The sequence below is a fragment of the Candidatus Nanoarchaeia archaeon genome, from assembly GCA_035290625.1.
GTDB lineage: Archaea > Nanobdellota > Nanobdellia > Woesearchaeales > DATDTY01 > DATDTY01.
Map to the genome: position 1 here is coordinate 1 of DATDTY010000033.1, position 54,590 is coordinate 54,590.

Here is a 54,590-nt window from a genome sequence, read left to right on the forward strand (position 1 = left end):
TAACAGTATATAACCTAAAGTCTTTAGATTTTAAGGCTATAAGACTTAATCCTGCTGAATTTGGATGCCCATAAGCGGAAAATCCGTTATGACTGATAAATAAGGAAAAAAAGAAAAAATCAGGATTTGAGCTTTTCCTGAAGCTCTTTATCCTGTTCAATGAGTTTTCTTAGAAAACGGGCATACATGGCTTCCCAGTAGCCGCATTTCTCATACCATGGAATGCGCCATTTCATAAGGTCTCTGACATCATTCTGGAGCTTGTCCAGCATTTCTTTTCTTTCTAACCATATTTTATCTAGTTTCATTTAATCACCTCAAATGTTTTTAATATTCCTAAAGGAAGGAAATCAATGAAGTTTTGTATGCAATGGAAAGCTCAATTAATCTCCTGACTGTCACTAAGGCATTTGAGGTTATGAAACTGAGAAATTGGAGGAAGATAAAGAATTGGGCATTGACCACAGAATAAGATGTTGGAGGTGAAATGGCAGAATGTGGCATTAATTTCGGATGGAAATTTTGTATGTAAGGCTAAAACTATTCTTTTCAATATCGCAAATAACCACAGGACACTGGACATCTTCGCGTGAAGTATTTAAACTAATAATTGATTATCATAACAATGTGATTCAAATGGACGTACCGGAATTGATAAGGAAAGAAGGGCTAAGGAGAGGGTTAAGCCACAAAACAATAAGGACTTACAGGCAATGCGTCAGGAAGTTCTTCGGCTGGTTCAAAAAGGAGCCGAATGAAGCAAGCAAAACTGACATTAAAGATTATCTGGACCTGATGATTGAGAAAGGCGCATGCGGCAGCACCATTAATGTGAACTTGAACGCATTAAAGTTTTTTTATGGCAATGTTTTACGCAAGCGGCTGATGATCAATATAAGATACTCAAAAACGCCTAAAGCGCTGCCAATCGTTTTGACTAAAGAAGAAGTTGCAATGCTGATAAATTCAATAAGCAATCCCAAGCACAAGCTTATGGCAAAGCTTATGTATTCTGCCGGGCTTAGAGTAAGCGAGCTTGTTCATCTCAAGCCGGAAAATCTTGACATCAGGAACGGCTATGGATGGGTAAGGCATGGCAAGGGCAACAAGGACAGGATGTTTGTAATAGCGGAAAGCATTAAGGAGGAGCTGGCTTCGTACATAGCAAAAGAATGCGTGTCTTCCGATTCTTATATCTTCAGAGGATTCAGCGGGCACATCACCACAGCAACTGTAAGGTCTGTAATAAAAAATGCAGTGAAGAATGCCAAACTATCCAAGCATGCCCACCCGCACACTTTAAGGCACAGCTTTTCAACGCATCTTATAGAGAACGGAAGCAGCGTTGCAGAAGTCCAGTCATTGCTTGGGCACAGCAGCGTAGAAACAACAATGATCTATCTCCATATCGCCTCTCCCAAAATGATTGGCGCAAAAAGCCCGATTGACAGCCTGCCTATCCTCTAATCCGGGAGATCAATCCCAGATTATGATCCTCCTGAGCAGCTTGCCCTAATACACCTTCATCAGCTTCCTCAAGACAAGGCTGAACACCAACGAGAATATGATGTACGTGCCAAGCCAGCCGAGCTTCCAGCCGAAGAGATTCATGACAACCGCTTTCTTATTGCCGATGCTGAGCGACTGGATCCCTGCATCTTTCAATGAAGGGGTTCCCTGATATTCCTTTTCTGTGATGATGGGAGTTTTTACCCTCCTTTCATTGGTTATCAGGATCTCTGCCTGGAATTCCTTTCCATCCACTGTGAACTCGATGATGAATTCGTCTCCTTTAGGATTCTGCAGCTTCTGAGGCGCAATCACATTCCAGGCAATCTGCTTTGTTCCTGTTCTTTCCTGGGTTTCCTGTGTTCCAAAAGCAAATCCCTGAGGAAGGCTTAAGGCAGCTGCATGCTCAGCATCATCAAGGAACTGCACGCTGACCTGGAACTCCTGGCCAGGCTTAATGGGATCTGCTGCATAGGCGCTGCTCAGCCAGCCGAATATGAGGAATACAGGAATCAACGTGAATATCATCGGCTTGAATGACTGCATCATATATTTCATATTTACTTCCATTGCCTTCTTCTGGAGCTCTATGGCCTTCTTTGGGTCTTCCCGAGATGCCTTCATATCCTTCTGGTGCTGCTTGATCTCTTCCTTCAGCTGCTTCATCAAGACTTGGTCAGTTGTCCATTTGTATATGAGAATGATAAGCAATGAGATTGCAAAGCTGATGACCCCTATGCCGACCACTGGAGGAAGATTCAGAACAGGAGACATCATTGCATCTATCCATTCAAACATTGCATGGCCTCATTGCTGCATAAATCTCCTCATCATCGGATGCATGTCCATGACATGCTGCTGCGCAATCTCTTCGTAGAGCCTGTAGACAATCATGACCGAAAGCAGGATCCCTGTGCCTGAGCCAAATGCGCCGGTGAGGTCAGCCAATGATGCGAGAAGGGCTATGCTAATCCCGCCCATAATCGTGAGCGGCCAGATATACCTGTTCAGCATGCGCTCCAGGATGCGCTCATCTTTCCGAAAGCCAGGGATCTGAAGCCCTGAGGCCATGATCTGCTTTGCCTGCGACCTGGAGTCCATCCCTGAAGTCTGCACCCAAAAGACTGAAAAGACAGCACAGCCGACAACAAAGAAGAGGATATAGACGATGCTGCTGACAACATCAAACCCCCTGAAGCTTCCTGTAATCACCTTGCTGAGCACGTTTGGAGCAGAGAGCCACAAGACCAGGCCTGATGCAGGGCTATTGCCGACAAATGTTCCAAGAAAGGGGTGCCCCCAGTTCTGGAGCAGCCGAGCCCAGAGCTGAATGTTTGCAATAAGCGCAGCTACAAGAATCACCGGGATGTTGCTGGTGTAAAAGAAGTTCAGCGGCCATCGAATGCCATACCCTCTGATCCTTCCAAATGAAAGCGGAACCTCAACCTTGATTGACTGGCCATACACTGCAATGACAAAAACTATTATTGTGGAAAGGATGCCTGCCAGCATAAGCGCAGCAGTGGTAGGGTCTCCTGAAGCCAGGCTCTGGAAAAGCGCAGGGATTGCGCCTACCATAATCCCCGGGTTGGTGGGAGAAGCCAAGGGAGAGAATGCCCTAATAAATATATTCTGGGAGACTCCTGCCACAATGAACAGGCTGATTCCAGAACCAAACCCCCATTTTGAGACAATCTCATCCATAAACATGATAAGGATTCCGCCTAAGCAGAGCTGGAATATCAGCAGCAGCTGGAGCTGCAGGAACAGGCCGGTTCCCTGGAACTCCACCGCAGGAGACAGGCCGCCCATGAAAACGTAGATTGAGGCTTCAAAAATGATAAACACAAACGCCAGGAGCTTCTGGATTCCCTGGAATTTCTTTTTTCCTTCTGAGGTGGTAAGGTCAAACTTAACAATGCCGGATCCGTTCAGGAGCTGCAGCACAATCGATGCCGTAACGATTGGGCCGATACCCAATGAGATGATGGATCCGAAGCTGGCTCCGAGGATTATCGAAAGGAATTCAAACTGCTGCAGCGCGTTCTCCCCCAGGCCGAAGAGCGGAACAAGCCCAAGCACATAGAACAGCACCAGGCAGATCCCTGTCCATTTGAGCTTCTCTTTAAATGAGACCCGTTTATGTGTCGGGCCTACTACTTCCGGCAAATTTGAGATAAACCCTTCCCAGAATCCCATTGTCTTCAGCCTTGGGATGCAGGCGCCTGTTTATTTAAATCTTTCTTTAGGATGACCTGGCCACCGGATCTCTCTACCTTCTTAACAGCGCCGCCGGATGCAGAATCAGCTATGATCCTATACTTCCTGGTTGGCGTACCTTTGCTGAGAAGCTTACTGAATCCAAGCTTGGTGATATCAATCTCTGTGCGTTCTTCTTTCTCGCTGGCAAGGTGAGAGCCAAGGAGCCCCTGATATTTTTCTTCTATCCAGAGGAGGTTGACTGTTTTCTCCCTCACCATCCCCTGATGATAAAACCCTTTTGGAAGGGGAATCTTCCAGTAGCTTGGCTTCTTTGCATCCCCGCGCTTTCCGGAGCCGGCCCTTCCGCGGCCTCCGCGGTTTCCTGCTCCCCGATGCTTCTTCTTTGCCCCCCAGCCATGGGTCTTGCTTCCCCGCAGGCGGACAGCTTTCTTACGCTTGAATCTCATCATGCACCATCCGCCTGATCAGCGAGTTTATCTCTTTTCCGCGGTTTCCAAGGCTGCCGCCGTTCTGATAGCTTACTTTCAGGCCTTTGCGCTCAAACCCTCCTAAGGGGTTGTTCAACCTGAAGAACGGCTTTATCTTCCGCTCGTCTTTTCCGCGCCATCTGCTGGTGTAGGACATCTTTCCTTTCCTATCAGCTTCCCTGCCAGCCCATCTTTCTCCTCTCTTCTCGATCAGGAACTTGAATGTTTCAGGGTCAATCTCGCCAAAGGTAACATAATCCTTCACTTTGTGGATCATCCCCATGATGCTCGGGCTCTTTTGGCAGACGGCGCAGTAATTCCTTGCATAGAGATGCAGCATGTTCAGAGTTTCATCCACGCCCCTCTCGATGCTGGCCTTTCCTCTCAGCCGAATTACTGCGATGTTGTCACTCATTGGCGTCTCCCTCATTCGGAACTTCCGGAACTTCTATTACCTCTTCTGCAATCCCAAGCGCCTTAGCCTCCTTCTGGCTCACTTTCATATCAGACATCCGCAGCAAGGCATTTCTGCATGCAAAGACCACATTCATCTTCGATTTCTGGTGGCCTACTATCTTTGACCACACATCACGTATGCCTGCCAGCTGCAGCATTGTCTGCACATCTGAAGTTGTCTTCAGGCCTGTTCCTTTTGGCGCAGGAATCAACCTGAGGATGACGCTCCCGCACTTGCCCTCAATCGTGTATGGAATGCTATGCGGATTCGCGCATCCGCACTGCCAGGAACCGCATCCTCGCTTCACATTCATAATGTTAAGCTTAGCGTTCCGAGTTGCCTTCTCTCTTGCCGGCACAGTCTCCTTGCTCTTGCCGTGCCCCAGCCCAAAGTGCCCGTTCCTATCACCAACTACTGCAACAATTGTAAAATGAGGCTTGTTGCCCTCCTTGGTCTTTTTCTGCGTCTGCTTAAAGATCCGCTTCTGGCCTCCACCGAACTTTCCTTTTGCCTGACCAACAAACAGCAGCTCAGTTTCCAACCCGGGCATCAGGATATCAGTTATCTCGGATTCCAGAATCCTATGCCCGCTCTCAATAATCTCTCCGATATTCGTGATCTCCCCTTTCTTTACCTTAAGTCCGAGAAGAGTCTTTGGCTTCCACATCGCAGTATCAATCCCAGTCTCCTTCCCTTTTAGGGGCTCTGCTTTCACTTCTACCTTCACCTCTGCTTTCACGTCTCCCTCCTTTATATGAGGAAGAGCCTCGGCATCCTTGCGTTTACTTGGCATTTTGCCCCTCGTTTATAGCTTCAATGGCTTTCCCCATATCCTCTATCTTCAGACCCTCTTTCTCGTATCTGGAAAACTGTTTTTTGTACTTTTCAACACCTTTCTGCTTCAGGAAATCCGCATACGCCTTGATCAAGCTGCCATTTACAACCTCTGCTTTCGGGAGCACAGATTCCCCGCATGCAACATCGATTCCCGCGTCTCGAGCGCCTTTTACTGCAGAGAAGATCCTCAAGCTCGGGCGCTGCTTGCCGATATCCACGACTGCTTCCTTGATGCCGCCGGCAATCCCTTTTCTGCCGACCCTGATCCCGGCGATATATGCCGAAACAGCGTTGCCGGTGCTGTACTTCCAGCCGGTTTTTACAAGGTCTCTCGTAGATGCTGCAGCCACAATCCTATCCCCTTGTTCTCCATACTCGGCAATCTGGACGATGGTATTGTTTAGCGTCCGCCTCACGACAAGCCGCGGCTTTCTTGAAAGCAGAATCTTCAGGCGCTTCTTGTAGTCAGTCTTTCCTTTCCGTTTCCTCCTAAACCCGATCACTTTATGGCTTGTCATATCATCTCCAGCATCATTTCTTCAAGAGCTTGTTCTCCTCAAGGTAGAGGTTCATGTGCCTCTTGCTTCTGAAAAAGCCGCCCTTTGCCCTCTTATACATCGTCCGGTATACTTCGCCCTCAATCTTCTTTCCGCTTTTTAACCCCTTCAGTATCCCTCGCTGAAGCCGAATCCGCTGCATCCAGCTCAGCTTTTTCTCTGTCCTGGCTGTCTTTTTGCCCTTTCGGTGGCCAACACCTCTCCGCCTTCCCTTCCGCTTTTGGAGCATGTTCTCTCTTATCCTTCCCCTGGATATCCCCTTCACCCTCCTCTTTTGGATAACCCCCTGAGCTATCAAACTCCTGATATCAGTCTTTGTCACAGCTTCCTTTATCTGCTGGGCTTTTGCAGGATCCATCCATACCCTTTTTCCCGAGCATCCTAAAACAGAGGCTGCCAGCCTCCTTTGCATACCTGTCCTCATGATTGGTTCCCCTTTGTCAGCACTTTATCCTTCTCCAGCTTTTCAGCAGCTTTCCTGTCCTTGCTCTCGTCCTCTTTTTGGTCTTTCTTTGCCCTGACTGGAGCCTGTTCCGTCTTTGTTCCGCTCTTGACTGTTTTTTTCTCCTTCTTTTCCTTCTGGGCTGCTTCGGCTTTCCGGAGGAACTCTTTCGGGTCTTTTATATTGACTATCTGCAACCCCGTCTCGAGAGCCTTCTGCACAATCTCCCTGCGCGCCTTCATACCGACCCCACTGCGGATTATCACCGCCTGCCGGGATGCATCAAGGCTGCCAAGGCTCTCAAGATTTGCAACCAGAACAGCCTCTTTTCCATCTTTCGTGAGCCCCCTCACGTCTTTAGGCGACCGATACCCTTTCTTGACAATTCTCCTGTATCCCTTGAGATGCAGCCTCATCTTTGAGGTTATTCCCTTGGGTCTTCGCCATTTCCAGCCGAGCCCCGGCTTCTTATGGGCGTCCTGCCTGATAAACTCAGGCTTCTTTCCCTTCATCTGGGCCCGAAGAGCAAGATGATTCATTCTTGCCTCCTGGTCCCCTTGTTTACTATCCAGATTCCATCCTGAAAGATGCGCCGGTCCCTGTTGGTGATCCTGCAGAGCTGCTCGATGGATGCTGCTGTCTGTCCTGCCACTTCTTTGTCAGCTGATTCAACCACGATTTCAAATCCGTCCACCCGAACACTTGCAGCTTCAGGTATCTTTATGATGCGGGGAATCTTCTCACCGTAAAAATTCTTGACTGTCAGATCTGTCCTGCTTGAGGTTACATTCATCGGGAAGTGCCCTGAACAGATCCTCAGCGTGTACCTGTACTTTTCTCTCACTCCAGCCATCATGTTCTTTATATGAGCCTGCAGCGTACCAGCCACCTTCCTTTCACGCCTGCTATTCCTTGCGGCTGCAATCACCACTACCTTGCCCTTCACCTCAATCTTCATTCCAGGATTAATCCTTCTTCGTTCCACCTGACCCTGCGCGCCCTTCACTACAATCTTCTCCGGAGTTGCCTCTACCTGAACCCCTTCCGGTATCGGAATCTCCATCACAAGCTGGTCAGTAGACATATGCTATCAGCCTTCCTCCTATCCGCTTCTTCTTTGCATCCTCATGCGCCATAATGCCCTGGGATGTTGAAACAACCAGCATACCAAACTCCCTTGCAGGGAGGTATCTCTTCTCAAACTTCTCAAACTGCCCTTTCTTTACCGAGTGCCTCGGCTTGATTGCATTGCACCCATTAATCCTCCCTATCAGATCTACCTTGAGGAAGTTGCCCTTCCCGTCCTGATGCTCAGTTATCCCGCCAATATACATCCTCTCATTCATAATCCTGAGCACTTCCTTGAGCGTCTTTGAGAACGGCTTCACCACGCAGTCGCGCTTGGTAGCCTTTTCAGCATTCATAATCTTAGACAATGCGTTTGAGACTGGGTCGTTGAGTACCATGGTTCACCTTAATCATATTTCTTAAATCCTATCTTCTCAGCAGTATCCCTGAAACACTGGCGGCAGAGATGAATATCATACTTCTGTACATGAGCCTGTATCCTGCCGCACCTCCGGCAGGGGCGGAGCGCAATGCCGCATGTCCTCTTTTTAGGGGAGTTATGCTTCAGATACTTCCTCATCTTTACAGGCTTTGCACGGAGCTGCCTGAACATCTTTTGGTATGATGATGCTGTCATTCTTCTTCCTCTTTCAATTTCAGGCTGAACTCTTTTTTCATGAACTCGATCGCATCTTCCTGTGTTATCTGATGCCTCTTGCCGACCCTGCTTCCGTTTTTCCGCCGCTTAACACGAAATCCTGGGCGCTCGAGTGTCACTGCAACTTCCAGCCCCATGACTCCCACCTTTGGATCATATTTCGCATCGGCAATATCTATATATTCAGGAATTCCGAATGAAACATTTCCGCTGCTGTCAAACTGGCGCCGCAGCAATGTGTTCTCCTTGCTCGCCATGAGCCTCTTCAGCAGCTCGGCTGCAGCGCCTTTTCGCAGCGTGATCTTGCACCCAATGGGAAGCCCTGGCCGAAGGCCCCATTCCGGAATCCTTCTTTTTGTCTTTGTCTTTACAGGGTCTATCCCTGTAATATTCTTGAGCAGCCGAATTCCTTTTTCCAGTTGTGCCTGGTCTTTCCCAGCGCCGACATTCAGCGTGACCTTCTCGAGCCGTATCTGCCTCATAGGATTCATTCTTCAGACTCCGTGACAATCGCAACCGGATGCTCCCTCCCGCACACCAGGCTGTATTTCTTCAATGTCTCACCAGTCTCTCCTTTCCCGGTCCTGATGATTATCCTCTTGCCCCTGATTGACTGGACTGCAGCAAGGCTGCCTTTATACTTCCCGCCCTGAAGAAGCACGGTCATCCCTTTCTCAAGAGGAATAAACTCCATAATCTCCTGCGTTGGAAGCTTCAACACAACAGAGCCTCCTGTCTTGTATTGCTCCGGGGCCTGCTTTGCGATAAAATTCCTTCCGTTACTGAGATTTACCTGTATGCTGCCGCCCCGCACATTTGTTTTATTTAGCACCTTTGCAATCATGATCGTTGCCTCTTTTTCTGGGATCTCCCTGGCAGCAATCTTACCTTTTCTGTTCATAACGATCCGATAGTATCTCCCGAGCTTCGGGATTGAGACGACGTCCAACAGGCCGACCAGATCCTTCTTATCCTGCAGGCGCTTTCCATTGCACAATATTTCGTTATGCAGCAGGATCTTCCTCGCCTCTGCGCCAGTTCCAGCTTCATGGATAACCTCCTTGAGAAACGTGGCTATGGCCAAACCGTGCTCCATCTTGTGGGATCCCGGATAGGGCCGAAGCGTGAACACCTCTTCCTTCCTCCTTATCGGCCATGACACCGGCATGGCAATCCTCTTTAAGTGACGCTTCGCCATCTTATTTCCTCTTCAGGCCTTTTAGCCTGGCTTTGTCTTGACTGCTCAATTCCATGATCATGACATTTGACGAATGAATCCTGACAAAGGCTTTGGCGCCATCTCTCCTGTTCCTTTCGATCCCATCGATATAGACTCCCTGCCTTTTCCGGTCAACAAGGTTAACCTTTCCGATCTTTCCAGCAAATTCGCCCCTCATAACCTTTACCTTGTCGCTTTTCCTTACCCCCATTGATCTCTTCCCGAATTTTTTCCTCAGCTCCTCGGACATGGCCGCGCGGATCAGCCTCTGCTGTATGTGCAATGGTGCATTTTTCAAATACTTTCTCTGCTTTCTCGGCTGTTTGCTCGCCTTCCAGCATCCTGAAAATTTTGATCTCATCTTCTCAGTTCCATCCTTTTTGATATGCGATATGCGGCGTTCATCGTATACATCCTTACACTATGTTGCCAGCTAACTTTGCGATTCCGGGCCACCGCTCAGTCACTTCCTTTGCGATGGCTCCTTTGAGCATCGTCCCTTTTGGATTTCCCTTATCGTCCTTGAGGACAACGACTGCATTATCTGCGAACTTAATCCGCATCCCATCTCTTCTCCGGTACTCTTTTCTCTGGCGCACAATCACCGCAAACATCACCTGCTTTCTCATGTCCGGCTTGCCTTTCTTTATCGAGACAGTCACCATGTCGCCAACGCCGCCGGTCGGAACGCGTCCTTTTGAGGTCTTCTTCCTCTTAAATGATGTAATCTTCACAAGCTTTGCACCTGAATTATCGCATGTGCTCACGAGTGAACCCACCAAGAGCCCATTTGTTATCGTTGATTTCACTGCCAGCATGCTTATTCATCCCTCGTATCCTTATTTGCTGTATCTTCTGCAGTATTCACGGCGGCTTCCGGCCCATCTTCTCTCCGTGTCAGGGATTCTTTTCTTCTTTCCAGCTTTTCCTGGAACAGCTCGTCTTTTCCTGCCTTCCTGATGATCACCGTCTTCTTTGATTTGCTCAACGGCCTGCATTCAGAGACTACCACATGATCCCCTATCTCAGCATTCATGCATGCGGGGTTGTGAGTTCTCAGCCGCGTGAATCCACGGAGATACCTCTCATATTTCTGGTTAAAGATCATTCTCTGAAATTCGATCGTCGCTGAGCGATGGAGATCCTTCGCAATGACCACTCCTTCGAATGTCCTTCCCCTTGTGCTTACCTTCCCATGCACCGGGCATTTCCTGTCTTCACATGTTTTCATTCTGCCTGTTCCTCTTGTATGGCTGCTCCTATCACTTTGGTCACGCTCTATCCTCTCGCGAGCATTATTTGACAAGTATCGTTTCTGGCGCAAAGCCCAATGCTATCAGGGCACCCTTTGCCCTTGCTTTGTGGTTGCCCTGGAGTTCGATGTTGCCTTCCTTCGCAGTCCCTCCACACGCAAACTTCATCTTGAGCTTTTTTGCTATGTCTTTGAGCCCTATCTCCTTCTCATCAATGCCGGAAATGATTGTGTATTCCTTTCCGAACTTTTTCTTGACAAGGGAAACGATTATCTTTTGACCTTCTTTTGCGATTGTCTCGCACATGCAGAGTTCCTTTGGAAGTCCGCATTTCGGGCATATCTCACTCATCCTTGTTTCGCCACCTCCATTTCTTTAAGGATCGTCATCATCTTTGCTATCGCCCTTCGGGCAGTCCTGATGCCTTTTGTATTCTTCGCAGACGCCCCTGTTCGTGCGCCGGAGCGGAGCCTCATCAACTCAGAGCAGAGCTCGGCCACCCTTCCTTCGAGCTCTTTCTTACTGCTTTGCCTGATCTCTTTGATCTTTACCATCGCCTGATTTCTCTGCAACCTTCTCCACTGGCGCTTCTCCTGCCTTCTCAGCCTTCGCACGGAGCTTGATGTTGTCCGGGAGTTGCGCGTCTCCCCTCATCACCCGTACTTGGATCCCTACAGTCCCGGTCTTCAGCTGCACTGCTGCGTAGGCTTTTGCGACCTGGGTCTTCGCCACATCACCGCTCTTTTTTAGGTATCCCTGGTAAAATCTCCATCTCTTCGCACGCGCGCTTGGTATCTTTCCTGACATGATAATCTCGATACCGAGGGCGTTCGCCTGCATCGCGCTGCTCATAGCCTTGTGGCCAACAGCTTTGAACTTCGATATCCCATACCTCTCGATCGAATTCGCGATTGTGTCTGCGATGATTTGAGGATCAGTCCATACATCTTTCACTTCGCTTATCTCAATCTGCGGGTTCTCAAGATTGAATCTCGTCTTTAGCGTTCGGGTCAATTTTTTGATGCTTTGCCCCTTTCTCCCGACGATGATGCCGGGGCGGGAGGCATAGACAACAATCTTTTCACCGAGCGGGGTCTTCTGCATCTTCACCTGGCTCAGCCCCGCCCTCTTCAACGTCCCTATCACATACTCCTGAATCTGGAATTCCTTGATATTTTCTGAAACAAACTGGCGCTCGATCATTTTTTCTGTTCCGCCTTGACGGCCTGCTCCTGCTGGAGCTCTGCGCCAGCATCCTGGCCAATAACAATCTCGATATGGCTTCGCTTTGCCCGCCTTCTCCGCTGCCTGCCGAACCTGAACGGGCGTGAGGCCTTATTCACGCAGATATGCCTCACTGCAAGCTTGCTTGCGTCGAGCCCTTTGAATTGCGCGTTTGCCTCAGCCATGCCCAGCAGCTCCAGGAAGAATCCTGCGGCCTTCTTTGGAAACCTTCCTGGCCCGATGCCAGGCTTATGGCCTATCCCTTTGTTGAACCGTGTAATCCTGACAGGAGTTTTTCCAGCTATGACCCTGGCCAGGAGATCTCTGGACCTTGGCACAGTCTTATGCCGGATACTCCTTGAAACCTCTATCCCCTGCTTTGCGGAGATTGGAGCATCACGTATCTGGGCCCTGGCCATCGTTTCCTTATCCCACTGCTGAAAAGCGTACTTTCTCATTTCTACTTCACACTCAAGTTTGCGCTTGAACGGGTTGCGCCTACTCCTGGAGCATTGTGCTGGACCCTTTTCCGTGTCAGGCTAAACTCGCCGAGCCTATGGCCCAGGAACTCATTCTCAATGCGAACATTCTCGAATGCCCTGCCGTTATACACCCGTATCTGCAGCCCCACCATGTTCGGCAGGATGACCATATCCCTGCAGTGGGTTTCAATGTTTTTCTTCTTCATCTGTATATTCTTCAGGAGGATCTTCTCCTGTTCGGTAAAGCCACGCTTGACCTTTCTGCGCTGGACTGAGGGAAGGAGTTCTGCAAAGGAGCTGAAATCCATCGCCTTCATCTCTTCCAGCGAATGGCCCCTGTATGCAAACTGTTTTTTTACCATTGCGTTGTTTACCCTCTCCTGCGGCCTGTCCTCCTCGGCGCGATCTTCCCGACCTTCCTTCCTGGGGGCGCATTACGATCCGACTGCGTCGGCCTTCCCTTATGGTGGGAGCTTGACCCTCCAAAAGGATGATCAACAGCATTCATGGAAACTCCGCTCACTTTTGGATACAATTTGCCGCGGGCGTGCATCCTATGATATTTATTTCCTGCTTTGTAAAACGGCTTCTCGAGCCTGCCTCCTCCGGCCACCACTCCTACCGCTGCCCTGCACTTCCCCAAAAAATCATGGGTCTTCTTTGATGGAAGCATGACAACAACCTTTCCATCCTTCTTTGCAAGGATTCTGCCAAAGGTTCCTGAGCTGCGCACAAATTTCCCTCCGTCTCCGGGCTGCACCTCTATGTTATGGATGAGGGTTCCTTCGGGCATGTCCTTCAGCTCCATGATATTCCCTTCTTTGACCTCTGCATTGGGGCCTATACTTACGCTCTCCCCTTCCCGAAGTGACTCTGAAGCGATGAGCAGCGACTCTTTTCCCTGAATGCTTACCTTAGCAAGAGGAGCTGAATGCCCGGGATCCTTTATGATCTCAACAATCAGGCCTTTTTGCCCGAGAGGCAGCTGGCTTGGGAACTTTGCGGCTCCATAGAACCGATGCCCGGGAGACCTGTATCTGGGGGATCCCCTTCCACGTGCCTGTTGAATAAGATTCTTTCCCATACTACATCATCCCCAGTTTTGTTGCAATATCAATAGCAGGCGTCTCTTTGCTGAACCTGATAAATGCGCGCTTTTCACCTTCCGGGCTTATCATCGTCCGTACGCTTGCAACCTTAACTTTAAACATCTCCTCAGTAGCATCCCTGATGCCTTTTTTGTCAGCTTTCTTATCAACTACAAATATGAGGGTGTTCTCTGATTCCATCAGCCGTATTGACTTCTCTGTCGATAAGGGGAACTTGAGGATCTTCCGCGTTGCTTCTTTTTGGCTCATTTTTCCATGTAGAGTTTTTCTTTCTGCATCTTTTCAATAGCGGCTTCTGTGAAAATGGTAAGCCTGCCGGGATCTCCGCCAGGGGCGAGGAGCCTGCAATTGAGGCTTGAGGCCAATGTGGCTTCCACCCCTCTGATGTTCGCAACTGCCCTGAGCAGGGGGCAATCTCCTGAAACCACGATGAGGGGGCCTTTCTTTATCCTGTACTTCCTCCCTCTCGTCTTTCCTTTTCCTGCCCGGATTTTTGCGGATCTGGTCCGTGACATCTCTGCTGCGAGACCTGCAGCCTCCAGCATACTTATAACCTCTTTTGTTTTTCCGAGCTGCTCTGCTTTTGCTTCAAACGCAAATGGATACTCCGCAGGAACCTCATGCCCCCGGGAAGCGACTGCGGCCGAATTCATGGCAGAGGCAAGCGCGCTTCTAATCGCCTTTTTCCGCTCTTTCTTGTTCAGCTTATGGGTCCATTTCTTCTCAGCTTTAGGAGGATGCGCGCGCCTCCCGCCCACCATGCCTGGAGCGAATGCGCCTACCCAATTGAACCGCGTACCGCGCCGGCTCATGATCTTCCTCGGCACTCTTGATATCCCAAGGCCATACGATCCTTTGTATTTTCTTCTCCTTCTTGATATCTTGGCAGATGTCCGCATTCCTGCCTCAGGATCAGCGCCATAGGGTTGCCTGTCATGACCCCTGATCACAAGAAACGCCCTCCTCACCAAATCAGGACGCATTTCCTCGTTAAACTGCTGCGGGAGATTTGTTTCTCCAACCTTCTTTCCCTGAGCGTCTTTTATTCCTATTTTCATGTGCTGTTTTCCAATCGTGCTCACTGCGGCTTCTCTTTGGTGATCACTGCACCGACAGTATCGACGGAGCCTTTGCTTCGGTTTTTCTCAGGCTTCGCGAAAGCCGAATCAGCCTCTTTGCAGGCCCGAGCACAGACCCCTTTACCAGCAGATAGCTGTTCTTCATTATGCCGTAATGCTCAAATCCACCCTTCCTGTTTATCTCCTCAGGTTTTGAGGATAGCTTTAGGACCCACTTATTCGCTTCGGTTCTTGTGTGGTATCCCATCTGGCCGGCATGTGCAACCCTGTACATCATGTGCTGCTGGGCCTTCCAGGCCCCTAAGCTCCCCGGACCGCGGATAGTCTTCTCTGATTTATGGCTTCTCTTGCTGACCCCGAATCTCTTAACAGGCCCCTGCACCCCTTTGCCTTTGGTCACTCCATGAATATCCACAAACATCCCTTCATGAAGCACATCCTCGACCTTCATCTCCTTCCCAAGATGCTCTTTTGCAAACTTGAGCTGATCTTCTTTTGACCCGCCAACTGCAATCTCGAAGATTTCGGGCTTCTTCTTCCCGATTCCTGTTTGCCTGGGCTGCGTATACACCAACAAGCGGACATAATCAAAATCCCTTATTTCCTTTTCTGAAGGCTCCTTTTTGCTGAGACTTATCTTCCTTCCAAGGGCGTCTTTTTCAGGCACCTTTGCATTGAGCTGGGCTATTACCCTCCGGTTTCCAGAGATCTCCTTGTAGATCCTTACTCCTAGAACTTTGATCGGAGGGCATTCGATTATTGTAACTGGGATAGCTGCTTTCTCTTTTGATTCCAGCGCCATCACATGCGTCATACCAACTTTATAGCCCGCAAACCCCAGAGGCTTTGCCTCCTTAACAGCCCTCCAACTCCTAATCTTTGCATATTCCCTCCTGGCCCTCTTTCTTGGCCAGAATTGCATTGACCCTGATCGCGGTTTGTGTACTCTCGGCATTGCTGATCGGCGCTAAACAACCTTTTGACGGCATCTTTTGTAAGAAACAGTTATCATAACTGTACTGAAAAAGATGCTTTTTCAGGCTTGTTATGTGGTATTTAAAGTCCTTTAAATACAACCTATATGTGCATTTGATGCACACACGCTTCTCAAGGTAGAACCGGCATCGGTTTATAAAGGTTTCTTCTTTCCGGTTCCAGCCTTCCTCATGCTGTACTGCACAGGGTTTTTTATTTTAGCGCAGAGATTGTCCGGATGGCATACTCCTATCCCCACATAGTACATGTCGTTGCTGCAATTCGGAGGGAGAATGGACTTCTTCCTCTGCTTGTGGTACCGTATCTGGGCAACAATCGAAGACTCTCTCAACGGCTCCTGATTTGTTTTGTTCCACTCCCTCATCTTTTTTTCAATCTCCTCATGGCTCCAGCCAACGCTTGTGAGGAAGTTCACTGCTACAAAAAGCGCCCGTTTTCTTCCGTCGCGAATCCCCTGAAATATGCGCTTCATGCAAGGCGGGAAGAACTGTTCCGGGATTGCAGTCTCACTGGCTTTGAACTCTCTCTGTTCCGGCTCCTCACTTTGCAGCCCCTGGACATAATCAAATGCCTGGATAAACAATTGTTTGGCCTCATTTTGCCTTGCGCTCCCCGCTTCAAGAAACCCTCCGCTGATCTTCACGTTCTCGGGCTTCGCCTCATCTTTGCTGAACCGGAGAATCCTGTTGCTGTCTATGGGGATGGATACCAGGCCAGACTTTTCATTGAACGAATACGCGCTCCGGTATAGATGGCGCGATGATATCAGGATGGTGTCGATGCTGAGCACTGCAAACGGGTCAAGCTTTCCATCTTTCACAAGCTCGCTGAACGGCTTTTCCACGCTCTGCGCTATTTCTTTTATAGGACTGGCCTTCAGCAGGCAGCCCGCAAGCGGATCCCTGATCATCTCGGCAAGATACACTGCGATATTCTTTGGGCCTTGAGGGAAGAGCTGCGCGGTTTCCTTTCCATGCACAGTCTTCGGAAATGCTTCGAACGGGATGCCGATATGAAATCCATGGTTTCCAGAGAACTTCACGCTCACACTCTTTATGTTATGCCGCTCAATTGCCCTTACAATAAGGTCAGCAGCAATCTTTGAGTACTCGAGAATCTTGCAATCGATGTCGATAATAAGGTCCCACCCTTTGCGGAGGGCATTCAGGTCAGCCTTTTGCAAGGCGGCATCCAGCGCAAGAGGGTTTTTCCATCGCTCCTCGCTGATGTGGAACGAGGATACTCCTGACTTGACAAGCTCAATGATGTCATTCGGGTATTGCAGGATATCCGGCCGCTTCCCAAAACCACCCTCTCTAAACCGAACTCCAACTTCCCTGCCCTCTGCACTCTTGAGTATCTCCTGCTGAACGCCTCTCTGCTTGTAGAATCTCAGCAAGGTTCCCTTATCCAGTTTCGGTGCTTCTATGCCCATTGATGCCCTCCGATTAGCACACTTCGATGAAGCTCAACAGCCTTATATGATTTGTGATTTGGAGCTCGCACTTTCACAAGATTTTTAAAGCCTTTTCCCTTCGCTTTATCCATGCTCGGAGGCCAATTTAAGACAGTCATCCTGCTTGCGCTCCTTACGGCACTGCTCCTCTGGGTGGGGTCGCTTTGGAGCACGACCGGGCTTGTTGTTGCAGCAATCTTTGTCCTTCTTATGAACCTCGGATCCTATTGGTTTTCTGATAAGGTTGTCCTGATGATGTACAGGGCTCGCGAGGCAAAAGAGCCAGAGTACTCCAAGCTCCATAGCATTGTTTCTGAAGTAGCCCAAAGGGCGAATCTGCCAAAACCAAAGGTCTATGTCATTGACTCTCCTGTCGCAAATGCGTTTGCTACTGGCAGAAATCCGAAGCACGCAGCAATTGCCGTTACCAAAGGGATCATGGATCTGCTGACAGCAGATGAGCTGAAAGGGGTGCTGAGCCACGAGGCAGCCCATATCAAAAATAGGGATATCCTGATATCAACTGTTGCAGGAACCATTGCGGGGGTCATCTCCTATGTCGCAGCAGTTGCCAGGTGGTCTGCAATCTTCGGCTTCGGTGGGAAGGATCGGGACAACAACCTCCTTGAACTCCTTGTCCTTGCGATCATCACCCCGCTTATAGCCACGCTTATCCAGCTTGCCATCTCAAGATCCCGCGAGTACATCGCGGATGCCACTGGCAGCGGATTCTTGCATTCAGGCCTTGGACTTGCGTCAGCACTTGAAAAGCTGCAGTCCCATTCCAAGAGATTCTTCTTTCCCTTAACCGGAAGCACACAAGCAACTGCGCATCTCTTCATCACAAACCCCCTCAAAGGTTCTGGGCTCATGCATCTGCTCTCTACCCATCCGCCTACTCATGAGAGGATCAGGCGGCTTCGCAGCCAAACATTTTAACAAGAGGTGGTGCTCTTTGGAGAAACAAGTCATGTACTTACTTATTCAGGCGCGGTTTGGCAGGGTCGACCGCGTTGCCACAAAGCTTCTCAAGTACAAGTCCATCCAGGACGTCCATGAGCTGCTTGGGCAGTGGGACATCATCTGCAAGGTCAATGGGAAGGATATGAATGAGATCACTTCTTTTCTTGAAGGCGAGATTCTCCCAAATGCAGACATCGCAGGAGTGGAAACGCTGATTGTAAGCGATACCATCTCATAGCTGCAGGTTTTACTAAGCTGGGTTATTCTCGCTGGGTAGAATTCAACTTCTGCATTACAGTTTCAACATTTTCTAAAAAACAATCAGCCTTGCGCCCATTCCGCGATCATGCCTACTTTTTTTCATCACTGTTGCCTGCCTGTCCCGATGAGCGCAGATCTTTTGGAGGAGCGTCATCAGCGTACTCTGCTTCAACAACCTCTTTTATCCTTCGTGCTTTCTTTTCGCCAATCTTCTCAACTTTCTTCAGTTCCTCTTCTGATGCATTGATCAGATTTTTTATACTCCTGAATGCCCTGAGAAGAGGCCTTGCAAGCGCAAGGCCGATATTTGGAAAGCTGCTTACAATATACTCCTGCTGCTCTTTGAGCGTTGAGGTCTTTTTCTCAGGATGCGGGGAGAATGAGGAATCCTCCTCCTGCTCCCTCTTAGCAATGATGTGGATGAGCTTTGCAGTCTCCTTATAATTTTTCGTGAAGAGCAGAGGCACCTTATACGAGACTGCGATCGTGGCAAGCATGCCAACCACAGCATTCGGGTGGATATTCCTTATGGAGAAAAGGTCCTCTTCGCCCTCAATAACCACCAGGGGGGCCTCAAAATTCCTTTTGAGTTCCTTAAGCTGGCTGAGGAGCCTTCCGTCAATTATTGAGTCGACGAAATCCCTCCTTGTCTTGAATTCGACGCCAACCCTGCCTGTAATGAAATCGGCTGAAATGAGGCTCTGCACATGAATCCTCGCTCCATTATCGACAAGCTCTTTGATTACAGGATTTCCCTTCTCTCTGCTATCAGCAAGAATCCTGACCTTATCTTCCTCAGGTATAAACTTCTCAAGCGGCGGCTGCGCCGAAAGCCGCCTTGTCTGGAGCTGCTTTAAGATCTGCACCATCCTTTTTTCTTTCCTGTTTGCGGCCCAGCGGTAGCCTTCATCCAATGTGCCTTTCGTCATCAGGACAAGGACCTTCCCTTTCTCCTGCCTGCCAGTTCTCCCTCTCCGTTGGATGTGCCGGATTACAGAGGGAAGCGGCTCGAAAAAAATCACGAGGTCAACCTTTGGGATGTCAATCCCCTCTTCTCCAACAGAGGTCATGCACATCACATTGAACTCTCCTTTGCCAAATCTTTCCAGCAGCGCTTTCTGCTCCTTCTGCGAGATGCCAGTCCCTCCTTTCTTGGCCTGACCGACGAAGAGCTGTGCCCGCATCCCATTCTGGCTCAGGATAGAGGCAATGTTCTGCGCGTTGTCGCGGTATTGATTAAACACGATGATCTTTGCCTGTGGATTTGCTTTGATTTCTGAGCTGACGATGTTCTGCAGCTCAATAAGCTTCGGATGCTCGACCTTCTGCTCTGCCAGCTGCTGAACCTTCAGGCCCGCAACCTTGAAGTTGATATCCTGCACAACGCTTTTTACCGCTTTAACCGACGTATGGCTCGCTTCAGAGTTTACCTTTGAGATGTATTTGTTCAGCGCTTCTATCCCCTGCGTTTCGAGGAGCTCTAATGCATAGCTTACCTTCATGATCTCTGCAAGCACCGAGATTGCATTCCAAAGCAGGAAATCCTTCTCTCCTGAAGCTGCTCTTCCCCTGAGCTGGGCCTGAAGCATGAGCAGATCCTTTCTGGACAGGTTTGTGGTGTCTTCTCTCTGCAAGATCCCCCAATGCTTGAGTTTCTGGGCGCGCTCCTTCAGAAATTCCTTGAAGTGCTGCTGAATCTCAATGAAGGGCTTTGGCAGCTCCACCTTTACCCATCTGATTTCAATCTCCTGGATATAGGGCCGGACATCTGCGTCTTCATCAGTCCTCACTTCAATATTCTCGATGAAGAGATTGACCAGGACTTCGTTAATCTTTTCAAGGTCGGATCCCGGGGAAGCAGTAAGGCCAGTTATCAGCGGAAATCTGGCAGCTTTCATGAATTGCCTGGCAAGAAACACGTATGCATAATCTCCAACTGCCCGATGCGCCTCATCAAATCCGAGCAGGCAGACTTCCTCAAGCCTAATCCTTCCTGAGATGATATCATTCTCTATGCCCTGAGGCGTTGAGAAGACCACTTGGGAAGATTTCCACAGCTCGGCCCTTTTCTGCGGAGCTACAAAACCTGTAAATATCGCAAGCTTCTCTTGGTCTATCTGAAGATGCTTCCTGAAGACTTCGTAATACTGCTCGATGAGCGGCCGGGTAGGGCCAAGGAACAGCACTTTAGAATCGGGATAGAGCGTGAGGCGGTGCGCGGCAAGCATCAGGAAAATATTGGTCTTTCCCAAGCCCGTCGGCAGGACTATCAGCGTATTCCTGCGAGATGCAGAATCAAGGATGCTCTCCTGGTACAGCCTGGGAGTAAAGTCCCGGATCACGCTTTGGAGGGAGCAGTGCGAGTTTAAATAGGTTGTTAGAACCAAAGGCAGCGTTCAAAATCTCCCGGGTTGCCATCGGCTCGCCTGAGCGTTCTAAGGAATAAAGCTGATATCCCCGAGGGGGCAAGTCCCCCTATCAGCTGTGCATCTGCCTGTAAAGAGGCTCGCAAGAATGGTGGCAACCTTCATTTTGAACGCTGCCTAGAATCAGATTTCTGTGCTTGACAAAATGCCTTTCTCATGGAGCCAGTAGGTTATCCAGGCTCCGGCAATAAAGAAGACCACGATAAAATTCCGATTCGTGTACCAGCCTCCGATGATATAGCCGATCAGGAACCCAAGCAGGATGACAGACCAGGATACTTTAAATGTATCTTTCTCCTGCCACCAGAGCCTTCCTCCTAATGCCCCAGCAATGAACACAATGATGTAGCTCACACCTTCTGTCGGAGCAGCAAGAGCGAGAACCAGACCGAGGACAAGGAAGAAGAATCCCACAATCTCCGGCCAATGATTGTGAAATTGCGCCTTTCTGTTCATACCATCACCTTTGATTCCAAGAAGATGTAGTAGAGAAGCCAGACGATTCCGCCAATCAGCAATGCCCAGAAGAACGAGAAGATACCTACGAAATAGATAAGGAGCCCGTATCCGACGATGCTGCCAACAGTAAAGGCGTAGGTCAGGCGAGAATAATAGAAGAATCTGCTGCCATCCAGCGGAGGGATAGGCAGAAGGTTGCCGATACCATATGCCCAGCCGATGACAAACAGCTTTGATATCAACGCGCTCTGCCACCCGAACCAGATATCGAGCGTCTTAAAGAAGCTGACAAAAAGAATTGAAGCCAATGGCCCGGAGAAGGCAATTGTTCCGTATGCTGTAATGTTTGTCCCAGGCCTGAACCACCCTAAGCGGTGCGCCGGAAGGAAGTGGAGAAAAACCCCTCCTGGTGCCAGGAGCCAGAACCTGCCTTTCGAGAGAAGCGCAATGATAAGCCCGATCCCAACCCCATACAGCCATAGTTTGTATTCCACCCTGAACCCCTGGTAGAATCCGTAGATCTTCTGGACTGAGATGTGGACTAGAATGACTGCAGCAACAAGAACTAAGCTTTCTGTCATGTTCATGGCCCAATCAGTGATGTTGAAGGCCTCTCTCCTGTCATTGAATCCGATAATGAATGCAGAAGCAATAATCGCTACCAACACCGCAATTGTCTCATTGTACTCAAAGCGGAAGTCTGTCTTCGTTTTGTAGATTACGTCTTGCACTTTCCAGGGCATGCAGCATTTCTAAGAAATTATGTATTTAAAGCTTTGGGCTCCTTAAGCTCTGTCCAGCTAAGGGTTGCCGCCCTTTCTGTGAGGTTTTGAACCAAGACATCAGCACCGACAAGGGAGTCGCCCCCATGGAGGAATGTCGGCTAGCAGCAGAAACAACGCAACCGAACTTGGCGGCAACCCGATCCTCTATGAGATTCAGGACAGAGCCTGTTGGCTTACCCTATGCTCGGCTCAGTAGAAAGTCAATCGGCATCGAGCTCGCTTGTGAGGGCATAGGCGATTGCTGACACCCCCGAGGGGGCATACCATCTGTCAGCAGTGCTGATGAAGCTCGCAAAAATGATGCCGGACTTTCTACTGAGCCTCTATGCTCACAGAATAGGATATATCAGATTCACCTGGGCGATGCGATTTCAGCAGCAGGCTGATCCCTTCCTTATGCCCTGCTCCAACGACTGCAACAACTTTCTTATCCGGATGCTGGGCAAGGATTTTTTCGAGCTCTGATGCCATGTGCCGGTTCCTCTCTTCGATCAGCACCTTGTAGACATTCGGATACCTGTCCTTGACCTTAGTCATGAGTTTTTTGATAAGCTGCTCCTCAGGAACCTTCCTTATATCAAACTCGAACTCAGGCTTACGGATTACTGCCCTTCCTAACGCCTTTAGGATATCCAGCACAAACCGCCACTTTTCCTTCCAGCTTAATGTCTCAGAGAGCCTCTTCAATGTGATCTCGATATCCTGGTCTATCAATGCAATTGGAATGCCTTTCTTCCTTGCATGCATGATGGCTGTTCTCATCTCTTCTCCTGGGGATACTCCCACAAGGTCACCCAGCTTACGCTCTGCCCAGGCTCCTATCAAGGCAAAGAGATACCCTTTGATGCCTATCCTCTTCCAGCTCGCTCTTTTTGCACTGGTTTTTTCAAACAGGCCACGAATGCGCTTTGCATCAATCTCAAGGCAGACAACCGCAGGGCTGTTGGCATCTATGGCTTCTGCCACTTCCCTTATGCTTTGGGCTGCAATATGGCTTGTTCCTATAAGGATGAGATGTTTCATTTTTTACTAGTGATTCCCAATGCTATATAAGGTTGTCCACTTTACCACAGAAAATTATAAAAAGGATGAAGTTTTTATTCCAAAGTAAGAAAGGTGGTCCTATGCTAAAGCTGAAGAGAATATCAGAAACATATGATATGAAGGTATTTACAGATACCGGAGAATATTTCGGAGATATTGAGGAGACAATGCTTACCCAGACAAAGGTATCCGGATGGCGCGTAAAAGCCACAAAAGGCTCCTACCTTGCCAAGGCCCTTGGATCTGCGAAAGGGGTTATTGTCCCCCACCAGCTTGTCAGGAGCATTGGGGATATTATGATTATCAGCAAGGCTGCTGTCCCTTCCTACAATCCTGAGGAAGAGGAAGGCGCTGCTCAGGCATGAACCTCAGCAGCACTGCATTCTCTGATGGCGAAGCCATCCCCTCTCCCTTCACCTGCTCAGGCAGGGATATAGCACCGTCACTCTCCATCTCAGATGTTCCAGGACAAGCCAAGAGCCTCAGCCTGATCATGGATGATCCTGACGCTCCTGTTGGAACCTTTGTCCATTGGGTCGTTTGGAATATACCTCCTGATGCGAAGGAACTTGGCCATGGGATAAACAAAGGTGTCCAAGGCATGACTGACTTCGGAAGGATAGGCTATGGAGGGCCTTGCCCGCCTTCAGGGAAGCATAGGTATTACTTCAAACTCTATGCACTTGACTGCATGCTCCAGCTGAGCGAACATGCAGGAAAAAGGGAACTTGAGCAGGCAATGAAGGGGCATATCCTGGCCCAGGCTCAGCTGATGGGCACGTATACACGTTAAGTATTTAAAAAACGCAATTCTTCTTTCCTGTTTGCACGGCTGTGATCTAATGGCATGATACCAGCTTCCCAAGCTGGTTATCCGGGTTCGAATCCCGGCAGCCGTATGAACTCAGTGCTGGAAGAACCGATTATCCTCAAACTCTTCATCCTCAGAAAGGAGCTTTTCTGCAGCAGATTCCTCCTCAGAAACGTTTGCTGAGCCGCAATAGGGGCATTTGTTGATAGATTTTGAGCCGATGGTCTTTGCAAACATATAGCTGCAGGCATTGCACTTCATCTTGATTCTTGGTTGGCTTTTCTCCTGGCGTGCTTCCTCTGGCTCAGGACTTCGGATCCCCCTGCATGAGCTGCACACCAGTTCTCTTCCCCGTATATCGGCAGAACTCAACGTAACTTTTTTTCCGCACTTTACACACTTTACCATCGCCTCTTTGGCCATTTTAGCTTTGCACAGTCTTCCATACATTTAAATCTTTTGCTTTGGCAGAGTAACAACAGAACACCGTGAATGTACTTCGGGCATTTCCCCTAGGCAAGGCACTCACTCGGCTGCTAGGGCATCTTCTTCTGCCTGAGCTTCTGGATATCTGCCTGGAGCCTGCTGATGGCACGTATATGGGGATCTATCGTCTCATTAGCCTTGATGCTGAGCTTGAGCAGCTCGACTTCCAGGATGAGCTGGATTTCCTTCTGATCAAGGCTGTTATGGATTGCCTGTATCTCAGCGACCTGATCTTCGCTCAATGCAGCAACAGCAAACCCTGTTGTGCGCGGATATCTGCTGAGCAAGTAGCTGTTTGTCAGGAACGCAGAAAGAAATATCAGGGCAATGATTGCTCCAATGATGACCACTGCCTTTTTGCTGCTGAGTGTGCTTTCCTCGAAGAGCGTGCCCTGTTCTGAGGCGTGCATCACCTTGAGGTAGGAGGCGAAAGCGCCATCTACGTCATTCTTTGTATGGCCCTGGCCATAGAGGGCATTCCTGATTGAATGGCTTGTGAAGCCCCTCTTCTGGCACTGCGCAATATACTCGATTACTTTTGAATCTGCAGCCATGTTACCAGAAACATGACTGTTTTTGATTAATAAATGTTGCGGTTTTTGGGCTCGTTGGGTAGAATCCTCTATTCAAGCAACTATTGACTGCTCCTATCCCTTACCTTATTCCACCTTTTCCCTGACTATAACGCTTCTCGCTTTCCCAGCCAGAGCCTGCTCGAGAAGGTTCTTCCTTTCCGTGTAGCTGCTAATAACACTCTTCACTGGGTCAGTTTCCCTCTTCTTTGTTTCTTGTGTGACAATATGCATTGCCTCTCTTCTGTTAGAGCCTGGAATATACAGCTCTTCGGGAGCAATAGGCACAATCAAGACTTCTTTCACATGCCTGCATCCAGCCATATATTCAAGAGCTGAGTCTTCTATGAGATGCCCCACTGTTCCATCGGCATGTCCATCTGGTCCTGTCCCTTCCCTCGAAAAGAGTTTTCCACTTATCATCTCTTCGAGGCCCACTACGGGAAACAGCTCATTTTCCTTTTGCGCTTCTTTCCACTTATCCATAGCAGCGCGATATACTGTTTTGCTGCTCAGTTCAAACCCTCTGTAGGGATCGTACTTGTAAATTCCATCAGTCCTCTTTATTAAAATGACTTTTTCAATTCCATAAAACTCAGCAAGCGCAATGGTGTGGGTGTCAGAGTCTTGGAGAGGGATCTCGTCTCTTACAAGAATATAGTGAGGAGCCATTGCAATGAGGGGGGTCTTTTTGTTGCTGTTCGAGATAAAATAAAATGCCCCTGGACCGATAAGCGAAGACCTCTCAGGCGTAAATATTCCGTGAATCATTTTAAGATTTGTCATCAATACTTCCGCAATAAGTTCTGGATAGGAGGAGTTTACGTATCTTCTATTGATAAATTCAGCCAGCCACGGATTCTCTTGCTTCAGCTTGGCTAAGTGCAGGGCTTTCCTCACAGTCTGTCTTTCCCTCTTTACCTTATCCTCTAATTCTGTAATTGGTGTGACACGCCCTGTCCATAGGGCCTCGCCCTCCTGATATCTTCTGGATAAATCTTCCTCTACATATCTTTCTACAGATTCTGCATACGTTTCTGCAGATATCTCCCATAATCTGAGGTCTTCTATCCCGCCTGTTTCTATCCCAGAAAGTATCTTTCTCAGAGCCGTTTTATGTTTGGTAAACATTTCGTCTAATTCATCTCCTACAAGATTGCCGCTAAGGAAACTGAGTTCCGGTGATTTGTTCCTCCACAACCCGTATTTCTTCTGGTAATCTTTTATCACCTCTCCGAGTTGCCCTGCTCCTACGGTGCAGATGATCCTATGCTCCTGCATTTTTTGCTTTTTGCTAAGTGGATTTGGAATTTGATTTTGAGCTAATTTGGAAATGATGTGGCAGTACATTGCCAGTGAGGGGTCATACTCTCTCTGCCTGTCGTAATCCAATGCGCTTCCTCCGATTTTTATGATTTTCCCACGCTGAATCGGAGACGGGACACGGAATAATTTTCCGGCCAGATCCTCAAATGCTTGGGCATTTTCAGAAATACCCTCCATACTGTATTTCACGCCTGTGTTCACTGCCTGAATCCGTAATTGTTCAGTGATGGCTTCTCCACCTTTACTTACCATAATCTGTGGCATAAACGGATCGGCCCTTCTTATTCTTGCAATATGGGACATATTCCCATTGAGCTGCTTGTTGTCATACACTACAGCTGCCCAATGAAGTGGTTGCTGTAGATCAGGTTCTCCTACGATTTTCTTTGCCTCTTCAACAGAATCCACCCTCTTAGTATCAAACGCATTCCATCTTGATCTCTGTTTCTGAGCCAGGATGTTGTTGATGCATTGTGTAAGGTCGTCTCCTTTCTCAACAACAAGAATTGGCAATGCTTTTGAGAGATTTAGGCTGGCCATGCAGTCCAGGATATCAGCATTCCTTATAAATCTTTTTACTACTTATCAGTAAGATTAAAGAGAACAAAGAAGAAAAAAGAGGGCAAGGAGTGCCATTTCCTATAAAGATACTTTATACTTCTTGCTCAGCAGCGCTCCCTGCTCTTTTCTATGGATAACTTTTCTGTGCACTTCTATCCTATCTTTCTCTCCCCTCTGTCTTGTTTTTTTCATGGCTTATCACCTTCACCTTGGTTTTGATTCTTTTAGTATTATCCGGAACATATATATTCTTTTTGTATATTGAATATATTAAGAATATGTAGTAATATTTATCATATACTAAAACGATATATTTATATATTTCTCTTCTTTCCTGTATGATTATGAAGAGGAAACTCGTGAAACAGGGCTTGAGTGCGCTCACCATCACTATCCCTTCTTCGTGGGTGCGAAAAAATAACCTTAAAGCAGGAGACGAGGTTGATGTGCTGGAGAGAGATACCTCTCTGACGATTTCGAAAGAAGGAAGGACAGAATTAAATGAAATCACTGTGGATCTTACTGGGCTTCTGCCGCGGCTTGCAGACCGCTTTATGGCACGCGCATACCAGAAGGGTTATGATCGTATTATCCTGAAATCAGAGGATCCTGATCTCCTTCAGGCAGTTAAGAACAAGGTTCCTGAACTCATGGGGTATGAAATCATTAACAGCATGAAGAACCAAGTAGAGGTTCAAATCCTTTCAGCCCAGCTTGATTTGGATTTTGACACACTCTTGCGGCGGGCCCTCCTCATCCTCAAAGACATGCTCCAGACCTGCCATGATGCCTGGAAAGCGGGGGACAAAAAGTCTCTGGACGGGATTTTCTATCAGGACTATGATGTGAATAAATTCATGTATTTCTGCCTTCGCCAGTTAAACACCAGCCAGAAACTTATGACATTTGGTCGCTCCATCCTTTATTATCTTATTGAAACCCTAGAAGACCTGGGTGATGAGCTCAAAGCACTTGGCAAGGTGTTGGCGCAATTACCCCCTCATAAGGCCGTTCTTGGCATATTGAACAAGCTTATTGAAATGTATCAGTTAAGCTATGAGTTCTTCTATACCCCCGACAGAAAAAAGGCAAAACAGGCATATATGCTCAGCAAAGAAATATCCGAGCTTATTGATGCCCAGCTTTCAAACACAAATCTTCTTATGGTTAAGGCGTTGATATCTCTGGAATTCTCGAACCGGATTATTTACCATTTAACCACTATGCGCCTGGATACTCTTAAGGGCCTAGGTGGCCAGTAATCAGTCGTTCTCCACTCTTGGAGCAAGAATAAACGTAAGATTCAGCCTGTCGGTGACTGTGTAGGATACCTTGAGCGGATAGTCCTTGTTGAAGAGGATTTCCACCTCATCTGCAATCTTTGCCCCTCCCATCATCTTTTTGAGGTACTCTACGGAGTATTTTGCCTTGACCTTGTCTTCATTGTCAGCCTTGATGCGTGTTATCTCGTCAGCAGGGATCTCGATTGATACCTTGTTGAGGTCTCCCTCGGCAGTGATGTTGAGCTTTTTCTGGTCTCCTATCAGCGTAAGAGAGTCTGCAACAACATTGGCGTCTTCAATGGCATTATTCAGTATTTGGGAAGTTGTCATGACACTGATGGGGAATTGAAGCTCTGGAATCTTCTGCTTCCTCTCCTCAACCTCAATCAGCGGAAGATGGAACGTCCTTGATGTGCTTCCTTTCAGGTCTATCCTGAGCTTGTTGTCTGCAAGCTCAAGGCCTATCATGTCGTTTGGGGAAACCCTCCGGAGAATCTGCTTGAGATTGCTGAGGTTTATTGCGAATTCAACATTTTTCGGGACATTGTACTCTGTAAACGCGCTTGACACCATCTTGAAGACGACCATAGCCACGTTTGCAGGATCCATTGCAATTAGGTTAAGGCCCTCTTTGGTTGCAGTGAATTTTGCTTCGTTCACAAGGTCTGATATGACAGAAATGCTCTCCTTAAAGTATCGCGGCTCTGCTAAGATTGCTTTCATTGTACCCCCTGTTTGCAGCAAAGCTAGGGCACTATTTAAATCTTTTTACTTGGGTTACTTCAGCACCGCATGCTGGCCTTCAGCAAGGAGGTGGATATTCTTTTTCCAGCCCATCTCTTTACAGAGGCCTGCAAGGGACTTCCTCATCTTTTCTTCCCCATGAGAAGGGATGATGTGCTCTGGCTTAAGCATCTCAAGAAGATCCTGAAGATCCTGCCTTGCCGCATGGCCTGACACATGGATGCCTTTAAAGATTCTGATGCGCCGGTGCTTCAGATCCCTTTCCAGATGTTCCCGGTTCTTCTCGTTTGTTGGCGTGGGGATGACATTACAAGAGAAAATCACCTTATCCCGGTGGTCAAGCCGAAACTTGAAGACATCCCTTGCAATCTTTGCCAATGTTGCTTTTGGCTCGCCCTGATGGCCTGTGACTACGATCAGGTATTTCTTCTTCCTAGGCTGCAGCTCATTGAGCCTCTTGCGGATATTATTACCATACTTGACAATCTCTATCTCCTTTGAGAAGTGGACAATCCCGACCTCTTCAGCAGCATTGACGTATTTTGCCAGCGATCTGCCTAAAAAGATAACCTTCCGGCCAAGCTTTTTCCCAAGCTCGATGATGGATTTGAGCCGTGCAATATGCGACGAGAATGTTGTCACGAGGATTGCCTGCACCTCTTTCTCGTCATCCAGGATGGCGTCCCTCAACATTTCCTTTGCCACAGACTCTGAGGGCATCTTGCGGTCATCATCAGCATAGGTTGACTCCACAACCAACGCATACACTCCCTTCTGGCCAAGCTGCCTTAGCCGCTTCAGATCAGGGGTTTTTCCAAGAGTCGGGCTCATATCGAACTTGAAATCGTTTGCATACACGATGATGCCGTGCTTTGTATGGAGCGCAACCATCGCTGTCTGCGGCGTGGAATGGGTTACTGTGATAAACTCTGCGGTGATGTCTTTTGTTATCTTTATGGATGACCCCGTGTTCACGGTCTTTATCCGGTTCTTGAACGGTATTTTTTCATCCCTGATGATTGCGCGAAGCACTGCTGCTGTGAAGGGTGTGCAGATGATTGGGGCCTTATAGCGTCCTGCAAGAAAAGGGATGGCGCCGACATGGTCGAGATGAGCATGAGACGGTATGATTGCCCTTATTTTGTCCTTCCAATGCTCTATCACCGAAAGGTCAGGAATTGCCTTTACCTTGATAAGATCCTCAACTTCAAACTTCTTGATGTCCTCATCCTCTGTCAGCTGGATGTAACTCTCAAGATGAATCCCGATATCAAACACAATCACGTCATCGTCAATCTTTATCGCTGTGCAGTTTCTTCCGACAACATCGTAACCGCCGACTGTTATAATCTCAACTGCCATAGGTTTCCTGCTTTTTGAGAAGTATAAAAACCTATTGTTCAAGCTCTTTTGGCAGAATAAACTTTGTGCCTTCTTCACCTGTGTTCAGCAGTTCTACAGGGATCTCTTTACCACTTCGATTGCCCTTTCTACACCAGCGCAGTATCCTCTGGGGCTTGCAAGAATTATCTTTTGGACCATGTTAACAGATACCAGCCCTAGATTTCCTGATTATCTCCACTGCTTTGTCAATCTCTTGTCTTGAGATATCAAGGCTTGGGAACAAAACTACTCTTCCATCGAATGCAGAAATGATCAATCTATCCTCCAAGCATCGCTGCTGAATTCCGGGATCCGGCTCATCGAAGCCAATGCACAGCCCCTTTCCTTCAGGCCTGAACTCTGACAGCCTTTTCATGAGATATGCTCCGCTTTCAGCAGCCTTCGCGACAAGGCCCTTCTGCTGAATATACTCGATGTTTGCAAGGCAAGCTTCTACAGAAAATGGGTGCCAGCCAAAGGTTGAATAATTGCTAAAATCAAAACGCATGGGCTCAGCGACTTCTGGTCTGGCTATTGTTGCACCAATCGCGCCATAGCCTGAGCTCATTCCTTTTGCGATTGTGATGATGTCTGGCTCCAGACCGAAATGCTCGAAGCCGAACCATTTTCCTGTACGGCCGAATCCTGTTGCAACCTCATCGCAGATGAACAGGGTGTCTGTTTCGCTGCATGCTTCCATGATTCTGTTAAAGAACTCTTTTGGAGGCACTATGACTCCCAGATTACAGATGATTGGTTCTGAGATGAATGCAGAGATTTCTCTCTTCTTGATGAGTTTTACAGCCTCTTCTGTTGTTTTTTCCCAATCTTTTGCGTCGATTTGGAGATAGTCTTCTGAGAACTTTCCAAAATGCAGCTCATGGGCCGGGATTTTGACAAGCGAGAGGCAGGCAATGGATTGGCCATGGTATGCACCTTTAAAGGCCAAAAACTTCCTCCTTTTATTGTATGCACGCGACATCTTTAATGCAATCTCAACTGCTTCTGTTCCTCCTGTTGCTCTAAAGCAGGCCGTCTGCCTGCCGATAAGCCTGCTGAGCTTTTTTGCGAGGTCTTCCCATCGCTCATAGATATAGGAAGGCGGAACGTACTCAGGCCCTTTAAATCTCTGAATGGCATTCCTGATCTGGCTTTTTCTCCAGCCTGCGTTGCCAACACACCACCCCATTGTGAAATCCAGGTATCTCTTTCCGTTTTTGTCAATGAGGTAACTTCCCTTAGAATCCGCAACCTCTATTGGGTAGGGAGGAGCATCCCTAAACAAGAATTCCCTTGTATCAGTTTTTTTGCGCATCAAGTCCATGTAGACAATTTTTAATATTAAGAGTGCGGGGAGCAGGCAGCGCAACTCACTTCGTTCGTTGCTGGCCTGCTCTCCTCGTTCATTTCATTCACTGCGGGGAGCAGGATTCGAACCTGCGTAGGCACTAAGCCAACAGATGGCCCGCCTGAGTAGTTCATCAGACCTGGGTGAGGACCTCAACACTCATGACTTGAGTATGGACGTTTTAGCGCCTGTCGCCAAACTCTGTCCCGTTTGGCCACTCCGGCATCCCCGCATTGTGCGGAGTAGAACGCCCCGTGTTTTAAATATGTTGCTTTTTGGGCTCAGTAGAAAGTCAGTCGGCAGTGGCTTGCAAGCGAGCAAGGCGAGCTTGCTCGCTAGCCACCGGCTCGCTTGTGCTTCCTTCACTGTTTGCTGACACCCCCGAAGGTGCTAAAAAGAGCCATGCTCTTTTGGCACATCAAAACGCCAGAGGGCGTTTTGATTGGGCCAACCCTCTGTCAGCGGTGCTATAAAAGTAAATAAGCTCGCAGAAAGGATGCCGGACTTTCTACTGAGCCGTTTTTTGGAACTCTTCTTATCCAGAAATGCGGTCTTATGTCAAAATCCCAAGCTTGCTCTCAATCGCATTCAACTCTTCTTCCAGGCGGTCTAACTCAGAAACCGGCTTTGGCCTTGGCATTTGAGGCCGCCTGGCTCTTGGCTGGTCATCGATCTTCTTCTTTAGCTCTGCCCTCTTTGTATCCACATTCTTTCTTATGTGATGAACTGGCAGCGCATCTTCGAGGCTCTTGCCAAGCTTGCTAATCTCTACCATCAAGTTTTTGAGGATGAACACCTCTCTTATCTTCATCTCCTGCGTATACTGGAAAGCTTCGTAGCGCTGCAAAGCTGTGATAATCTCCTTAGAGCCCTGGAGCAGCGTCCTTCGTATCGCAATGGGATCCTCAATACTCACAAACATCGTATCTTCCATCGTTACATCTGCTCAGGCTCAAAGAGGCCGCTGTCTATGCCTTCAACCCTCCTTTCAACATCATTAACTGCATTGCTCCAGGCTGCCAGCTCCTGATCCTCCTTATCTTTAAGCTCGTTGATCTTTGCCAGAGTTTTCTTGGCCTGGCTGATCTTTGCCCTCAGGACCTCCATGATCTCAAGGACTTCTTTATATCTCTCAATCTTGATAAACACCGGCATACCCGTCATTGTTCCATCACCTTGTCGATTTTGTGCAGCCTCTTGTTGATATCCTCGAGCATGGAACGCCATTTCTGCGTTTCCTTATCCCTGACGAGCTTGATCTCATTCAGCCTTTTGGAGAGAGCCTCAACCTCTTCCACCTTCTCCTCAATACTCTGAATATTTCCTAACAAAGTCCTGTATTCATCGCTCCTGACAAATAATGGCCTTTGAGGCATTTTTCTCTCAAACTCCCTCTTCTTTGCCTCAATCTCTTTTTGTTCAATCTCAGGTTTCACGGGAGACATTTCCGGAAAATCTGGCTTTAATGGGTGCTTCACTATTGGCCTTTGCAACTGGTCGAATCTTGGAGGCGCCATCGGCCGGTTCATTACCTGGATTTGTGGAAGGCTTGGCGGCTTTTCTGGATGAGGGGAAGGTCCCTGAATCGGAGCAGGTACAGGCTCTCTTGGCTGCTCCCTGTCTCTGATGCCCCCCATTGGCCTGAACTCTGTCCTGAATTCAGGAACGGAAATCGGCGGCATCCTCTGTTCAAATGAGGGCATCCTTGGCTCTAAGAACGGAGGCGGTGGAGGTATGTCTCCTGCCTTTCTCTTCCTAAATACGTCTAATAAACCCATTGCACCAACCCCTGATTTCCAAAGAATCAATCTTATTAAATCTTTGTGGAGTATCCTGGAGGAGTGACAAGCGATAGGTTTTTAAGGAACGTGGCGTTTAGTCTTCCATGACTGAGCTCCAGCACGGATGCGGCGTGTTTGGGATTTACGGGCATCCTGATGCTGCGGAATTAACCCGTTGGGGGCTTCATGCAGTCCAGCACCGGGGGCAAGAAAGCGCCGGAATCGTTTCTGCTTATGCTTCTGATGCCGGGCGCCGCCAGCCTAACCAAAAGCTCGGTATGGGTCTTGCATTTCAGGCTATCCAGGAAGCAGACTTAGCCAACCTTTTAGGAGATTATGCAGTTGGCCATGTCCGCTATTCTACGGATGGAGGCTCTTGCTTAGCCAATGCCCAACCGATATTACAGCATATTCGGGATGGCTGGGCTGCTTTGTGCCATAATGGAACTTTGTATAACGCGCATCTGGCCAAAGAACAACTTCCCCAGGCCCAATTTGAATATATCGGGGATTCAGACTCAGAGGTTATCCTCCATAAGATCTCCCTTTCATCTCAACGTTCCTTGGAGGGCCGTATCCGGGATGGGTTTGCCGGATTGAAGGGATCAGCTTCTTTGGCCGGCATGCTGGATGGAAAACTGTGGGCTTTCCGGGACCCTTCAGGGAACAGGCCCCTGGTCCTTGGCAAATTTCCGGATAAAGGCTACCCCACTGTCGTAGCATCTGAGACCGTTGCTTTTGATATTATCCAAGCTGAATATTCGAGAGAGGTTAATCCCGGCGAACTGGTTGTCATCGATGCAGAAGGGGTTCATAGCCATCAGCTTTTTCCTCCCTTTGCCCCTTTTTTCCCATGCATCTTTGAGCTTGTTTATTTCTCCCGCCCGGATTCTTTTGTTTTCCTAACCTCCCCAACCAAATACCGAAATGAGTGCGGCCATATTCTTGCAAGGAAAGACCCAGCAGATGCGGATGTTGTTGTTTCTGTTCCAGATTCCGGAACAGACGGGGCCATCGGCTATGCTGAAGAGTCCGGAATCCCTTATGAGCGTGGCATTATACGAAGCCATTATGTGGGGAGGGGATTTATTGAGCCCAGCCAATGCATGCGTGAATTTGCTGCCCGTTTAAAATATAATCCTAACCCTTCTATTATAAACAACCGCCGCGTCATTGTTGTTGATGACTCCCTTGTTCGCGGCACTACTATAAAGAAGATTGCGTCCATGCTATGGCGCGTCGGAGCTTCTGAGATTCATCTGCGAATCGCATCTCCTGTGTGGATTGACTCCTGTACTTACGGGATTGATGCCCCTGATCCGGAGAACCTCCTTGGTTATAAATATCGGAATCTTCCTTATCAGGAAATGAAAGAAAAGATTGCTGAACATCTGAAAATAACCTCTTTTGCTTGTTTGGAGCCTCTTGATTTGTTCCTTCCTGAGTCCCTTCCATCCCATATGCGATCCAACGGGGATTCCTTGGACACTCTTTGCGCCTGCACAAAATGCTTTACCGGTTATGCCGCTATCCATGAAGCATACGATAATCAATCCATTCTTCCGATACCACAAACCTTATAAAACTCTGGGCGCTCCTTCTCTTTTTTAATGAACGCGTCTTTGGTTCTTGAGGATGGGAGTGTCTACACCGGAGAGTCTTTTGGATTTGAGAAAAACGTTTCTGGCGAAGTCGTCTTTACCACAGGCATGGTGGGATATCCTGAGTCCATGACTGATCCTTCCTATGAAGGCCAGATTCTTGTATTCACCTATCCCCTGATCGGGAATTATGGCGTTCCTAACGGAGACCTTCAGGACAATATGCTTCGGCATTTTGAATCTGACATGATTCACACAAAAGCGATTGTTGTGGGAGATTATCCTCACAAGCATCACCATTGGGAGGCGTTCCATTCTTTAGGGGATTGGTTAAAGAAAGAGAAGATTCCAGGGATAAGCGGGATTGACACACGAGCGTTGACTAAGAAACTCAGGGAGCATGGAACTCTACTTGGAAAGATTGTGTTTAATGATGATCTAGATCATCCTTTGGCTTTAGAGGATCCAAATAAAAAGAACCTTGTATCTGAGGTATCATGCAAAGACGTCAAGAGGTATGGATCAGGAGATATACACATAATCCTGCTTGATTGCGGCTGCAAAAACAACATCATCAGGAGTTTTGTCAGCAGAGGGGTTGAGGTTGCCCGCGTTCCTTATGACCATGATTTTTCTAATGAGAGATTTGACGGCTTGTTTATTTCGAATGGGCCAGGAGATCCCAGGATGTGCGTAACAACCATTGAACGCATCAGGACTGCAATGGAAAGAAACATCCCTACATTCGGAATATGCCTCGGCAACCAGCTTCTTGCTCTGGCTGCAGGAGCTTCTACGTACAAACTCAAGTATGGGCATCGCAGCCAGAACCAGCCTTGCCTGGAGGTTGGGACGAAGAGATGCTATATCACTTCACAGAACCACGGGTATGCTGTTGACGCAAAAACTCTCCCTCCGGAATGGGAAGAGTGGTTTGTCAATGCCAATGACGGCACGAATGAAGGCATCAGGCATAGAAGCAAGCCGTTTTTCTCTGTGCAATTTCATCCGGAAGCGATGCCTGGGCCAGTGGACACTGCCTGGCTTTTCGACAAGTTTATTGAGGGGGTTAAGAAGGCAAAGGCCGGAAGAATATGAAGCCAAAAAAAGTCCTTCTGCTTGGAAGCGGCAGCCTGAAGATCGGAGAGGCTGGAGAATTTGATTACTCGGGATCACAGTGCATCAAGGCATTGAAGGAGGATGGGATTTTCGTTGTTTTAATCAACCCTAACATTGCGACCTATCAAACCTCTGAAGGTCTTGCTGATATTGTGTATTTCCTTCCTGTAACACCTTATTTTGTGGAGAAGATCATTGAAAAGGAAAAGCCGGATTCTATCCTCCTGTCCTTCGGAGGCCAGACTGCGCTCAGCTGCGGGCTTAGCCTGGCAGCATCGGGTGTGCTGGAGAAGCACGGGCTTTGCGTCCTTGGAACTCCTGTTGAGGCGATTGAGCAGACCGAGGATCGTGAGAAGTTTGCAAAGCTGCTCGGCAGCATTGATGTGAAGACCCCAATGTCTTTTCCAGCCACGACAGTTGAAGACAGCCTGGCGGCAGCCGAAAAGATAGGATATCCTGTGATGATGCGGTCTGGTTTTTCTCTCGGAGGCCTTGGCTCAGGGAAAGCCAAGAATCCGGAGGAGCTTGCTGAGATGGCGCAGAAGGCGCTTGCCCAGGTCTCCCAAATCCTCATCGAAGAGTCTGTGCATGGGTGGAAGGAGATTGAATATGAGGTTGTCAGAGATGCATTTGACAATTGCATCACTGTCTGCAATATGGAGAATATGGATCCCATGGGAATCCACACCGGAGAGAGCATTGTTGTTGCGCCTTCGCAAACCCTGACAAATACCGAGTATCATTTCCTGAGGGAAATTTCCATCAAAGTAATCCGGGAGCTGAAGATTGTGGGAGAGTGCAATATCCAGTTTGCCCTTTCACCTGAATCACTGGACTACCGTGTGATTGAGGTCAATGCACGGCTGTCGCGCTCAAGCGCGCTTGCGTCAAAAGCGACAGGATACCCTCTGGCTTTTGTGGCTGCGAAGCTCGGCCTTGGGTATAGCCTTCCAGAAATCCCTAATTCGATCACACAGGTCACAAAGGCCTGTTTTGAACCCTCTCTCGATTATATTGTGGTGAAAATCCCCCGCTGGGACTTCCATAAGTTCCGGGAAGTCAGAAGGCAGATTGGCAGCGAAATGAAGTCTGTTGGAGAGGTGATGGCTATAGCCAGATCCTTTGAGGAGGCGCTGCAGAAAGCAGTCCGGATGCTGCATATCGGGATGAAGGGACTGAGCCAAAACGGCCTGGTGTTCTCTGACCTGGAGAGCGAGATTACCAATCCGACAGACATGAGGCTTTATGCAGTTGCAGAGGCGTTCAGGCAGGGATTTTCTGTTTCCAAGGTCCATTCGTTGAGCAGGATCGACCCCTGGTTCCTTCATAAGATACAGGGCATCGTTGAGTATGAGAAGAGGATCGTAGCAGAAGCGCTCACTGCTCCACTGCTCAGACGGGCAAAACAACTTGGATTTTCTGACAGCCAGATTGGGAATCTTAAGGGGATGCAGGAGCTTGAAGTCAGGAAGCTGAGGAAAGGGCTTGGGGTGATTCCCTTTGTCAAGCAGATTGACACCTTAGGGGCAGAATACCCAGCCAGAACCAACTATCTCTACCTTACCTACAATGGATCTGAGCATGACATCACTTTTGCATCCCCCGATGCTGCACCCTCTCACGCAGTTGTGGTTCTTGGATCAGGCACCTATTCCATCGGAAGTTCTGTGGAGTTCGACTGGTGCTGCGTGAATGCAGTTTCCACAGCAAAAAAGCTCGGGTATGAGACAATCATGATCAATTATAATCCCGAGACAGTCTCCACTGACTATGACACCTGCGACAAGCTCTATTTTGATGAGCTCAGCTTTGAGCGCGTCCTCGATATCTATGAGCTTGAGCAGCCTCACGGCCTTATTGTGTCAATGGGCGGGCAGGTGCCTAACAGCCTTGCATTGAAATGCATGAAGGCGCATGTATCTGTCCTCGGGACATCTCCTGAGATGATTGATATGGCTGAGGACAGGCATAAGTTTTCCAAGCTGCTGGATTCGCTCGGCATTGACCAGCCTGCGTGGAAAGAGCTTACTTCAGTGGAGGAAGCGCAGGCATTTGCCAAGAATGTTGGGTATCCTGTCCTGGTGCGGCCCAGCTATGTCCTGTCAGGAGCAGCCATGAGCCTTTCCTTTGATGACTCTTCTCTTGCAGAATATCTCCAGAGGGCGTCCTCTGTAACTCCTGAGCATCCTGTTGTCATCTCAAAGTTCATTGCCAATGCCAAGGAAATCGAATTTGATGCTGTCAGCCAGCATGGCGAAATCGTGGTGTACGCGATTACTGAGCATGTTGAGAATGCGGGCGTGCATTCAGGCGACGCTACTATGGTTCTTCCGACGCAGAAAACGTACTCCGAAAGCCTGAGGCGGATCAAGCAGGCATCCCGATCAATAGCAAAAGCACTTGACATATCCGGACCGTTCAATATCCAGTTTCTGGCAAAGGGAAACCATCTGAAGGTCATCGAGTGCAACCTCCGGGCAAGCAGGAGCTTTCCTTTTGTATCTAAAGTCTTCAAAAAGAACTTCGCTGATATAGCCACTCGGGTGATTCTCGGTCAGCACGTGGCAGAGCATATTGCTGAACTTCCGTCGTATGTTGGCGTAAAGGCTCCCCAATTCTCATTTTTCAGGCTCAAGGGAGCAGATCCCATCACTGGCGTGGAGATGGCGTCCACTGGAGAGGTTGCGTGCTTTGGGGAGGATGTTGAGGAGGCTTTCCTGAAGGCGATGATCTCAACAGGATTCAGGCTGCCCCGGAAATCGATCTTCGTTACTGTTGGAGGAGATGAGATGCGCTATGAGCTTCTGGATTCTGTGCTCACCTTCCATTACTTGGGGTTCGGCCTGTATGGCACTGAGCACACCTCACTTTTCTTTCAAAAGCATGGCATCCCGATGCAGAAGCTGTACAAAATTCACGAGCCTGAGGAGCCAAATATCCTAAGTGCAGTCAAGCAGGGGAAGATCGATCTGGTGATTTCGATACCAGACCCCCGAAAGCAGAGAGACAGCCAGGATAAGATATTCTCCCGGAGATTTGCTGTTGACTTCTCTGTTCCTTTGCTCAGCAACCTGCAGCTGGTGAAGCTTTTCTCCTCAGCGATTGCATCGAAGGGTATGGAGGATCTTGCCATCAAGCATTGGGGGGAGTATAGGATTTAACAGGATTTAACAGGATTAGCGGTATGTCTCAGTCATCTTTAAATAGTTTTTTAGACCCCCGTCCTCATGAAAGTCCTTTTGTGGCTTTTTTTGGGGCAGCTTTGCCTTGTGATACTTCCAACTGCGTCTTCTTTGCGTTTTAATGAGATCATGTATGATCCTGCGGGCTCAGACTCAGGAAACGAGTGGATTGAGCTTTACAATGATGAGAATTCTTCCATTAACCTCTCTGATTGGACCTTTTTTGAGGGAGGAGTGCATCACCAGATCAACGCCTTCCAAGGCTCTTTTGTCCTTGAGCCGGGGGAGTTTGCCATCCTCGCTGATGATGCGGCTTCCTTTAACCAGAGCCATGGGTTTTTAGGAAGCATTTTGGATACAAGCTGGAGCTCTCTCAGCAATTCAGGCGAGAACCTCTCTCTGGAGGATCCATCTCAGGCAGTTATTGCTGGCACTTTCTATGACTCCGGCTTTGGAGCAGCAGGCAATGGCAAGAGCCTGGAATATTATGATGGCTGGGTTGAGTCAGTTGTTTTTAATGGGACTCCGGGAGCAGCAAACTCTGTGCTTGCTTTTATCAACTTTACCTCTTATTTCAATGCAGTTACCATTACTGAAATCATGCCGGATCCTGATGGGGATGATAACGCCGCCAAGCCAGGAGGTGAATGGGTCGAGCTGTACAACCCAACCCCCTTCCTTCTTGAACTGGAGGGGTTTGTGCTTTATGATTCAGATCCTTCCCATCTCCTCTATGTCACGGATATGAATACAGATGGGAACTCTTCCCTTGCGCCGTATTCGTACTTGGTCGTTTATCGGGATCTTGATTCAGACTTCACACTCAACAATCTTGGATTTGAGCAGGTCCAGTTCGCGTTTCCCAATCTTACTGTTATTGACTCAGCCTCCTATAGCAGGACTGAGGGGAACTTCTCCTGGAGCAAACTCGATTCCTGGGGGATCTCTGCGCCGACTCCCGGGAAGTCAAATTCGAATGTCTCTCTTGGCGACTGCGATTATTCTGTTGATGTCAGCCTTGCAGCTCCGGCGTTCCTGAATGGCTCAGATGTCGAATTTTCCATTATTGTATCCAGGAGCTATGGTGATCCCTCAAATCTTACCTTGGAGCGATGGATTGAGGATTTATTCGGCCAGAGGATGCTTTCGTATGATGCCCTTAACTTCAGCATTGTCAATCGCAAGACCTCTACTCTCTCCCCTAATCTTGCTTCGGATGACTATAGAGTCTTTGCCAATATCACGTCAATCAGCTGCAATGATGCGTTGCCTGAAAACAACTTTGATTCTGAGCTGCTTGTAGTCAGAGAGGAGCCGCGTGTTAGCGCCAGTTCGCTCCGTATAGCTTCTGTGCTCGATCTTGGCTCTGACCAGAGGGCAAGATTCGGCCAGGTGATTAGGGCCAGGATCCAGTCTAATCGGGGAAATTCGAGCCAATCAACTGTGAAGGCCTGGGTTGGCAGAGGGGGCTTTCGGATAAGCAAGATCTCTACATTCTCCCTTCCAGAGTACACAAGCCAGGATTTAACATTGCCAATCCAGATTGATGCGAATTGCGATGATGACACCAATGATGGCTCTTATTCTGTCTATGCAGAAGGATTTGGGCTGGAGCATTCTTTTCCTCTTGAGGTTCGGGGCATTACCGATGATCTCTGCCAGGAGGTTACTGTCCAAACAAAGCAGCAGCTTCCTGAACTGGAGATATCTTTTGATTCGTTTCCAGAAACCCTTACAGAGCCCGGAACATTTCCCATACCCCTTACAGTAAGGAATAATGATGATGAAGACCACGCTTTGGTCATTTGGAGCTATTTCTACAGAGGATCGAAGAGCTATTCTGGAGAGCGCCAGGCAAACCAGAAAGAGGTTCTTATCGATGCAGGCGACGAGAAGTCTATCGAGCTTGCAACTCCTTTTGAAGTCCAAGATCCCGGAGAGTACAGGCTTCGGGCAGTCTACCTCAAGGATGACTTCTCTACAGAAAACTCGCTGACGCGCATCATTACATTCAAGCCGGAGATTAAGTCCAGCGCTACTACTGTGCCTGCTGCTGCTGTCCTTGCAGATATTCCTCCTCAACAGGCAAAGCCTTCTGTTGCTGCACGGCAGGAGATCGTCTATCTTTCTTCAACTGAGAAAGCCCGTGATGCTGCTGATCTGTTGCTGATTGGGGTTCTTACGCTGCTTGCCAGCGTACTGCTGTGGAGGCGGTGAACCCATTCCATGAATCCTGTGAATCAGGCTCTGTAGAAAGCCAATCGGCATCGGGCTCGCCTGTGGGGAGATAGGCGATTGCTGACACCCCCGAAGGGGTCTACCCCCTGTCAGCAGTGCTGATGAAGCTGAAGAAGCTCGCAAAAATGATGCCGGGCTTTCTACAGAGCCCGTGAATCCTATAGTTTTATAAAATTCATGCCTCTTCTCTCTTTATGGCCTATCTCTTTCGCTCTGTTGTTGGAAACGTCGTCTTTGATGAACACTTGAGCATCCTTGAGGGTTCTGCTGGATCAGGCATTCAGGAGATTCCAGCACATCTCGTTCCAAAGGCGCTTAAGGCGCTCAAGGACCCCAGATTTTTCTCCTTGTTCAGGAAGGCGAACATTGAGCTGACGAAGGCAGACATCCGGACTGCTGTTACTGAAGACGTCCTGATCGTCCAGGCAGTCCATATGCTTGATGAACTCCATCGGGCGATGAATATGCTGAGCACCCAGTTCAGGGAATGGTATGGCTATTATAACCCTGAATTCTCATGGCAGCAGACAGACAACTCAAAATTTATTGACTGTGTTGCTTCCGGCGCTGCTCCAAAAGCCCTTGACAGCATGGGAGGCAATCTTTCCAAGAAAGATGCGGTTTTTCTGCAGGAGATGAGCATAAAGCTTGGCCAGCTCAACAGCCTGAAAGCTGATCTTGAGGAGTACCTTGACGGCCTGATGGGGCGAGTCTGCCCAAATGTGGCTGCAATCACCGGGTTTCTCATCGGAGCAAAGCTGCTCGAGAAGGCAGGATCTCTCCGCCGCCTCTCTGAACTTTCAAGCCAGACAGTCCAGGTATTGGGGGCAGAAAAGGCGTTGTTCAGGCATCTGCGGAATAAGAGGATGCTTCCGCCAAAATATGGCCTGCTCCATGAGCATCCCCTGATCATGAAAGCACCGAAGGCTGAGCACGGCAAGCGCGCCCGGTTTTTGGCAGACAAGATTGCGATTGCATCGAAGGTCGATTATTTCAAGGGCCCTTTTATAGGAGACCGGATCACTAATGAACTGCATCAGAGGTTTCCATGAACGAGACTTTTAAGGGCGTTTTTGCAAAAGGCAAGGACTTCTATACCAGGAATATTGTTCCTGGCACAAGCGTCTATGGAGAGGCCCTTGTCAAAGAGGGCAAGGCTGAGTTTCGGCAGTGGAATCCCAACAAATCCAAGCTGTGCGCCAGCCTCCATAAGAGGATATCGCAGATCGGAATCAAGCCCGGGATGGCAGTATTGTACTTAGGCAGCTCTACAGGAACCACTGTCTCGCATGTTTCGGATATTGTTGACCCGGGGTTTGTGTTTGCGCTTGACAGCAGCCCGAGAGTGATGAGGGATCTTGTGCACCTCTGCGAACGCAGGAGCAATATCGCGCCTGTGCTTGCTGACGCTCGCCACCCTGAGCGCTATGCCCACCGCATATCCCGGGTTGATGCCCTCTACCAGGACGTCAGCCAGAAGAACCAGGTTGAAATCTTTAAAAAGAACGCAGATATGTTCCTGAAGCCCGGCGGGTTTGGGGTGCTGTGCATCAAGGCACGGAGCATTGATGTTACCAAATCTCCCAAAGCAATTTTTAGCCAGGTCCGCAAGGAATTAGAAATCTTTATAACCCTTGTTGATTACCGAGAGCTTGATCCCTTCCAGAAGGATCATATCATCTTCGTTTGCAAGAAAAGTCCATAAACAAATCCATAAACCAACCAAACCAGAGGCACCATGGGGCTGTTTTCATTCGGTAAATCTATCTTTGACAAATACGGGATTGACGTGATTGAGAGGGTTACACAGATTCTTGAGCATGAGGACGAGATACTGAGGCTCAGGAGCCAGCTTTCCAGGCTTCGTGAAGAGGCGCAGGCAGCTGTTGAAAAACGGATTGAGGCAATCCAGGCTGACATGTCTAAAGCGGTCCAGGAGCTTTCGCTTACTCCAAAACAAGTGAGCGAGATCAAACGCTATCTTAGAAAACTCCAGGATGATTTTGAGAGGAGGGATTATGGGAAAAGGTGATTATGAAGCAATCATGAGCATGGCAAAGCTCATTGCCAAGAGCCAAGAACAATCCCTTGCCCTTATGCGCGATGCCTTGGAGTATTACACTAAGGAACAAAAACTGTCCCAAGGGTTCAATGATGAACGCCGGGCAGCTGGAAATCTTGATCAGGCTGCAGGCTTTCGCAAACTGGAGCTTGGACGGAGCCAGCAGGACAGGAAAATCCTCTTAGCGAAGGCCAAGGCATTGCTCCAAAACTCTGAGAAGCTCAATACCGACCAATTGAAGCTGCTTAACAAGCTTTTGTGACAATCTTTATATAGGCTTCTTGCTCTTTTTTGCGTATGGCCTTTATGCTTTATAATACCCTCTCTAGGAAGCGAGAGGCATTCAAGCCATTGAAGAAAAAGGTCGGATTGTACACCTGCGGCCCGACGATCTATGACTTCGCGCACATCGGAAATTTCCGGGCGTATATCTGCAGCGATCTCCTTAAGCGTTATCTCATCTATTCAAAATACAAGGTTAAGCACGTCATGAACTTAACTGACGTTGATGATAAGACGATTAAGGGCTCTGTTCAGGCAGGCATGCCTTTGAAACAGTTTACCCAGAACTTTGAAAAGGCTTTCTTTGAGGATTTGGAGACCCTGAATATCGAAAAGGCAGATATCTTTCCAAAAGCTACTGAGCATATCCGGGAGATGGTGGCTCTTGTTAAGAAACTGCTGCAGAAGAAGATTGCATACCGGGGAGAGGACGGTTCTGTGTATTATGCCATCTCTGCATTTAAATCCTACGGAAGGCTGTCGCATACAAAGATTGCATCATTGAAAGCTGGGGCGCGAGTAAAGCAGGATCAGTATGATAAAGAGGAGGCGCAGGATTTTGCATTGTGGAAGGCGCATTCAACCGAGGACGGGGATGTTTTTTGGGAGACCTCACTCGGCAAGGGGCGGCCTGGATGGCATATTGAATGCTCTGCAATGTCAACCAAGTACCTGGGGCAGCCTTTTGATATCCATGCTGGCGGGATTGACCTTGTTTTTCCGCACCATGAGAATGAGATTGCGCAAAGCGAAGGAGCTGTTGGGAAGAAACTTGCCAGATTTTGGTTTCATAACGAGCATCTCCTTGTTGATGGAAGGAAGATGTCAAAATCCCTTGAAAATTTCTTTACACTCAGGGACTTATTGAAGAAAGGCTATGATGCAAGGGCAATCCGATACCTTCTTTTGTCTGTCCATTACAGGCAACAATTGAATTTTACTGAAGAAGGGCTGAAAGCTGCCGGAAATGCTGTTGAGCGATTGCAGACATTTGCTGACAAGCTTCAGACGTTTAATGCTTCGCATACAAGGGATTCCAAACTAAAGAAGATTATTGAAAAAGCTGAGAAGGATTTTGCAAAAAGGATGGACGATGATCTGAATATCTCTGAGGCGTTGGCTGTTATCTTCGATTTTGTTAAAAAGATCAATAAGAAGATGGAAGCGGGGATTGATACTAAGGACGCTTCCGAGATTCTCGATTTTATGAAAAGGATTGACTCAGTCTTGGGCGTTCTGGAATTCGGAAGAGAAGAGATTCCAGCTGCTATACAGAAGCTTGCTTGCGAGAGGGAGAAGGCGAGGAAAGAGAAGGATTTCGCAAGGGCGGACAGGATCAGAAATGAGATACGAGAAAAAGGATATGCTATTGAAGATACGACTCGCGGAGCAGATCTACGAAAGAACTCTTAAATCCTGTCTGAGCTTAATCTTGTTGTATCCATGTGCTCATATATATGAGGATCTGTATCCGGCTCTTGGTTATTCATAGGTTCCAGATTTGATATGTTCCTTGCATACTTGACTAACTTCTCGGTTAACTCTTCCAGTTCAACTTCCGGTTGCCAGAAGTCGTCATTTACAAAATAAATTTCCGATTTCGTGTCGGGTATTCTTGTGCAGTTCAGAGAGTTTTTCTTCAATGCAACCTGTATTTTTGCAATAAGCCCCCCTCTTGGCTCATTGCTTATATTCGGGGTTACAAACCATTTCCCACCTTCTGCAAAAGTGACAAATCGTATATCCTCCCCTGGTTTTTGGTAGGGGCCGTCCCATTTGCTTGACCCTATTATCTCTGAAGCTACTTCTCCAAAGTTCAACGCTGTCTTGTACGCCTCATTTTCGCTTAAACAATACTCTCTGACCAGTTGATTCATAATAGCACCTATCCTTTTCGCTGTTTCACTTGTATATCCCTGCTCAACAAATTCTTTTGCCCGCTCGAACCCGATTCCTAAACGCTGCAGCATTTCGCTAATCTTCACTGCAGTTCCGTACACGTCAGATTTCTTGCTGTGGTTCATCTCTACAACTTCTATAGCTTGCTGTATCGCCCACCCATACGTGGTAGACAGCACCATGATCTGGTATACATCCTCGCCGCCTTTTTTTGTAATGAAACTCTTTAATTGATTTTCCCCTGCCATGTCTAGCTTATGATTGAACGCCCTTGCTTCTTGAATTATGCTTGCCGTAGCTTCAACCGGTAGAACTCTTTCTGCATCCCTTCCCGCAACCTCTGCCCGAGCCTCCTTGTCTAAAACCGTCTCTTCTATTTGTCTTATTGATCTCCTCATCGTAACCTCCTATATCTCCACTGAGATTTCGCCCTCGTTTATATCCTTTACGTTGTGCATCACTTTGAGGTCTTCCTTAATGCTTTCCAGAGATTTCGGAATGGTAAGCCTTGCGACCTCTGCTTTGAGGCTGACTCCTGCATCCTTCTTCGCTTTCCAAACCATGCTGTTCACTCTTGTGATGTCCTCTGTCTTGAGCTCGGTTTGGGTCTCCTTTGCTATTTCCGGAAATGCTTCTTTATGGATGTCTTTTCCCTCAAGAACCTCATAGATTTTGGCAGTGACCATAGGGATCACAGGGGCCCAAAGCTTCAGGAGTATGCCCAGGCAGGTGTGAAGTGCGGACAAAGCTCCGTTCTGCTCCTCTCCGGAATAGCCGCCTTCCTGGTTATAGGCCCGGTTCTTCACCATCTCAAGATAATGGGATGCGAATGTCTCCCAGAGAAAGTGTTTGATCTTTATTGAAGGGTTGTGGAAATCATAATCTTCATAGCTCTTTCTTGTTTCTTTTGCAAGCAGCTGAATCTCCTGCAGAATCCATCTGTCCACCTCTCTCAGATTTACCCTGCCTTCAGGCTTTGGGAACATCGAGATAAATCGCGCCACATTCCAAAGCTTTGTTACTGTCTTTCCTGCCCCTTCAATGCGGTCAAAGCTGCAGCGGAAGTCTGTCTGCTCAAGGTTTCCTTCAATCGTTGCCCACATCCTGAATGCCTCTGCGCCATACCTGTCAAGGACGTCTTTTGGGTCGATAACATTTCCCTTGCTCTTGCTCATCTTATATCCTTTCTCATCAACAATGTGGTAGTTGATCCACACCTCCTTGAAAATACAGGTTCCTGTCAAGAGGTAATCTTTCAGCAGGGTATAGTAGAGCCATGTCCGTACAATCTCCTTGCCCTGCGGCCTGAGCGAGCAGGGATGGTGTTCTGAAAAAAACTTCTGGTTCCGTCCGTATCCCAAGATGTAGAGGGGCGTTATCGAGGAATCAAACCAGGTATCAAACACCCGTGTTTCACCTACGAATTCTTTATTGCCGCATTGGGGGCATTCCTTTACTGGAGGCTTTTGCTTCCACGGCGTGTAGTATCTGCCTTTGGGAGGAACAAACGGCATGCTGCACTTTTTGCAATACCACAAAGGAACTTCAGTTGCATAGAACCTTCTCCGGGAGATCGGCCAGTCAATCGAGACAGTGTTAATCCAGTCAATGAGGATCTGCCTGCTTTGGGGGCTGTAGAACTTGAGTTTTGCTGCAAGCTTCAGCATCTCTTTCTTATACGAAACCTGCTTCAGATACAGCTCAGACATCGCTATGAACTCTATAGGATCTTTCGAACGCTCGCAGATAGGAGTTCTATGCTCCTGGGTTGGAACAGCTCTCACAAGCAGGCCTTCCTCCCTGAGTCTTTCCACTATTCTTTTCCTGGCCTCTTTTACAGGAATTCCGCTCAGGAATCCTGCATGCTCGTTCATCTTCCCGCTCCTGTCAATCGCAATCGTGGGTGTGAGCTGGTTGTCCCTGAAAAATCTAATATCCGTGAGGTCGCCAAAGGAGCACATCATGACCAGGCCAGTTCCCTTTCCCATTTGCGCTGACGGGTCAGCTTTAATAGGAACCTCTTTGTCATAGAATGGGGCAACTGCAGTCTTCCCTTCGAGTTTTTTGTACCCCTTGTCCTGGGGATTGAAGACTACCATGCCGACCGAGCAGATCAGCTCAGGCCGCGTTGTCCCGATGATGAGGTCTTCTCCTGTCTCTTTGCAACGGAACTTGATCTCATAGAAGTTTCCCGGAATGTTCTCATATATCACCTCTGCGTCTGCAAGCGTTGTCTGGCAGCCTGGGCAATAGTTATTGACGCGCTCAGCCTCATAGACTAGGCCCTTATTCCAGAGATCAATGAAAGTCTCCTGGGTCAGCTGGCGGTACTCCGGAGAGTCTGTTTCATAGACCTCTCCGATTTCTGCTCCTTTCTTCCAGGAATTGAAACTTATGCCGCAGCGAAGGAAGGATTCAACAGAAGCAAGAGAGGCTTCTTCAAGGATTTTTTCACAGTACTGGATTGCCTTCTCACGGGAAAGGTCTGTTAGTTTTACCTTAAAGCGCTTCTCGGCAGCCATCTCGATCGGGAGGCCGTTTCTGTCAAGGCCAAGAGGAAAAAGGACGCTCGAGCCAGCCATCCTTTTGAAGCGGGCAAACATGTCCATCAGCACATAGGTAGTTACCTGGCCGATGTGGACCGGAGTGTTTACATAGGGAGGGGGTGTATCAATCGAGAAGACGTTTTTTCCTTTGGTTTCCTTAAACACATAAGCATTTTCCCTTTTCCATCGCTCATAGATCGGCTTCTCGAGTTCCTTGGACCAGGTTTTCTCTTTGAGCTTTGGCTCCATTTAAGAGATTATTAGGGGGGATTTTTTAAATGTATGGGCTTGTGAGATTGCAGAACCCGGATAGACGAATGAAGGAATACAGCGTACATACTAGTCTTATCTCTTCTAACCTCTCTGGATTTACATACTCCTCTATCCCACTCAATTCAACTTTGCCCCACAAAGCAGCAGGTAATCGGACAGTATTGCACCTATCATTGTCCCTTCATTTCCTTTTACTAAGCTCTGCGAATATAGCCCCGCGATGTGTTTGCAAAAGAGCCTATCAAGATATTCTGCTGGGCTTAACTGGCTTAACCGCCTTTCGATTTCTCTCTTACTGGTACAACGGAATTCAGCTGCCCTTGATAGAACCTCATTGGTGCGTAAAATGTCAAATAAACCATCTTCTAGAGTCTGGTGTCCCATGCCCCAGGCAATAGGAAGGTCATATCTGCCAAAGTCCTCTCCCACCCAGCACCAGTACTCCAGCCGAGTGCCATCCTTAAATCTATCTAACTCGGCTGATATCAGATTAAATGCCCTGTAAGATTCCGGATTTTGTTGCTGTTTCTGCGTAAATGAAACTATACACCTATTAAAAGATAAGGCTATTCTAGATAGAGGAGATTTGATTTCCTGTTTCCAACCATCTTCTGCGTAATAAGCGCCCTTTTCGCCCAGCTTCTCCACCAAATTGTTGCATCGCTTTATTTCGGTTTCCGTTATTGTATGCGTTTTTTTGTTGCTTACATCGCCATCTCTACTAAAATCAAGAACGCTAATCAAATTAACTTCGTCATATCCCTCACGGTCTAATTGGATGTTGTTGTTTTCATGAGAATAATTAAACACCAAGTCAGAGCATGGAACTCCAATCTCTCTCAACTTTGCGTGTGCATATTTTATCCAATGGGTGCTGTCCATACTTAGAAGCGAATCCCTTTTTGGATTTAAACCTATCCTCTGGACTGCGCCCCCATTAGTTCTCAAATAGTTAAGTTTTAGAATTGATGCGTGCCAAACCTCTTAAAACTTCTTAAACTGCCCCGTCACATCAATCAGGTCAACGTGGCCGAGGAACATTGCACGGCAGCAGTAGCGCTCAAGCCCGAGGTCGTCGAGAATCTTCTTCCTGTTGTCTCCCTTATTGGTTCGCTCCCTAAACTCCTCATAGAGGTGAGCGATGGGTTTTCCGCAACTAAAGCATCGTATCGGGATTATCATTCTTCCACCTTTGCCATTCTCTTTCTTTTCATCTTTAACGATATGATTTCTGCCGCTTTGCCCTTGCCTGGCCATGCCTGTTTGGCTTTGACATCTCTCTTCTTCGGACATCTGCAACAAGCAAGTGCCTGTCGTAGTCGAGGAAGGTCTTCTCAAGCTTCTTGTCCACCTGGACAAGAATGCGGGCGATTGCGAGGCGGGATGCCTCTGCCTGCCCCATAAACCCCCCTCCTCTCACAGAAACCTCAATGTTCACTTTCTTTGCAGAATCGCCTGCAAGCATGAGCGGCTCCTGGATCTTCAGGCGAAGCATCTCGGGCTCTACAGACTGAACCAGCCTCTTGTTGATCATCACCAGGCCCTTGCCTGGCCATGCGGTTGCCCGGGCAATCGCAGACTTCCGCTTTCCTGATGACTGTATGGTTTTCATCGTTCCTTTAACCTGCTGCATACTTCCTGTATCGTGATATACTTCAAGCTTCCTGTTTTTGAGACGTGGGCTTCCTTGACAGATTCCGGCTTGCCCTTCAGTTCTGCCGGGATACCCTGGTAGCACGTAATCCTCTCCAAGACAGCCTTCCCCTTATCCTGCTTATACGGGAGCATGCCCCGGATCGTCTTCTTAAAGAGCATCTCAGGCCTTGTTTTGAGGAATGGGCCTTTCCTGCTGACTCCCATCTTCATCTTTCTGAAGTAGCGCGATAGGACGTCTTCCCTGCTTCCGGTAATGACTGCTTTTTCGCAGTTTACAATCTCGATCTTTTCTCCCCTCTTTGCTTGATGTGCTGCAAATGCAGCAATCCTTCCAAGAACCCCATCTGTTGCGTCGATAATCATGGAATCACCCTATAATCCGTATGCGCCTCCCTTTGATTGGCTCCTTCATCAAGGCCTGGATTGAGATGGCCTTCGCGTTTGCTTCGGATATCTTTCTCAGCGCGCCTTCTGAGAACCTCCATGCAGCTATGGTCATCTTATGATTCAGCGGGCCTGTCCCAAGGACTTTTCCCGGAACAACGACCGTATCATCCTCGGCAGTGTACTTATTTAGACGAGACAGATTCACGATCCTCCCCCTTCTCGTTGATTTGTCCAGGTCTTCGGCAATTCTTCTCCAGAGAGGGGCTTCCCTGCCCAGCTTCCTGAGTTCACTTATCAGGCTTTCGAGATTTGGGTTTGTTTTAGCCATGATGTATGCGGGAGACAGGCAGCGCAACTCACTTCGCTCGTTGCTGGTCTGTCTTCCTCGCTCATTTCATTCACTGCGGGAGACAGGCAGCGGAATTCGCTGCGCTCATTCCTGGTCTGTCTCCCTTGTCTTTTGACTGCGGGAGACAGGATTCGAACCTGCGTAGGCACTAAGCCACATGGTCCTTAGCCATGCCCGTTTGACCGCTCCGGCACTCCCGCAAACCGGACTGTCACTTTTTTAGGAGATCTTTCACTTCCTCTGCATTTTTCTGTATGATGCCGAGCGCGGCGTCAACCATTTCCTGAATCGTCAGCTGCCCGAATGGCTCTATAATCATCACAATCTCGTTCTTATCTTCTCCGAAAACGATGTGCTTGTCGCTGTAGCTCGGATTGCAGGCATGGCACATGACGAGTTTTTCTTTGTTGACCGTCGCAGAGCTCTCTTTGATGTCAAAAATATCAAGCGGGAAACTCTTTGCGTATTCTGCATCTATCTTTCCGTTGACCTCTACTGTGGGCCGATACCTGTAGGTCACATGCCCGGGAGACCACTTCGCGTGGATTTTTCCAGAGCCGAGCGTTGCAGTTCCCTCAACCTCAATCTCCTGGCCCTTGAGAAGCTTCACGATCGGGGTGTTTGGGAAGACTGGCCTGATTTTTGGATCTTTGAATTTCATCTCGCTCGCCATCACTACGCTCGGGCCTTTTCCAGACAGCGCCATCTTGACCTCGCATCTGGCGCACCCTTTGCCGCCGCATTTGCACTCTTCCCTCTTGTTGTAGGTCTTCAGGTCGGATTTCAGCACAACCAATCCCAGTCGGTGGGCAATCATCTCGTCGAACAGTATGGAGCTGTTTTTTCTGAATTCAACGTCTTCCACTGCAAGTGTCGGCACTTCCATCATAGTATACCTTCGAATCATATTTGCAACTGCTGGAGTGATCCCATGCAGCAGCAGGACTGCCTTATCTTTCTCGCTCTTGAATACTTTGGCATCCATGGTTACACCCGCCTTCCGCGTTTTCCTCCTTTCTTCCTGCACCCATCATGAGGGATTGGCGTGACATCTTCTATAACTCCTATCCTCAGCCCCATGCGTGACAATGCGCGAACCGCAGCCTGCGCACCCGGGCCTGGATTTGTAGGCCCATTGTGGCCTCCTGGCGCCCTGATCTTCACATGGATCCCCGTTATGCCCTTTTCAATTGCAGTCTCTGCAGCCTTCTTCGCAGCAATCATCGCTGCTGTTGGCGAGCTTTCCAGGCGGTCAGACTTCACAACCATACCTCCTGATGTTCGGGCAATGGTTTCTGTTCCAGTAATGTCCGTAATATGGATAATCGTATTGTTATAGGAGGAATAAATGTGCACCACACCCCACCGCGTCTTTTCGTCCCTCATTTCTTCTCAACCTGGCTTTCAACAGCTTTCTTTTTTTCAGCAACTTGCCTTTCTGGGTGATCCTCTTTTGCCAGAGCTGAGTTCCCATAAAAGCCAATGTGCGGCTCCTCTTCTAATGGCACAAGATACGAAGGCGAGGTTACCCTCTTCCCATTCACCAACACGTGCCTGTGCACTATGAACTGGCGAGCCTGGTCAATTGTCCTTGCCAGACCTTTTCTGACAAGCAGGGTTTGGACCCTTCGTTCCATCACATCCTTCAATGACAATCCCAGAATATCATCAACCTGACCCCCTTTTTTCAGCAGCCCATACCGCTGCAACCGATTTATCATAGCAGTCCTTTCCTTTACCTGCTGCTTTTTCTCTCCGGAAGAGACACGCTTTGCATTATGCTTGAACCTCTGCAGAAAGGCAGCCATCCTCCAGAGCTCTTTCTTGTTCTTGAGCCCATATTCCCTCTTGATTGCGTGTTCTTCCTCTATCCGCTCTGCCTGCCATGGCCTTAACGGCCTCTGGTACTTCTTGCGTGATTTTTTTGTATCGCCCATCTACTTCCCTTCCTTGGCTCCCTGCCGCCTCTTGACGCCCAGACCGGCCTTTCCTTTGTTCTTTCTGAAATTTGCTTTGGTGCGCTGGCCCCGTGTAGGAAGACCGTAGATATGACGGACACCCCTGTACGCCTTAATCTTTTTCAGGCGCTTGATGTCATTATCTTTTGCGAAGTCCAGCTCTGACAGGACGAGATGCCTATCTGCCCCTGTCTCATAATCTTTTCTTCTGTTAAAAAGCCAGCTTGGAAGCTTTACTGCTGCAGGATCCTTCACTGCAGCCTCCAGTTTTTTAACCTGCTCTTCAGTCAGGTCCACCCCCTTTGTTCGGTGGTCAATCTTCAGGCAGTTGCAGATTGCATTCGCAGCCATAAACCCTATACCTTTTATCTCCCTCAGGGCATAGACTACCTGTTTCTCACCGTCAAGATCGGTGTTGGCAATACGGATAATCTGCTGGAACTCTTTCTTCATAGTATTGCCCAAGAAAACGTTGTCAGTTAGCCCTGACATCGCTCATTCGAACTCGGGCTTTACGAGTAGGAATAGGGAGCGATTTATAAAGGTTGTGGAGCGGATTTGATATTTTTGATTGGAGAATTAACCCAACGCTTTCCGCAAGCTTCGCAAAACCATCTTTGCTTATCACAAAGCAAGGTTTTTCTCACACTGTCTTTTCTTATTCTGTTGCTATTGCAAACTGGACAGTTTGGTCGTTGTTCGTCTTGATTTTCCATCGTTATTACCTTAGCTCTTACTCATATAAGTATAACTTTAGAAAGGCTATTTTATATATAAATCTTGTCGTTTCTTACTTTACAAAGTATATTATTAAGACACTTTAAATATCAGTTATGATTAATAGGTTTTTATGGGGGAAATAAAGATAGTTGTTGACGGATACAAGTGTGAACGTTGTAAACATGAATGGATACCTCGTTCAAGAAAGAAACTTAATCCCATAATCTGTCCTTCTTGCAAAAGCCCATATTGGAATATTCCTAAGAAGCGGAAAACAAAAAAAGCATCTAAAGGTTGAAAAATGGTTTTAAGAAAATTAACTAAAGAACAGGCGAAAGAAGAAGTTAAGAAATTAGTAGACAAATATGTCAGGATAGTTGAATCCGGCTCTATTAAAAGATACAAAGAAGAGGATACAAAAGCGGAGTTTATCGAGCCGTTATTTGAAGCGTTAGGTTGGGATGTCAGAAATACAGAAAATGATGATGAGGTAGTAAGAGAAGAAAAAATCTCAAAGGGCAGAGTAGATTACTCTTTTAGGATTAATGGAATACCTAAATTTTTCTTGGAAGCAAAAGCACTAAAAGAGGATTTAGACAATATCAAATTCGTGGAACAGGCAGTAAATTATTCCTGGCACAAAGGCTGTACCTGGGCAGTCCTTACCGATTTTGAAGCTATCAAGATTTTTAATGCTGAATGGAAAAGCGCAAACCCTTTACAGGCACAATTCGGGCAAACCTTGCCTTGTCAATTATTCTTAGAAAAATTTGATACTTTGTGGCTTTTATCAAGAGAAAGCTTTGAGAAGAAACTTCTTGATATTGAAGCAGAAAAATGGGGTAAAAAAATAAAAAAAACAGCTGTTGATAAACAGCTTTTAAGTGATTTGACAAGATTCAGGGATTTGCTAAACAAGAATATTCTAAAAAATAATTCTTCAAAGAATATTTCTGGCGATGAATTAGACGAAGCCGTCCAGCGCATAATTGACAGATTAATCTTCATCAGAACTCTTGAAGATAAAGAATTAGAAGCCCCCATGTTGC

66 protein-coding genes, 3 tRNA genes and 1 pseudogene (1 of these 70 running past the window's edge) are annotated in these 54,590 nt (G+C 48.0%); 17 read left to right on the plus strand and 53 right to left on the minus strand.

Features of this window, described 5'->3' with window-relative positions:
* Positions 1–119: 119 nt before the first annotated feature.
* A complete protein-coding gene (locus VJB08_02565) occupies positions 120–308 on the minus strand; it encodes a hypothetical protein (GenBank protein HLD42849.1) in 189 nt (62 codons plus the stop codon).
* 328 nt (positions 309–636) lie between these two features.
* Between VJB08_02565 and VJB08_02570 the strand changes: the two genes are divergently transcribed.
* A complete protein-coding gene (locus VJB08_02570) occupies positions 637–1,467 on the plus strand; it encodes a tyrosine-type recombinase/integrase (protein ID HLD42850.1) in 831 nt (276 codons plus the stop codon).
* A 45-nt stretch (positions 1,468–1,512) separates the two neighbouring features.
* Here VJB08_02570 and VJB08_02575 read toward each other — a convergent pair whose 3' ends face one another.
* From VJB08_02575 to VJB08_02700, 26 genes and pseudogenes are all read right to left on the minus strand, one after another.
* Positions 1,513–2,307 (minus strand): EMC3/TMCO1 family protein, encoded by a 795-nt coding sequence (locus tag VJB08_02575; protein HLD42851.1) that lies wholly within the window; start codon positions 2,305–2,307, stop codon positions 1,513–1,515.
* A 9-nt stretch (positions 2,308–2,316) separates the two neighbouring features.
* Complete coding sequence (gene secY, locus VJB08_02580; GenBank protein HLD42852.1) at positions 2,317–3,708, minus strand: preprotein translocase subunit SecY; 1,392 nt, start codon at positions 3,706–3,708, stop codon at positions 2,317–2,319.
* A 5-nt stretch (positions 3,709–3,713) separates the two neighbouring features.
* Positions 3,714–4,178, minus strand: a complete 465-nt coding sequence (locus VJB08_02585; GenBank protein ID HLD42853.1) for an uL15m family ribosomal protein — start codon at positions 4,176–4,178, stop codon at positions 3,714–3,716.
* Positions 4,162–4,614, minus strand: coding sequence for an uL30 family ribosomal protein (locus VJB08_02590; protein ID HLD42854.1), 453 nt, complete (start codon positions 4,612–4,614; stop codon positions 4,162–4,164). The genes VJB08_02585 and VJB08_02590 overlap by 17 nt, the downstream gene beginning before the upstream one ends.
* A complete protein-coding gene (gene rpsE, locus VJB08_02595) occupies positions 4,607–5,449 on the minus strand; it encodes a 30S ribosomal protein S5 (GenBank protein HLD42855.1) in 843 nt (280 codons plus the stop codon). Before rpsE ends, VJB08_02590 begins: the two co-directional genes overlap by 8 nt.
* A complete protein-coding gene (locus tag VJB08_02600; protein HLD42856.1) occupies positions 5,439–6,011 on the minus strand; it encodes a 50S ribosomal protein L18 in 573 nt (190 codons plus the stop codon). Before VJB08_02600 ends, rpsE begins: the two co-directional genes overlap by 11 nt.
* A 13-nt stretch (positions 6,012–6,024) precedes the next feature.
* Positions 6,025–6,474: a 50S ribosomal protein L19e gene (locus VJB08_02605; GenBank protein ID HLD42857.1), complete on the minus strand. Its 450-nt coding sequence runs from the start codon at positions 6,472–6,474 to the stop codon at positions 6,025–6,027.
* Positions 6,475–6,674: 200 nt separating this feature from the next.
* A pseudogene (locus VJB08_02610) lies at positions 6,675–7,031 on the minus strand (50S ribosomal protein L32e).
* Positions 7,028–7,576 carry a 50S ribosomal protein L6 gene (rpl6p, locus tag VJB08_02615; protein HLD42858.1) on the minus strand — a complete coding sequence of 183 codons (549 nt, stop codon included), beginning with the start codon at positions 7,574–7,576 and terminating at the stop codon, positions 7,028–7,030. The pseudogene VJB08_02610 and the gene rpl6p overlap by 4 nt, the downstream one beginning before the upstream one ends.
* Complete coding sequence (locus VJB08_02620) at positions 7,566–7,958, minus strand: 30S ribosomal protein S8 (GenBank protein ID HLD42859.1); 393 nt, start codon at positions 7,956–7,958, stop codon at positions 7,566–7,568. Before VJB08_02620 ends, rpl6p begins: the two co-directional genes overlap by 11 nt.
* An 8-nt stretch (positions 7,959–7,966) precedes the next feature.
* Entirely contained in the window at positions 7,967–8,197 is a 231-nt protein-coding gene (locus tag VJB08_02625; protein HLD42860.1) for a 30S ribosomal protein S14, read from the minus strand.
* On the minus strand, positions 8,194–8,700 hold the full coding sequence (locus tag VJB08_02630; GenBank protein ID HLD42861.1) for a 50S ribosomal protein L5: 507 nt from the start codon (positions 8,698–8,700) through the stop codon (positions 8,194–8,196). The genes VJB08_02625 and VJB08_02630 overlap by 4 nt, the downstream gene beginning before the upstream one ends.
* 5 nt (positions 8,701–8,705) lie before the next feature.
* Positions 8,706–9,416 carry a 30S ribosomal protein S4e gene (locus VJB08_02635; GenBank protein HLD42862.1) on the minus strand — a complete coding sequence of 237 codons (711 nt, stop codon included), beginning with the start codon at positions 9,414–9,416 and terminating at the stop codon, positions 8,706–8,708.
* A gap of 1 nt (position 9,417) precedes the next feature.
* The gene (gene rplX / locus VJB08_02640) at positions 9,418–9,798 is read right to left on the minus strand and encodes a 50S ribosomal protein L24 (protein HLD42863.1); all 381 of its coding nucleotides are present in this window, start codon (positions 9,796–9,798) and stop codon (positions 9,418–9,420) included.
* 55 nt (positions 9,799–9,853) lie between these two features.
* A complete protein-coding gene (locus VJB08_02645; protein ID HLD42864.1) occupies positions 9,854–10,255 on the minus strand; it encodes a 50S ribosomal protein L14 in 402 nt (133 codons plus the stop codon).
* A 2-nt stretch (positions 10,256–10,257) separates the two neighbouring features.
* Positions 10,258–10,668, minus strand: coding sequence for a 30S ribosomal protein S17 (rpsQ, locus tag VJB08_02650; GenBank protein HLD42865.1), 411 nt, complete (start codon positions 10,666–10,668; stop codon positions 10,258–10,260).
* A gap of 64 nt (positions 10,669–10,732) precedes the next feature.
* On the minus strand, positions 10,733–11,041 hold the full coding sequence (locus VJB08_02655; GenBank protein HLD42866.1) for a translation initiation factor: 309 nt from the start codon (positions 11,039–11,041) through the stop codon (positions 10,733–10,735).
* The gene (gene rpmC / locus VJB08_02660) at positions 11,038–11,244 is read right to left on the minus strand and encodes a 50S ribosomal protein L29 (protein ID HLD42867.1); all 207 of its coding nucleotides are present in this window, start codon (positions 11,242–11,244) and stop codon (positions 11,038–11,040) included. Before rpmC ends, VJB08_02655 begins: the two co-directional genes overlap by 4 nt.
* On the minus strand, positions 11,210–11,893 hold the full coding sequence (locus VJB08_02665) for a 30S ribosomal protein S3 (protein ID HLD42868.1): 684 nt from the start codon (positions 11,891–11,893) through the stop codon (positions 11,210–11,212). Before VJB08_02665 ends, rpmC begins: the two co-directional genes overlap by 35 nt.
* Positions 11,890–12,372 (minus strand): 50S ribosomal protein L22, encoded by a 483-nt coding sequence (gene rplV, locus VJB08_02670; GenBank protein ID HLD42869.1) that lies wholly within the window; start codon positions 12,370–12,372, stop codon positions 11,890–11,892. Before rplV ends, VJB08_02665 begins: the two co-directional genes overlap by 4 nt.
* A gap of 2 nt (positions 12,373–12,374) precedes the next feature.
* Complete coding sequence (locus tag VJB08_02675) at positions 12,375–12,758, minus strand: 30S ribosomal protein S19 (protein HLD42870.1); 384 nt, start codon at positions 12,756–12,758, stop codon at positions 12,375–12,377.
* 8 nt (positions 12,759–12,766) lie between these two features.
* Positions 12,767–13,480 carry a 50S ribosomal protein L2 gene (locus tag VJB08_02680; protein HLD42871.1) on the minus strand — a complete coding sequence of 238 codons (714 nt, stop codon included), beginning with the start codon at positions 13,478–13,480 and terminating at the stop codon, positions 12,767–12,769.
* Position 13,481: 1 nt separating this feature from the next.
* Positions 13,482–13,754 carry a 50S ribosomal protein L23 gene (locus tag VJB08_02685; protein ID HLD42872.1) on the minus strand — a complete coding sequence of 91 codons (273 nt, stop codon included), beginning with the start codon at positions 13,752–13,754 and terminating at the stop codon, positions 13,482–13,484.
* Positions 13,751–14,563, minus strand: coding sequence for a 50S ribosomal protein L4 (gene rpl4p, locus VJB08_02690; protein ID HLD42873.1), 813 nt, complete (start codon positions 14,561–14,563; stop codon positions 13,751–13,753). Before rpl4p ends, VJB08_02685 begins: the two co-directional genes overlap by 4 nt.
* 43 nt (positions 14,564–14,606) lie before the next feature.
* Positions 14,607–15,539, minus strand: a complete 933-nt coding sequence (rpl3p, locus tag VJB08_02695) for a 50S ribosomal protein L3 (GenBank protein HLD42874.1) — start codon at positions 15,537–15,539, stop codon at positions 14,607–14,609.
* A 174-nt stretch (positions 15,540–15,713) separates the two neighbouring features.
* Positions 15,714–17,015, minus strand: a complete 1,302-nt coding sequence (locus tag VJB08_02700) for a hypothetical protein (GenBank protein HLD42875.1) — start codon at positions 17,013–17,015, stop codon at positions 15,714–15,716.
* A 111-nt stretch (positions 17,016–17,126) separates the two neighbouring features.
* Here VJB08_02700 and VJB08_02705 point away from each other — a divergent pair, with 111 nt between their 5' ends.
* Entirely contained in the window at positions 17,127–17,975 is an 849-nt protein-coding gene (locus VJB08_02705) for a zinc metalloprotease HtpX (protein ID HLD42876.1), read from the plus strand.
* Positions 17,976–17,991: 16 nt separating this feature from the next.
* Positions 17,992–18,237, plus strand: coding sequence for an Lrp/AsnC ligand binding domain-containing protein (locus VJB08_02710; GenBank protein HLD42877.1), 246 nt, complete (start codon positions 17,992–17,994; stop codon positions 18,235–18,237).
* Positions 18,238–18,349: 112 nt separating this feature from the next.
* On the opposite strand, the gene VJB08_02715 is transcribed toward VJB08_02710, so the two are convergent.
* The 4 genes from VJB08_02715 to VJB08_02730 all read right to left on the minus strand — a co-directional run bounded on the left by VJB08_02715 (position 18,350) and on the right by VJB08_02730 (position 22,953).
* Positions 18,350–20,602 (minus strand): DEAD/DEAH box helicase, encoded by a 2,253-nt coding sequence (locus VJB08_02715; protein ID HLD42878.1) that lies wholly within the window; start codon positions 20,600–20,602, stop codon positions 18,350–18,352.
* 207 nt (positions 20,603–20,809) lie between these two features.
* Complete coding sequence (locus VJB08_02720; GenBank protein HLD42879.1) at positions 20,810–21,142, minus strand: hypothetical protein; 333 nt, start codon at positions 21,140–21,142, stop codon at positions 20,810–20,812.
* Positions 21,139–21,888, minus strand: coding sequence for a hypothetical protein (locus VJB08_02725; protein ID HLD42880.1), 750 nt, complete (start codon positions 21,886–21,888; stop codon positions 21,139–21,141). Before VJB08_02725 ends, VJB08_02720 begins: the two co-directional genes overlap by 4 nt.
* Positions 21,889–22,242: 354 nt before the next feature.
* Positions 22,243–22,953 (minus strand): TraB/GumN family protein, encoded by a 711-nt coding sequence (locus VJB08_02730; GenBank protein HLD42881.1) that lies wholly within the window; start codon positions 22,951–22,953, stop codon positions 22,243–22,245.
* 101 nt (positions 22,954–23,054) lie between these two features.
* Here VJB08_02730 and VJB08_02735 point away from each other — a divergent pair, with 101 nt between their 5' ends.
* The 3 genes from VJB08_02735 (at position 23,055) to VJB08_02745 (ending at position 23,873) form a co-directional block, all read left to right on the plus strand.
* Positions 23,055–23,339: a PRC-barrel domain-containing protein gene (locus tag VJB08_02735; GenBank protein ID HLD42882.1), complete on the plus strand. Its 285-nt coding sequence runs from the start codon at positions 23,055–23,057 to the stop codon at positions 23,337–23,339.
* Positions 23,336–23,767, plus strand: a complete 432-nt coding sequence (locus tag VJB08_02740) for a YbhB/YbcL family Raf kinase inhibitor-like protein (GenBank protein HLD42883.1) — start codon at positions 23,336–23,338, stop codon at positions 23,765–23,767. The genes VJB08_02735 and VJB08_02740 overlap by 4 nt, the downstream gene beginning before the upstream one ends.
* Before the next feature lie 35 nt (positions 23,768–23,802).
* A tRNA-Gly gene (locus tag VJB08_02745) sits at positions 23,803–23,873 on the plus strand.
* 5 nt (positions 23,874–23,878) lie between these two features.
* Here VJB08_02745 and VJB08_02750 read toward each other — a convergent pair.
* The 3 genes from VJB08_02750 to VJB08_02760 all read right to left on the minus strand — a co-directional run bounded on the left by VJB08_02750 (position 23,879) and on the right by VJB08_02760 (position 26,709).
* Positions 23,879–24,208, minus strand: coding sequence for a hypothetical protein (locus VJB08_02750; GenBank protein ID HLD42884.1), 330 nt, complete (start codon positions 24,206–24,208; stop codon positions 23,879–23,881).
* Positions 24,209–24,321: 113 nt separating this feature from the next.
* The gene (locus tag VJB08_02755; protein ID HLD42885.1) at positions 24,322–24,825 is read right to left on the minus strand and encodes a hypothetical protein; all 504 of its coding nucleotides are present in this window, start codon (positions 24,823–24,825) and stop codon (positions 24,322–24,324) included.
* Positions 24,826–24,930: 105 nt separating this feature from the next.
* The gene (locus tag VJB08_02760) at positions 24,931–26,709 is read right to left on the minus strand and encodes a hypothetical protein (protein HLD42886.1); all 1,779 of its coding nucleotides are present in this window, start codon (positions 26,707–26,709) and stop codon (positions 24,931–24,933) included.
* A 365-nt stretch (positions 26,710–27,074) separates the two neighbouring features.
* Here VJB08_02760 and VJB08_02765 point away from each other — a divergent pair, with 365 nt between their 5' ends.
* The gene (locus VJB08_02765) at positions 27,075–27,992 is read left to right on the plus strand and encodes an AbrB/MazE/SpoVT family DNA-binding domain-containing protein (protein ID HLD42887.1); all 918 of its coding nucleotides are present in this window, start codon (positions 27,075–27,077) and stop codon (positions 27,990–27,992) included.
* Here VJB08_02765 and pcn read toward each other — a convergent pair whose 3' ends face one another.
* The 7 genes from pcn to VJB08_02800 form a co-directional block, all read right to left on the minus strand.
* On the minus strand, positions 27,993–28,736 hold the full coding sequence (gene pcn / locus VJB08_02770; GenBank protein HLD42888.1) for a proliferating cell nuclear antigen (pcna): 744 nt from the start codon (positions 28,734–28,736) through the stop codon (positions 27,993–27,995).
* Between the two features lie 54 nt (positions 28,737–28,790).
* A complete protein-coding gene (locus tag VJB08_02775) occupies positions 28,791–30,119 on the minus strand; it encodes an RNase J family beta-CASP ribonuclease (protein HLD42889.1) in 1,329 nt (442 codons plus the stop codon).
* Positions 30,120–30,300: 181 nt separating this feature from the next.
* The gene (locus VJB08_02780; GenBank protein ID HLD42890.1) at positions 30,301–31,455 is read right to left on the minus strand and encodes an aspartate aminotransferase family protein; all 1,155 of its coding nucleotides are present in this window, start codon (positions 31,453–31,455) and stop codon (positions 30,301–30,303) included.
* A gap of 101 nt (positions 31,456–31,556) precedes the next feature.
* Positions 31,557–31,720 (minus strand) — tRNA-Leu (locus tag VJB08_02785).
* A gap of 321 nt (positions 31,721–32,041) precedes the next feature.
* Positions 32,042–32,422, minus strand: coding sequence for a hypothetical protein (locus VJB08_02790; GenBank protein HLD42891.1), 381 nt, complete (start codon positions 32,420–32,422; stop codon positions 32,042–32,044).
* A 2-nt stretch (positions 32,423–32,424) separates the two neighbouring features.
* Positions 32,425–32,652, minus strand: a complete 228-nt coding sequence (locus VJB08_02795; GenBank protein HLD42892.1) for a hypothetical protein — start codon at positions 32,650–32,652, stop codon at positions 32,425–32,427.
* Entirely contained in the window at positions 32,649–33,266 is a 618-nt protein-coding gene (locus VJB08_02800) for a hypothetical protein (GenBank protein ID HLD42893.1), read from the minus strand. The genes VJB08_02795 and VJB08_02800 overlap by 4 nt, the downstream gene beginning before the upstream one ends.
* Before the next feature lie 107 nt (positions 33,267–33,373).
* On the opposite strand from VJB08_02800, the gene purF reads away from it, so the two are divergent.
* From purF to cysS, 9 genes are all read left to right on the plus strand, one after another.
* Positions 33,374–34,852 carry an amidophosphoribosyltransferase gene (gene purF, locus VJB08_02805; protein ID HLD42894.1) on the plus strand — a complete coding sequence of 493 codons (1,479 nt, stop codon included), beginning with the start codon at positions 33,374–33,376 and terminating at the stop codon, positions 34,850–34,852.
* A 27-nt stretch (positions 34,853–34,879) separates the two neighbouring features.
* Complete coding sequence (carA, locus tag VJB08_02810; protein HLD42895.1) at positions 34,880–35,968, plus strand: glutamine-hydrolyzing carbamoyl-phosphate synthase small subunit; 1,089 nt, start codon at positions 34,880–34,882, stop codon at positions 35,966–35,968.
* Complete coding sequence (carB, locus tag VJB08_02815) at positions 35,965–39,150, plus strand: carbamoyl-phosphate synthase (glutamine-hydrolyzing) large subunit (GenBank protein ID HLD42896.1); 3,186 nt, start codon at positions 35,965–35,967, stop codon at positions 39,148–39,150. Before carA ends, carB begins: the two co-directional genes overlap by 4 nt.
* A 66-nt stretch (positions 39,151–39,216) precedes the next feature.
* Positions 39,217–41,388 (plus strand): lamin tail domain-containing protein, encoded by a 2,172-nt coding sequence (locus tag VJB08_02820; protein HLD42897.1) that lies wholly within the window; start codon positions 39,217–39,219, stop codon positions 41,386–41,388.
* 215 nt (positions 41,389–41,603) lie between these two features.
* Positions 41,604–42,461 (plus strand): hypothetical protein, encoded by an 858-nt coding sequence (locus VJB08_02825; protein ID HLD42898.1) that lies wholly within the window; start codon positions 41,604–41,606, stop codon positions 42,459–42,461.
* On the plus strand, positions 42,458–43,114 hold the full coding sequence (locus tag VJB08_02830; protein HLD42899.1) for a fibrillarin-like rRNA/tRNA 2'-O-methyltransferase: 657 nt from the start codon (positions 42,458–42,460) through the stop codon (positions 43,112–43,114). Before VJB08_02825 ends, VJB08_02830 begins: the two co-directional genes overlap by 4 nt.
* Before the next feature lie 33 nt (positions 43,115–43,147).
* Positions 43,148–43,441: a hypothetical protein gene (locus VJB08_02835; GenBank protein ID HLD42900.1), complete on the plus strand. Its 294-nt coding sequence runs from the start codon at positions 43,148–43,150 to the stop codon at positions 43,439–43,441.
* Positions 43,428–43,733, plus strand: a complete 306-nt coding sequence (locus tag VJB08_02840; protein HLD42901.1) for a hypothetical protein — start codon at positions 43,428–43,430, stop codon at positions 43,731–43,733. The genes VJB08_02835 and VJB08_02840 overlap by 14 nt, the downstream gene beginning before the upstream one ends.
* Positions 43,734–43,768: 35 nt before the next feature.
* Complete coding sequence (gene cysS / locus VJB08_02845) at positions 43,769–45,166, plus strand: cysteine--tRNA ligase (protein HLD42902.1); 1,398 nt, start codon at positions 43,769–43,771, stop codon at positions 45,164–45,166.
* Here the strand turns inward: cysS and VJB08_02850 are convergent.
* From VJB08_02850 to VJB08_02905, 12 genes are all read right to left on the minus strand, one after another.
* On the minus strand, positions 45,163–46,050 hold the full coding sequence (locus tag VJB08_02850) for a hypothetical protein (GenBank protein HLD42903.1): 888 nt from the start codon (positions 46,048–46,050) through the stop codon (positions 45,163–45,165). The genes cysS and VJB08_02850 overlap by 4 nt on opposite strands.
* A 9-nt stretch (positions 46,051–46,059) precedes the next feature.
* Entirely contained in the window at positions 46,060–48,447 is a 2,388-nt protein-coding gene (locus VJB08_02855; GenBank protein ID HLD42904.1) for a valine--tRNA ligase, read from the minus strand.
* A 141-nt stretch (positions 48,448–48,588) separates the two neighbouring features.
* Positions 48,589–49,353, minus strand: coding sequence for a hypothetical protein (locus VJB08_02860; protein ID HLD42905.1), 765 nt, complete (start codon positions 49,351–49,353; stop codon positions 48,589–48,591).
* Between the two features lie 102 nt (positions 49,354–49,455).
* Entirely contained in the window at positions 49,456–49,653 is a 198-nt protein-coding gene (locus tag VJB08_02865) for a DNA-directed RNA polymerase subunit N (GenBank protein HLD42906.1), read from the minus strand.
* Positions 49,654–49,687: 34 nt separating this feature from the next.
* Positions 49,688–50,083, minus strand: a complete 396-nt coding sequence (locus VJB08_02870; GenBank protein HLD42907.1) for a 30S ribosomal protein S9 — start codon at positions 50,081–50,083, stop codon at positions 49,688–49,690.
* Positions 50,080–50,490 carry a 50S ribosomal protein L13 gene (gene rplM / locus VJB08_02875; protein ID HLD42908.1) on the minus strand — a complete coding sequence of 137 codons (411 nt, stop codon included), beginning with the start codon at positions 50,488–50,490 and terminating at the stop codon, positions 50,080–50,082. The genes VJB08_02870 and rplM overlap by 4 nt, the downstream gene beginning before the upstream one ends.
* A gap of 4 nt (positions 50,491–50,494) precedes the next feature.
* A complete protein-coding gene (locus VJB08_02880) occupies positions 50,495–50,842 on the minus strand; it encodes a 50S ribosomal protein L18e (protein HLD42909.1) in 348 nt (115 codons plus the stop codon).
* Between the two features lie 137 nt (positions 50,843–50,979).
* Positions 50,980–51,063 (minus strand) — tRNA-Leu (locus VJB08_02885).
* A gap of 11 nt (positions 51,064–51,074) precedes the next feature.
* Positions 51,075–51,848 carry a DNA-directed RNA polymerase subunit D gene (locus VJB08_02890; GenBank protein HLD42910.1) on the minus strand — a complete coding sequence of 258 codons (774 nt, stop codon included), beginning with the start codon at positions 51,846–51,848 and terminating at the stop codon, positions 51,075–51,077.
* A gap of 2 nt (positions 51,849–51,850) precedes the next feature.
* Positions 51,851–52,249: a 30S ribosomal protein S11 gene (locus tag VJB08_02895; GenBank protein ID HLD42911.1), complete on the minus strand. Its 399-nt coding sequence runs from the start codon at positions 52,247–52,249 to the stop codon at positions 51,851–51,853.
* A complete protein-coding gene (locus VJB08_02900) occupies positions 52,246–52,800 on the minus strand; it encodes a 30S ribosomal protein S4 (protein ID HLD42912.1) in 555 nt (184 codons plus the stop codon). Before VJB08_02900 ends, VJB08_02895 begins: the two co-directional genes overlap by 4 nt.
* The gene (locus VJB08_02905) at positions 52,801–53,274 is read right to left on the minus strand and encodes a 30S ribosomal protein S13 (GenBank protein HLD42913.1); all 474 of its coding nucleotides are present in this window, start codon (positions 53,272–53,274) and stop codon (positions 52,801–52,803) included.
* Positions 53,275–53,842: 568 nt separating this feature from the next.
* Between VJB08_02905 and VJB08_02910 the strand changes: the two genes are divergently transcribed.
* Positions 53,843–54,590 carry the start of an N-6 DNA methylase gene (locus tag VJB08_02910; GenBank protein ID HLD42914.1) on the plus strand. The gene runs 1,955 nt beyond the window's last position, so 748 of the gene's 2,703 nt are visible here — the first part of the coding sequence; its start codon is at positions 53,843–53,845; its stop codon lies off the right edge, out of view.

Excerpts from the sequence above, each read along its gene's own strand:
- VJB08_02565 (HLD42849.1), bottom strand. The coding sequence starts at position 308 with ATGAAACTAGATAAAATATGGTTAGAAAGAAAAGAAATGCTGGACAAG.
- VJB08_02570 (HLD42850.1), top strand. The coding sequence starts at position 637 with ATGGACGTACCGGAATTGATAAGGAAAGAAGGGCTAAGGAGAGGGTTA.
- VJB08_02575 (HLD42851.1), bottom strand. The coding sequence starts at position 2,307 with ATGTTTGAATGGATAGATGCAATGATGTCTCCTGTTCTGAATCTTCCT.
- secY (HLD42852.1), bottom strand. The coding sequence starts at position 3,708 with ATGGGATTCTGGGAAGGGTTTATCTCAAATTTGCCGGAAGTAGTAGGC.
- VJB08_02585 (HLD42853.1), bottom strand. The coding sequence starts at position 4,178 with ATGAGATTCAAGCGTAAGAAAGCTGTCCGCCTGCGGGGAAGCAAGACC.
- VJB08_02590 (HLD42854.1), bottom strand. The coding sequence starts at position 4,614 with ATGAGTGACAACATCGCAGTAATTCGGCTGAGAGGAAAGGCCAGCATC.
- rpsE (HLD42855.1), bottom strand. The coding sequence starts at position 5,449 with ATGCCAAGTAAACGCAAGGATGCCGAGGCTCTTCCTCATATAAAGGAG.
- VJB08_02600 (HLD42856.1), bottom strand. The coding sequence starts at position 6,011 with ATGACAAGCCATAAAGTGATCGGGTTTAGGAGGAAACGGAAAGGAAAG.
- VJB08_02605 (HLD42857.1), bottom strand. The coding sequence starts at position 6,474 with ATGAGGACAGGTATGCAAAGGAGGCTGGCAGCCTCTGTTTTAGGATGC.
- rpl6p (HLD42858.1), bottom strand. The coding sequence starts at position 7,576 with ATGTCTACTGACCAGCTTGTGATGGAGATTCCGATACCGGAAGGGGTT.
- VJB08_02620 (HLD42859.1), bottom strand. The coding sequence starts at position 7,958 with ATGGTACTCAACGACCCAGTCTCAAACGCATTGTCTAAGATTATGAAT.
- VJB08_02625 (HLD42860.1), bottom strand. The coding sequence starts at position 8,197 with ATGACAGCATCATCATACCAAAAGATGTTCAGGCAGCTCCGTGCAAAG.
- VJB08_02630 (HLD42861.1), bottom strand. The coding sequence starts at position 8,700 with ATGAGGCAGATACGGCTCGAGAAGGTCACGCTGAATGTCGGCGCTGGG.
- VJB08_02635 (HLD42862.1), bottom strand. The coding sequence starts at position 9,416 with ATGGCGAAGCGTCACTTAAAGAGGATTGCCATGCCGGTGTCATGGCCG.
- rplX (HLD42863.1), bottom strand. The coding sequence starts at position 9,798 with ATGAGATCAAAATTTTCAGGATGCTGGAAGGCGAGCAAACAGCCGAGA.
- VJB08_02645 (HLD42864.1), bottom strand. The coding sequence starts at position 10,255 with ATGCTGGCAGTGAAATCAACGATAACAAATGGGCTCTTGGTGGGTTCA.
- rpsQ (HLD42865.1), bottom strand. The coding sequence starts at position 10,668 with ATGAAAACATGTGAAGACAGGAAATGCCCGGTGCATGGGAAGGTAAGC.
- VJB08_02655 (HLD42866.1), bottom strand. The coding sequence starts at position 11,041 with ATGAGTGAGATATGCCCGAAATGCGGACTTCCAAAGGAACTCTGCATG.
- rpmC (HLD42867.1), bottom strand. The coding sequence starts at position 11,244 with ATGGTAAAGATCAAAGAGATCAGGCAAAGCAGTAAGAAAGAGCTCGAA.
- VJB08_02665 (HLD42868.1), bottom strand. The coding sequence starts at position 11,893 with ATGATCGAGCGCCAGTTTGTTTCAGAAAATATCAAGGAATTCCAGATT.
- rplV (HLD42869.1), bottom strand. The coding sequence starts at position 12,372 with ATGAGAAAGTACGCTTTTCAGCAGTGGGATAAGGAAACGATGGCCAGG.
- VJB08_02675 (HLD42870.1), bottom strand. The coding sequence starts at position 12,758 with ATGGTAAAAAAACAGTTTGCATACAGGGGCCATTCGCTGGAAGAGATG.
- VJB08_02680 (HLD42871.1), bottom strand. The coding sequence starts at position 13,480 with ATGGGAAAGAATCTTATTCAACAGGCACGTGGAAGGGGATCCCCCAGA.
- VJB08_02685 (HLD42872.1), bottom strand. The coding sequence starts at position 13,754 with ATGAGCCAAAAAGAAGCAACGCGGAAGATCCTCAAGTTCCCCTTATCG.
- rpl4p (HLD42873.1), bottom strand. The coding sequence starts at position 14,563 with ATGAAAATAGGAATAAAAGACGCTCAGGGAAAGAAGGTTGGAGAAACA.
- rpl3p (HLD42874.1), bottom strand. The coding sequence starts at position 15,539 with ATGCCGAGAGTACACAAACCGCGATCAGGGTCAATGCAATTCTGGCCA.
- VJB08_02700 (HLD42875.1), bottom strand. The coding sequence starts at position 17,015 with ATGGGCATAGAAGCACCGAAACTGGATAAGGGAACCTTGCTGAGATTC.
- VJB08_02705 (HLD42876.1), top strand. The coding sequence starts at position 17,127 with ATGCTCGGAGGCCAATTTAAGACAGTCATCCTGCTTGCGCTCCTTACG.
- VJB08_02720 (HLD42879.1), bottom strand. The coding sequence starts at position 21,142 with ATGAACAGAAAGGCGCAATTTCACAATCATTGGCCGGAGATTGTGGGA.
- VJB08_02725 (HLD42880.1), bottom strand. The coding sequence starts at position 21,888 with ATGCCCTGGAAAGTGCAAGACGTAATCTACAAAACGAAGACAGACTTC.
- VJB08_02730 (HLD42881.1), bottom strand. The coding sequence starts at position 22,953 with ATGAAACATCTCATCCTTATAGGAACAAGCCATATTGCAGCCCAAAGC.
- VJB08_02735 (HLD42882.1), top strand. The coding sequence starts at position 23,055 with ATGCTAAAGCTGAAGAGAATATCAGAAACATATGATATGAAGGTATTT.
- VJB08_02740 (HLD42883.1), top strand. The coding sequence starts at position 23,336 with ATGAACCTCAGCAGCACTGCATTCTCTGATGGCGAAGCCATCCCCTCT.
- VJB08_02750 (HLD42884.1), bottom strand. The coding sequence starts at position 24,208 with ATGGCCAAAGAGGCGATGGTAAAGTGTGTAAAGTGCGGAAAAAAAGTT.
- VJB08_02755 (HLD42885.1), bottom strand. The coding sequence starts at position 24,825 with ATGGCTGCAGATTCAAAAGTAATCGAGTATATTGCGCAGTGCCAGAAG.
- VJB08_02760 (HLD42886.1), bottom strand. The coding sequence starts at position 26,709 with ATGGCCAGCCTAAATCTCTCAAAAGCATTGCCAATTCTTGTTGTTGAG.
- VJB08_02765 (HLD42887.1), top strand. The coding sequence starts at position 27,075 with ATGAAGAGGAAACTCGTGAAACAGGGCTTGAGTGCGCTCACCATCACT.
- pcn (HLD42888.1), bottom strand. The coding sequence starts at position 28,736 with ATGAAAGCAATCTTAGCAGAGCCGCGATACTTTAAGGAGAGCATTTCT.
- VJB08_02775 (HLD42889.1), bottom strand. The coding sequence starts at position 30,119 with ATGGCAGTTGAGATTATAACAGTCGGCGGTTACGATGTTGTCGGAAGA.
- VJB08_02780 (HLD42890.1), bottom strand. The coding sequence starts at position 31,455 with ATGCGCAAAAAAACTGATACAAGGGAATTCTTGTTTAGGGATGCTCCT.
- VJB08_02790 (HLD42891.1), bottom strand. The coding sequence starts at position 32,422 with ATGGAAGATACGATGTTTGTGAGTATTGAGGATCCCATTGCGATACGA.
- VJB08_02795 (HLD42892.1), bottom strand. The coding sequence starts at position 32,652 with ATGACGGGTATGCCGGTGTTTATCAAGATTGAGAGATATAAAGAAGTC.
- VJB08_02800 (HLD42893.1), bottom strand. The coding sequence starts at position 33,266 with ATGGGTTTATTAGACGTATTTAGGAAGAGAAAGGCAGGAGACATACCT.
- purF (HLD42894.1), top strand. The coding sequence starts at position 33,374 with ATGACTGAGCTCCAGCACGGATGCGGCGTGTTTGGGATTTACGGGCAT.
- carA (HLD42895.1), top strand. The coding sequence starts at position 34,880 with ATGAACGCGTCTTTGGTTCTTGAGGATGGGAGTGTCTACACCGGAGAG.
- carB (HLD42896.1), top strand. The coding sequence starts at position 35,965 with ATGAAGCCAAAAAAAGTCCTTCTGCTTGGAAGCGGCAGCCTGAAGATC.
- VJB08_02820 (HLD42897.1), top strand. The coding sequence starts at position 39,217 with ATGAAAGTCCTTTTGTGGCTTTTTTTGGGGCAGCTTTGCCTTGTGATA.
- VJB08_02825 (HLD42898.1), top strand. The coding sequence starts at position 41,604 with ATGGCCTATCTCTTTCGCTCTGTTGTTGGAAACGTCGTCTTTGATGAA.
- VJB08_02830 (HLD42899.1), top strand. The coding sequence starts at position 42,458 with ATGAACGAGACTTTTAAGGGCGTTTTTGCAAAAGGCAAGGACTTCTAT.
- VJB08_02835 (HLD42900.1), top strand. The coding sequence starts at position 43,148 with ATGGGGCTGTTTTCATTCGGTAAATCTATCTTTGACAAATACGGGATT.
- VJB08_02840 (HLD42901.1), top strand. The coding sequence starts at position 43,428 with ATGGGAAAAGGTGATTATGAAGCAATCATGAGCATGGCAAAGCTCATT.
- cysS (HLD42902.1), top strand. The coding sequence starts at position 43,769 with ATGGCCTTTATGCTTTATAATACCCTCTCTAGGAAGCGAGAGGCATTC.
- VJB08_02850 (HLD42903.1), bottom strand. The coding sequence starts at position 46,050 with ATGAGGAGATCAATAAGACAAATAGAAGAGACGGTTTTAGACAAGGAG.
- VJB08_02855 (HLD42904.1), bottom strand. The coding sequence starts at position 48,447 with ATGGAGCCAAAGCTCAAAGAGAAAACCTGGTCCAAGGAACTCGAGAAG.
- VJB08_02860 (HLD42905.1), bottom strand. The coding sequence starts at position 49,353 with ATGGACAGCACCCATTGGATAAAATATGCACACGCAAAGTTGAGAGAG.
- VJB08_02865 (HLD42906.1), bottom strand. The coding sequence starts at position 49,653 with ATGATAATCCCGATACGATGCTTTAGTTGCGGAAAACCCATCGCTCAC.
- VJB08_02870 (HLD42907.1), bottom strand. The coding sequence starts at position 50,083 with ATGAAAACCATACAGTCATCAGGAAAGCGGAAGTCTGCGATTGCCCGG.
- rplM (HLD42908.1), bottom strand. The coding sequence starts at position 50,490 with ATGATTATCGACGCAACAGATGGGGTTCTTGGAAGGATTGCTGCATTT.
- VJB08_02880 (HLD42909.1), bottom strand. The coding sequence starts at position 50,842 with ATGGCTAAAACAAACCCAAATCTCGAAAGCCTGATAAGTGAACTCAGG.
- VJB08_02890 (HLD42910.1), bottom strand. The coding sequence starts at position 51,848 with ATGGATGCCAAAGTATTCAAGAGCGAGAAAGATAAGGCAGTCCTGCTG.
- VJB08_02895 (HLD42911.1), bottom strand. The coding sequence starts at position 52,249 with ATGAGGGACGAAAAGACGCGGTGGGGTGTGGTGCACATTTATTCCTCC.
- VJB08_02900 (HLD42912.1), bottom strand. The coding sequence starts at position 52,800 with ATGGGCGATACAAAAAAATCACGCAAGAAGTACCAGAGGCCGTTAAGG.
- VJB08_02905 (HLD42913.1), bottom strand. The coding sequence starts at position 53,274 with ATGAAGAAAGAGTTCCAGCAGATTATCCGTATTGCCAACACCGATCTT.